45 protein-coding genes and 1 tRNA gene (1 of these 46 running past the window's edge) are annotated in these 57,671 nt (G+C 70.7%); 28 read left to right on the top strand and 18 right to left on the bottom strand.

Annotation, left to right across the window (positions count from 1 at the left end):
• The 3 genes from lon to OEB96_RS17120 all read left to right on the top strand — a co-directional run.
• Positions 1-429, top strand: partial view of an endopeptidase La gene (lon, locus tag OEB96_RS17130; protein ID WP_266217056.1) — the 3' portion only. 2,046 nt of this gene lie to the left of the window's left edge; 429 of the gene's 2,475 nt are visible here — the last part of the coding sequence; the start codon falls outside the window, past its left edge; its stop codon occupies positions 427-429.
• A 310-nt stretch (positions 430-739) separates the two neighbouring features.
• Positions 740-2,668 (top strand): molecular chaperone DnaK, encoded by a 1,929-nt coding sequence (dnaK, locus tag OEB96_RS17125; protein ID WP_266217055.1) that lies wholly within the window; start codon positions 740-742, stop codon positions 2,666-2,668.
• A gap of 141 nt (positions 2,669-2,809) precedes the next feature.
• A complete protein-coding gene (locus OEB96_RS17120) occupies positions 2,810-3,685 on the top strand; it encodes a penicillin-insensitive murein endopeptidase (protein ID WP_266217053.1) in 876 nt (291 codons plus the stop codon).
• Between the two features lie 61 nt (positions 3,686-3,746).
• Here the strand turns inward: OEB96_RS17120 and OEB96_RS17115 are convergent, their stop codons facing one another.
• Entirely contained in the window at positions 3,747-4,376 is a 630-nt protein-coding gene (locus OEB96_RS17115; RefSeq protein ID WP_266217052.1) for an HNH endonuclease family protein, read from the bottom strand.
• Positions 4,377-4,578: 202 nt separating this feature from the next.
• On the opposite strand from OEB96_RS17115, the gene OEB96_RS17110 reads away from it, so the two are divergent.
• From OEB96_RS17110 to OEB96_RS17070, 9 genes are all read left to right on the top strand, one after another.
• Positions 4,579-6,432 (top strand): serine/threonine protein kinase, encoded by a 1,854-nt coding sequence (locus OEB96_RS17110; protein WP_266217050.1) that lies wholly within the window; start codon positions 4,579-4,581, stop codon positions 6,430-6,432.
• Positions 6,433-7,021: 589 nt separating this feature from the next.
• Positions 7,022-7,567, top strand: coding sequence for a MerR family transcriptional regulator (locus OEB96_RS17105; protein WP_266217049.1), 546 nt, complete (start codon positions 7,022-7,024; stop codon positions 7,565-7,567).
• Positions 7,568-7,698: 131 nt separating this feature from the next.
• Positions 7,699-8,196: a sigma factor-like helix-turn-helix DNA-binding protein gene (locus OEB96_RS17100; RefSeq protein WP_266217047.1), complete on the top strand. Its 498-nt coding sequence runs from the start codon at positions 7,699-7,701 to the stop codon at positions 8,194-8,196.
• A 564-nt stretch (positions 8,197-8,760) separates the two neighbouring features.
• Positions 8,761-10,374, top strand: coding sequence for a bifunctional phosphoribosylaminoimidazolecarboxamide formyltransferase/IMP cyclohydrolase (gene purH, locus OEB96_RS17095; protein ID WP_266217045.1), 1,614 nt, complete (start codon positions 8,761-8,763; stop codon positions 10,372-10,374).
• A 14-nt stretch (positions 10,375-10,388) separates the two neighbouring features.
• Positions 10,389-11,663: a phosphoribosylamine--glycine ligase gene (gene purD / locus OEB96_RS17090; RefSeq protein ID WP_266217044.1), complete on the top strand. Its 1,275-nt coding sequence runs from the start codon at positions 10,389-10,391 to the stop codon at positions 11,661-11,663.
• A 74-nt stretch (positions 11,664-11,737) separates the two neighbouring features.
• Positions 11,738-13,054: a DUF1015 domain-containing protein gene (locus OEB96_RS17085; protein ID WP_266217042.1), complete on the top strand. Its 1,317-nt coding sequence runs from the start codon at positions 11,738-11,740 to the stop codon at positions 13,052-13,054.
• A 12-nt stretch (positions 13,055-13,066) separates the two neighbouring features.
• Entirely contained in the window at positions 13,067-14,368 is a 1,302-nt protein-coding gene (locus tag OEB96_RS17080) for an ATP phosphoribosyltransferase regulatory subunit (RefSeq protein ID WP_266217041.1), read from the top strand.
• Entirely contained in the window at positions 14,365-15,669 is a 1,305-nt protein-coding gene (locus tag OEB96_RS17075) for an adenylosuccinate synthase (RefSeq protein ID WP_266217039.1), read from the top strand. Before OEB96_RS17080 ends, OEB96_RS17075 begins: the two co-directional genes overlap by 4 nt.
• A 300-nt stretch (positions 15,670-15,969) precedes the next feature.
• Positions 15,970-17,643, top strand: a complete 1,674-nt coding sequence (locus tag OEB96_RS17070; RefSeq protein ID WP_266217038.1) for a GYF domain-containing protein — start codon at positions 15,970-15,972, stop codon at positions 17,641-17,643.
• A gap of 94 nt (positions 17,644-17,737) precedes the next feature.
• Here the strand turns inward: OEB96_RS17070 and OEB96_RS17065 are convergent, their stop codons facing one another.
• Together OEB96_RS17065 and OEB96_RS17060 are read right to left on the bottom strand one after the other, a co-directional pair.
• Positions 17,738-18,814, bottom strand: coding sequence for a threonine aldolase family protein (locus tag OEB96_RS17065; RefSeq protein WP_266217037.1), 1,077 nt, complete (start codon positions 18,812-18,814; stop codon positions 17,738-17,740).
• Positions 18,815-18,858: 44 nt separating this feature from the next.
• Positions 18,859-19,542, bottom strand: coding sequence for a hypothetical protein (locus OEB96_RS17060; RefSeq protein ID WP_266217036.1), 684 nt, complete (start codon positions 19,540-19,542; stop codon positions 18,859-18,861).
• A 285-nt stretch (positions 19,543-19,827) separates the two neighbouring features.
• Between OEB96_RS17060 and OEB96_RS17055 the strand changes: the two genes are divergently transcribed.
• Both OEB96_RS17055 and OEB96_RS17050 read left to right on the top strand, forming a co-directional pair.
• A complete protein-coding gene (locus OEB96_RS17055) occupies positions 19,828-20,658 on the top strand; it encodes a hypothetical protein (RefSeq protein ID WP_266217034.1) in 831 nt (276 codons plus the stop codon).
• 122 nt (positions 20,659-20,780) lie between these two features.
• Positions 20,781-20,851, top strand: a tRNA-Cys gene (locus OEB96_RS17050).
• Positions 20,852-20,961: 110 nt separating this feature from the next.
• Here OEB96_RS17050 and OEB96_RS17045 read toward each other — a convergent pair.
• Positions 20,962-23,190 (bottom strand): tetratricopeptide repeat protein, encoded by a 2,229-nt coding sequence (locus tag OEB96_RS17045; protein WP_266217032.1) that lies wholly within the window; start codon positions 23,188-23,190, stop codon positions 20,962-20,964.
• Between the two features lie 88 nt (positions 23,191-23,278).
• The gene (locus tag OEB96_RS17040) at positions 23,279-24,832 is read right to left on the bottom strand and encodes a hypothetical protein (protein WP_266217031.1); all 1,554 of its coding nucleotides are present in this window, start codon (positions 24,830-24,832) and stop codon (positions 23,279-23,281) included.
• Positions 24,833-25,521: 689 nt separating this feature from the next.
• On the opposite strand from OEB96_RS17040, the gene OEB96_RS17035 reads away from it, so the two are divergent.
• The 8 genes from OEB96_RS17035 to OEB96_RS17000 all read left to right on the top strand — a co-directional run bounded on the left by OEB96_RS17035 (position 25,522) and on the right by OEB96_RS17000 (position 37,029).
• Entirely contained in the window at positions 25,522-25,830 is a 309-nt protein-coding gene (locus OEB96_RS17035) for an FHA domain-containing protein (RefSeq protein WP_266217029.1), read from the top strand.
• A gap of 163 nt (positions 25,831-25,993) precedes the next feature.
• Complete coding sequence (gene recG, locus OEB96_RS17030; protein WP_266217028.1) at positions 25,994-28,540, top strand: ATP-dependent DNA helicase RecG; 2,547 nt, start codon at positions 25,994-25,996, stop codon at positions 28,538-28,540.
• Positions 28,541-28,610: 70 nt separating this feature from the next.
• Positions 28,611-28,835 carry a hypothetical protein gene (locus OEB96_RS17025; RefSeq protein WP_266217026.1) on the top strand — a complete coding sequence of 75 codons (225 nt, stop codon included), beginning with the start codon at positions 28,611-28,613 and terminating at the stop codon, positions 28,833-28,835.
• 76 nt (positions 28,836-28,911) lie between these two features.
• The gene (locus OEB96_RS17020) at positions 28,912-29,154 is read left to right on the top strand and encodes a (2Fe-2S)-binding protein (RefSeq protein ID WP_266217025.1); all 243 of its coding nucleotides are present in this window, start codon (positions 28,912-28,914) and stop codon (positions 29,152-29,154) included.
• 47 nt (positions 29,155-29,201) lie between these two features.
• Positions 29,202-30,680: an aspartate kinase gene (locus tag OEB96_RS17015; protein WP_266217023.1), complete on the top strand. Its 1,479-nt coding sequence runs from the start codon at positions 29,202-29,204 to the stop codon at positions 30,678-30,680.
• 7 nt (positions 30,681-30,687) lie between these two features.
• The gene (locus tag OEB96_RS17010; RefSeq protein WP_266217022.1) at positions 30,688-31,314 is read left to right on the top strand and encodes a ComEA family DNA-binding protein; all 627 of its coding nucleotides are present in this window, start codon (positions 30,688-30,690) and stop codon (positions 31,312-31,314) included.
• A gap of 177 nt (positions 31,315-31,491) precedes the next feature.
• Positions 31,492-36,231 carry an NAD-glutamate dehydrogenase domain-containing protein gene (locus OEB96_RS17005; RefSeq protein ID WP_266217020.1) on the top strand — a complete coding sequence of 1,580 codons (4,740 nt, stop codon included), beginning with the start codon at positions 31,492-31,494 and terminating at the stop codon, positions 36,229-36,231.
• 312 nt (positions 36,232-36,543) lie between these two features.
• On the top strand, positions 36,544-37,029 hold the full coding sequence (locus tag OEB96_RS17000; RefSeq protein WP_266217019.1) for a hypothetical protein: 486 nt from the start codon (positions 36,544-36,546) through the stop codon (positions 37,027-37,029).
• Between the two features lie 40 nt (positions 37,030-37,069).
• On the opposite strand, the gene purN is transcribed toward OEB96_RS17000, so the two are convergent.
• Together purN and OEB96_RS16990 are read right to left on the bottom strand one after the other, a co-directional pair.
• Positions 37,070-37,702, bottom strand: a complete 633-nt coding sequence (gene purN, locus OEB96_RS16995) for a phosphoribosylglycinamide formyltransferase (protein WP_266217017.1) — start codon at positions 37,700-37,702, stop codon at positions 37,070-37,072.
• Positions 37,703-37,758: 56 nt separating this feature from the next.
• Complete coding sequence (locus OEB96_RS16990) at positions 37,759-38,796, bottom strand: MBL fold metallo-hydrolase (protein WP_266217015.1); 1,038 nt, start codon at positions 38,794-38,796, stop codon at positions 37,759-37,761.
• A gap of 104 nt (positions 38,797-38,900) precedes the next feature.
• Between OEB96_RS16990 and hslV the strand changes: the two genes are divergently transcribed.
• The 4 genes from hslV (at position 38,901) to OEB96_RS16970 (ending at position 43,438) form a co-directional block, all read left to right on the top strand.
• Positions 38,901-39,542, top strand: coding sequence for an ATP-dependent protease subunit HslV (gene hslV / locus OEB96_RS16985; protein ID WP_266217014.1), 642 nt, complete (start codon positions 38,901-38,903; stop codon positions 39,540-39,542).
• The gene (gene hslU, locus OEB96_RS16980) at positions 39,542-40,891 is read left to right on the top strand and encodes an ATP-dependent protease ATPase subunit HslU (RefSeq protein WP_266217012.1); all 1,350 of its coding nucleotides are present in this window, start codon (positions 39,542-39,544) and stop codon (positions 40,889-40,891) included. The genes hslV and hslU overlap by 1 nt, the downstream gene beginning before the upstream one ends.
• A 158-nt stretch (positions 40,892-41,049) precedes the next feature.
• Positions 41,050-42,018: a ribulose phosphate epimerase gene (locus tag OEB96_RS16975; RefSeq protein ID WP_266217011.1), complete on the top strand. Its 969-nt coding sequence runs from the start codon at positions 41,050-41,052 to the stop codon at positions 42,016-42,018.
• Positions 42,019-42,502: 484 nt separating this feature from the next.
• Positions 42,503-43,438 carry a ribulose phosphate epimerase gene (locus tag OEB96_RS16970; protein WP_266217010.1) on the top strand — a complete coding sequence of 312 codons (936 nt, stop codon included), beginning with the start codon at positions 42,503-42,505 and terminating at the stop codon, positions 43,436-43,438.
• A gap of 129 nt (positions 43,439-43,567) precedes the next feature.
• Here OEB96_RS16970 and OEB96_RS16965 read toward each other — a convergent pair whose 3' ends face one another.
• From OEB96_RS16965 to nth, 6 genes are all read right to left on the bottom strand, one after another.
• Positions 43,568-44,212, bottom strand: coding sequence for a hypothetical protein (locus OEB96_RS16965; protein WP_266217009.1), 645 nt, complete (start codon positions 44,210-44,212; stop codon positions 43,568-43,570).
• A 42-nt stretch (positions 44,213-44,254) separates the two neighbouring features.
• Positions 44,255-48,571 (bottom strand): serine/threonine-protein kinase, encoded by a 4,317-nt coding sequence (locus OEB96_RS16960; RefSeq protein WP_266217007.1) that lies wholly within the window; start codon positions 48,569-48,571, stop codon positions 44,255-44,257.
• 84 nt (positions 48,572-48,655) lie between these two features.
• A complete protein-coding gene (locus OEB96_RS16955; RefSeq protein WP_266217005.1) occupies positions 48,656-49,342 on the bottom strand; it encodes a hypothetical protein in 687 nt (228 codons plus the stop codon).
• Positions 49,339-50,742, bottom strand: coding sequence for a serine/threonine-protein kinase (locus OEB96_RS16950; RefSeq protein ID WP_266217003.1), 1,404 nt, complete (start codon positions 50,740-50,742; stop codon positions 49,339-49,341). Before OEB96_RS16950 ends, OEB96_RS16955 begins: the two co-directional genes overlap by 4 nt.
• Complete coding sequence (locus OEB96_RS16945) at positions 50,739-52,076, bottom strand: FHA domain-containing protein (RefSeq protein WP_266217001.1); 1,338 nt, start codon at positions 52,074-52,076, stop codon at positions 50,739-50,741. Before OEB96_RS16945 ends, OEB96_RS16950 begins: the two co-directional genes overlap by 4 nt.
• A 127-nt stretch (positions 52,077-52,203) precedes the next feature.
• Positions 52,204-52,977: an endonuclease III gene (nth, locus tag OEB96_RS16940; protein ID WP_266216999.1), complete on the bottom strand. Its 774-nt coding sequence runs from the start codon at positions 52,975-52,977 to the stop codon at positions 52,204-52,206.
• A 70-nt stretch (positions 52,978-53,047) separates the two neighbouring features.
• Between nth and OEB96_RS16935 the strand changes: the two genes are divergently transcribed.
• Positions 53,048-54,271 (top strand): Zn-dependent hydrolase, encoded by a 1,224-nt coding sequence (locus OEB96_RS16935; RefSeq protein ID WP_266216998.1) that lies wholly within the window; start codon positions 53,048-53,050, stop codon positions 54,269-54,271.
• Positions 54,272-54,324: 53 nt separating this feature from the next.
• Here the strand turns inward: OEB96_RS16935 and OEB96_RS16930 are convergent, their stop codons facing one another.
• Complete coding sequence (locus tag OEB96_RS16930) at positions 54,325-55,110, bottom strand: hypothetical protein (protein WP_266216997.1); 786 nt, start codon at positions 55,108-55,110, stop codon at positions 54,325-54,327.
• A gap of 28 nt (positions 55,111-55,138) precedes the next feature.
• On the opposite strand from OEB96_RS16930, the gene OEB96_RS16925 reads away from it, so the two are divergent.
• On the top strand, positions 55,139-55,294 hold the full coding sequence (locus OEB96_RS16925; protein WP_266216995.1) for a hypothetical protein: 156 nt from the start codon (positions 55,139-55,141) through the stop codon (positions 55,292-55,294).
• Positions 55,295-55,325: 31 nt separating this feature from the next.
• Here the strand turns inward: OEB96_RS16925 and OEB96_RS16920 are convergent, their stop codons facing one another.
• The 4 genes from OEB96_RS16920 to OEB96_RS16905 all read right to left on the bottom strand — a co-directional run bounded on the left by OEB96_RS16920 (position 55,326) and on the right by OEB96_RS16905 (position 57,509).
• A complete protein-coding gene (locus OEB96_RS16920) occupies positions 55,326-56,111 on the bottom strand; it encodes a hypothetical protein (RefSeq protein WP_266216994.1) in 786 nt (261 codons plus the stop codon).
• Positions 56,112-56,578: 467 nt separating this feature from the next.
• Positions 56,579-57,058, bottom strand: a complete 480-nt coding sequence (locus OEB96_RS16915) for a hypothetical protein (RefSeq protein WP_266216992.1) — start codon at positions 57,056-57,058, stop codon at positions 56,579-56,581.
• The gene (locus OEB96_RS16910) at positions 57,058-57,300 is read right to left on the bottom strand and encodes a hypothetical protein (RefSeq protein ID WP_266216991.1); all 243 of its coding nucleotides are present in this window, start codon (positions 57,298-57,300) and stop codon (positions 57,058-57,060) included. Before OEB96_RS16910 ends, OEB96_RS16915 begins: the two co-directional genes overlap by 1 nt.
• A gap of 8 nt (positions 57,301-57,308) precedes the next feature.
• Positions 57,309-57,509: a hypothetical protein gene (locus OEB96_RS16905; RefSeq protein WP_266216989.1), complete on the bottom strand. Its 201-nt coding sequence runs from the start codon at positions 57,507-57,509 to the stop codon at positions 57,309-57,311.
• Positions 57,510-57,671: the final 162 nt, after the last annotated feature.

Below are 57,671 nucleotides of genomic sequence, written 5' to 3'. Positions count from 1 at the left end.
GGGGCGATCCCCAAGGACGGCCCATCGGCGGGCGTGGCCATGATCGCGGCGCTCTCGTCCCTGCTGGCCCAGCGCTGCGTTCGGTCCGACGTGGCCATGACCGGCGAGATCACGCTGCGCGGCCTGGTGCTGCCCGTGGGTGGGATCAAGGAGAAGATGCTGGCTGCGCATCGGGCCGGCATCAAGCGCATCGTGTTGCCCGAGCGCAACGAGAAGGACGTGGTCGACGTGCCGGAGGAGATCCGGCAGGAGATGGACATCGTCTACGTCAAGACCGTCAGCGACGCGCTCGCGGCCGTGCTCGAGGAGGAGACGGCCGCCGAGTCCGCCGACGCCGATCTGGGCTCGAGGGCCGACCCGCCCAAGCCTCAGACCGAACCTCACGCGGGGGGGGTCGAGGCCGAAGCAGGAGCCGCGCCCAGCTCGTAGCGACCACCGCCCCGACACGGGCAGAAGATGGGCGATTGCGGCCCTCTGGACCCGGTTGGGAAGGGTATGGTCGAATCCGCCCCTTCGGGGCCCCGGGCGGGGTTGACTTACCCCCGCCCGGCCTTAGGCTGCGGCCGCCTCGAGCTGCGCGGTCCCTCCTGGACGGGAAGACGCGACGCCTCACGTGACGAGGACACGCGAGGGTTGGCTCCGCGGCGAATGCGACCTTCACCCCGCTCTCTCATCCTCCCGACCACGCCTCCCCGCGCAACGCGTTTTCGTCCGCTAGAAAGGACCCGGAAGACCACCCATGGGCAAGATCATCGGCATCGACCTCGGCACCACCAACTCGGTGGTGGCGGTGATGGAAGGCAACGACCCCAAGGTCATCACCAACGAAGAGGGCGGTCGCACCACCCCCTCCGTGGTTGCGTTCGAGCAGAACGGCAACGTGCTGGTGGGCCAGCAGGCTCGGCGTCAGGCCATCACCAACCCCGAGAACACCATCTTCTCGGCCAAGCGCTTCATCGGCCGCAAGTACGACGAGGTCGATCGCGAGCGCAAGCGCGTGCCGTTCAAGGTGGTGCGGGCGTCCAACGGCGACGTCCACATCGAGGCGCGCGGCAAGGTCTACCCGCCGCCCGAGATCAGCTCGCGCGTGCTGATGAAGCTCAAGAAGGCGGCCGAGGACTACCTCGGCGAGCCCGTCGACGCGGCCGTCATCACCGTCCCGGCCTACTTCAACGACTCGCAGCGCCAGGCCACCAAGGACGCGGGCCGCATCGCGGGCCTCGACGTCAAGCGCATCGTCAACGAGCCCACCGCGGCCGCGCTGGCCTACGGCCTCAACAAGGGGGGCTCCGACGAGCACACGGTCGCGGTCTACGACCTCGGCGGCGGTACCTTCGACATCTCGATCCTCGAGGTGGCCGAGAACGTGGTCGAGGTGATCTCGACCAACGGCGACACCCAGCTCGGCGGTGACGACTTCGACGACCGGATCATCCACTGGCTGCTCGAGGAGTTCAAGAAGGACACCGGCATCGACGTCGGCAACGACAAGCTGGTGATGCAGCGGCTCAAGGATGCGGCCGAGAAGGCCAAGATCGAGCTGTCGCAGGCGCCCGAGACCGAGATCAACCTGCCGTTCCTGACCGCCGATGCGTCGGGACCCAAGCACATGCAGGTCAAGCTCTCGCGCGCCAAGTTCGAGAGCATGGTCTCCGACCTGGTCGAGCGCAGCATCGAGCCGTGCCGCAAGGCGCTGGCCGACGCCAAGAAGAAGATCGAGGACATCCACGAGGTGCTGTTGGTGGGCGGCTCGACGCGCATGCCGATGGTGCAGCAGAAGGTCCGCGAGTTCTTCAAGAAGGAGCCGGGCAAGGGGGTCAACCCCGACGAGGTGGTGGGCCTCGGTGCCGCGGTCCAGGCCGGCGTGCTGTCGGGCGAGGTCCAGGACATCGTGCTGGTCGACGTGACCCCGCTGTCGCTGGGCATCGAGACGCTCGGCGGCGTGATGACCACCCTCATCCCGCGCAACACCACCATCCCGACCCGCAAGTCCGAGACCTTCACCACCGCGGCCGACAACCAGAGCTCGGTCGAGGTGCACGTGTGCCAGGGCGAGCGGGCGATGGCCGGCGACAACCGCACGCTGGGCAAGTTCAGCCTGGTGGGGATCCCACCGGCGCCGCGCGGCGTGCCTCAGATCGAGGTCACCTTCGACATCGACGCCAACGGCATCGTCAACGTCTCTGCCAAGGACAAGGCCACCGGCAAGGAGCAGAAGATCACCATCACTGCGAGCTCGGGTCTGTCGGAGAACGAGATCAACAAGATGATGGACGACGCCAAGGCTCACGAGGCCGACGACAAGAAGCGTCGCGAGAAGGTCGAGAATCGCAACTCGCTCGAGGCCATGGTGCTGCAGACCGAGAAGCTGCTCTCCGAGTCGGGCGACAAGATTCCGGCCGAGCCCAAGGCCGCGGTCGAGGACGCGATGAAGGAGGCCAAGGCCGCGATCGAGTCCGACGACGCCGACCGGATCCTGGCCGCCAAGGAGGCCATGACCAAGGCCAGCCACGCGATGGCGCAGGCCATGTACGGCGCAGGCCAGCAGGCGCCCACCGAGGAGCCCAGCGCGGGCGCAGCGAGCGGTGGCCCCGAGGCGGGCGGCCCGAGCCCGTCGACCGACGACGGCGGCGAGGTGATCGACGCCGAGTTCGAAGAGAAGAACTAGGCTTTTGGGCCTCTCGGAGCCCCGTTGCTGTCGCGCTCGAGGGCGTCCCGGGGGTCCGGGGCGCCCTTCTTCGTTGGTTGGGGCGGGGGCGCGCGCCCTCGGTTTGGGCTGGGGAGCCGGTGGCGGTATGCTGGGCGCACGATGGCGCGTGCCCGCGCGAGCCTGCGGATGGTGCTCGGAGGCCTGCTCGGGCTGGCTTCGGTGTCGTGTGCCGGGCCGAATCTGTGGACCGATCTGACCTCGGTGTCGACCGGCGAGACCGGCCGTGGGCGGGTGCGGCTGCCGGCGCGCATGCGCCTGCGCGGCGTCGGCTACAAGGTGCCCGAGAAGTGGCGCAAGCGCGGGTTCAACTATGGCACCGACGAGCTGGTGACCGCACTCCAGCATGCGGCGGCGCGGGTTCGAGCCCGCTACTGGCAGTCCACGGCGGGCTTTGCCGACCTCTCGCCTCCCGAGGGTGGTCCCTCCAAGTGGCACAAGAGCCATCAGTCGGGCCGCGACGTCGACGTGCTGTTCTACACCAAGCTCACCGACGGGACCTCGCTGCCGCCGCCCGAGGAGGACATGATCGTCTTCAGCAACGAGGGCAAGCCGATCCTTCCGGCCGAGTACGGCAGCTACGCCGACCCCAACTGGGCGGAGCGGCGCTTCGATGCACGCAAGAACTGGCTGTTCATCGAGACGCTGCTGCGCGACCCCACCATCCGCATCCAGTGGATCTTCATCTCGCGCCCGCTGCAAGCGCTGCTCATCGCCGAGGCGCGCAAGCGAGGCCGCCCCGAGTGGATCATCGCCTATGCCGAGACGGTCATGCAGCAGCCGGGCGACTCACTGCCGCACGACGATCACATGCACATTCGCCTGTACTGCTCGCGGGCCGACAGGTTCCACGGCTGCGTGGATCGAGGCCCCGTGTGGCACCACGAGAAGAAGACCCACAAGTACCACGGGCCCGAGCGCTACGACCCGGTGCTGTGGCGGCAGCTCGCGGCGATGACCGAGGCGCTGGGAGGATAGCCCGCCCGACCCTCGGCACGCTCGTCGCGGCGACGCGCGCCGCCGACACGAGCGTGGCCGACTACGAGTGCGGCAGGGCAGGGACCTGGCCCCGAGCGCAGGTCGCTTGCGCCTGCTCGAGATAGGCCTGCTCGGGCGGGCTCGTCTGCAGCCCCCAGCGCGACTTGACGTCGATCCACTCGCGCACGTACTCGCAGCGGTACTCGGGCGCCTGCGGCATCCACTGGTGGGGAGCCTTGTCTCCCTTGGCCCGGTTGGCGCCGCGCTCCACCGCGACCAGGTGCACGGGATCGGACAGCTCGTTGGCATAGCGCTCTCGGCGAGCTCGATCCCACGCACTCCCGCCGGAGCGATGTGCCTCGTGCAAGGGGACGAGGTGGTCGACGTCGAGCTGGTGCGGATCGGTGATCACCTGGCCCGTGTAGGGGCAGCGCCAGCGTCCCGATGCCACCGCGCAGCGACGCTCGTCACGGAAGCGGACGGGGACCTCCGACTCGGCGATCAGCACCTCTTGCCGCGTATCCTGGCAGTCTGCGTCGGCATCGCTCCAGTGCGGCCAGTCCTTGCGATCGTAGGGCTTGCCGACCTCGTGAGGGGTCTGGGCTCCGCTGCGCCCGACCTCGAGGTGCTCGAGCACGCCTCGCTCTTCGAGCCACCACGCCAGGGCGACGATCGCCGCCAGGAGCAGCATGCCGCGGATGCGGTCGCGTGCCCGGCGTGAGCGTCGTCTTCGTCGGCCCATGGCCCAGTCTGCCGCCCAAGCGGTGGCCGACGCAAATGCGCGACCTCGATCCACGAGGACGGTGCGTCCCGCAAATGGCGCACCGGATCGACGCGGCCGCTGTCGTGGCGGCTTGACACCCCTGATGGCTGGCCGCCACGCTCCCTTGGGCGTGACGCAGGCCGTGGGGCAGTACGAGCTGATCCGTCGGATCGGCAGCGGAGGCATGGCCGAGGTCTGGATGGGTCGTCGGGCCAGCGTCGGCGGAGCGACCAAGTCGGTGGCCATCAAGCTCATGGCCCCCCGGGTGGCGCAGGACGAGCGGCACCGCCGCATGTTCCTGGCCGAGGCCCGCCTGTCGATGTTGATGACCCACTCCAACGTGGTGCAGGTGTTCGATGCCGGTGAGGACGACGGGCGGCTCTACCTGGTGATGGAGTGGATCGATGGCCTCAACCTCGCGCAGCTGTGCGAGCTGCGGCGTCGCGAGGGGCAGCCGTGGCCGCCCGCTCAGGTCGGCTACGTGATCGGGGAGGTGCTGCGCGGCCTGGCCTATGCCCATCACTTGACCCACGAGGGACGCACCGAGTGCGTGGTGCACCGCGACGTGTCACCGCACAACGTGCTGGTGAGCACGTCGGGCGAGGTGAAGATCGCCGACTTCGGGGTTGCCCGGCTCTCGAGCGAGGAGACCTCGGGCCTGCACATCAAGGGCAAGCTGCGCTACATGGCGCCCGAGCAGCTCGCCGGGCGCAGCAAGGAGCCCTCGGTCGACCTCTACGGGGTGGGGGCCATGCTGCACGAGCTGCTCACGGGGGCTCGCTTTCGCGACCAGGCCGACGAGGTCGAGCTCTACGGCCAGATCCTCGGTGGGCACATCCCGCCGCTGCAGGTGCCGGACGTTCCCCCCGAGCTCGTGTCGCTGCGGGAGGGCTTGCTGCAGGCCGAGGTACGGCAACGGATCCCCAGCGCCACCCGAGCGCTCGAGTACCTGGCGGCATGGGCGGGCTATCGCAACATGGCCGTCGAGCTCGGGTCGCTGTGCCGCACCGCCATGGGGGTGGTGGCGCCGCGATCGGGGATCGAGCCCACCGATCGTTCCCTGGGCCCCCTGGGCCAGGCAGGCGGCCGGTCGGTCGGGTCGTCGGGCCCCGTGATCGCAGGCACCGAGACCGAGGCCGCGACCGGGGCCGCGCGGACGTCGGGGGCTGCACCGGCGGCCATGCCCACGCGGACGTCGGGCGCCATGCCGCAGGCGGCGACGCCAACCCGCACGTCGGGAGCGGTGCAGGCCGCCGCGCCGACGCGTACGTCGGGAGCGGTGCACGCCGCCATGCCCATCCCGGCGTCGGAGGCGATGGCGGTGGCAGCGACGCGGACGTCGGTGGTGACCCATCGACCCGGCCCACGTCCGCAAGGGCGTCGCGGCCTGCTCGCCGCGAGCGCCATCCTGGGGCTCGGCTTCTTGGCCGGGGGAATCGGCGTGGCCGTCATGGTGCGTGGCCGGGAGGGTGACGAGCGCGAGCCGAGCGAAGGCGGCGGCGCGATCGAGCCGCCGCCCACCGAGGATCCGAGCGTGGTGGCGCAGGCCGACGCCAAGGCCGACGAACGCATGCACGATCCGATCGCCGACGATTCATCCGCGGGGCAGGGGACCACCGCGATCACCACCGGCGTGGCGACGGACGAGTCGACGGCCCTCGGCACGACGGGGACGAGCCCCTCGCTCGAGGACGACGGCAGCAGCGGCGAAGCGGCCGCGCCCGCCTCCGCGACGCGTCGCGCGCCCAAGTCGGCGAAGGTCAAGTTCGGGCTGCGTAGCCCGGTGCGGTTCGCCTACGTTCGCATCGGTCGCAAGGAATTCTCCGTGGATCCGGTGGCCGAGCGCACGCTGCCGGCCGGCCGCACCTCGATCTGGTGGCGCTCCTCCGCCGATGGCCCGTGGGTCGACGGAGGTACCTTCACCTTCGAGGCGGGACGCCGCTACCAGGTGCGTCTGACCAAGTCCGGCCCGGTGGTCGAGTAGCGCGGATCGAGTCGTTTCGCGTCTCGCGAAAGGCCCTTCGCAGGGGCTCGTCCTGGCCATCGTCGCCGGCGTGCGCTGGGGTGGTCTCGCGGTGCGTCCCATCGTGACAGCCGGCCGGAGTGATGGCTGCTGGCATGTTCAGGTGGGTGGGGTGGCGACATGACGTGAATCGCCGTCGTGCGTGTGTTCGCGGCCGCGAAACGACCAATGGCGTCGATCCGGATCCCACCCCCGATCAGCACCTACTGAACGCATTCGCAATATCCATGTATCGAATTATTTTGAGAAGTGATTAGAAAGTGCTTCCTAAAGATCCACTGAGTGGAATACAGTCGCGATGCGCCGTCGAGACGGATACATCGACACGAATCCATGGGGAAGGGGGTCCTGGTGGCCGGGGCCCTTCACCCCCCTCACCGGTGAGCCCCGCCGGTCGTCGGTCCCGTCACTCCCACCTCGGCGCTGAGTTCTCGGCGAACCACCCGCCATCCGGCGAAGCCGACCCGGCCACGTCTTCCTCGCTCCCTCTCCCTCCCCACGCGTCCCCGCGGCGCGTTCCTCCTCCTCTCGCTCCCCCCCCACCACCGCGATGCAGGTCGCGCTCACCGAAGCTCAGATCCGTGAGATCGAGCAGGCCAGCCCTCACGGGTTGACCTCGCAAGAGCTGGTCGCTGCGTTCTCGGACCGCGCGATCAAGTTCAGCGAGGCCACGCTGCGCAAGTACGTGCAGCTGGGTCTGGTGCCGCGCTCGCGTCGGGTGGGTCGCAAGGGCAAGCACCTCGGCTCCCGCGGGGTCTACCCGACTCGAGCCCTCCGCCGCATCAACACCATCAAGAAGCTGATGGCGGAGCGCTACACGATCGAGGAGATCCAGGCCCGCTTCCTCACCTTCAAGGACAACATCGAGACCCTCGACGAGGCGCTGTCGGAGCTGACCCGCCTGTTCGAGGATCGCATCGGCGAGCAACCACCCTCGCCGCATCGCGACCGTCTCGGCCGCGAGCTCGAGGCGATCAAGAAGACCGCCGACGAGCTGCTGAGCAGCGTGCACCGGCTGGAGAAGCTCATCATCTCCGCCGGGGAACAGGCCCGACCCCGCGGCGGCGGGGCGGCCAGCGCCACCGAGCTGCTGTGACTTCCCCGGGTCGCTCGCGGATTCCCACCGCGACCGACCCTCCCTCGCCACCTAGCCACTTCGCTTCCCGTTCGCGTCTCGCTCACCACCACCACTCACGACCACGACCGCTCATCCGCGCCAGGGACCCCATGTTCAAGTACGACCACGACACCATCGCCGAGCCCACCACCCCCGACGAGGAGCCCGCGCTGCTCCCCGATCCCAAGCCGATCGTCCGCCGCCACCGGGCCAAGACGATCGCGATGAAGCGCCTGACCAAGGAGGAACTCCGCATCGGCGCGCTGCTGTACCCCGAGCGCAGCTACTGGCGCCCCAAGTCGCGAGGCGAGTGCGCCAACGTGGCCCGGCCCTGTCCCTACGTCAGCTGCAAGTATCACCTCTACATCGACGTCAACCCGGCCACCGGGAGCATCAAGGTGAACTTCCCCGAGCGCGAGGTCTGGGAGCTCGAGCACAGCTGTGCGCTCGACGTGGCCCAGCAGGGAGGCATCACCCTCGAGGAGGTGGGCGAGATCCTGAACCTCACTCGCGAGCGCATCCGCCAGGTCGAGGTGCGTGGCTTGATGAAGCTGCGCGAGGCCGGTGGCGAGGAGCTGCTCACCTACCTCGCGCGGCAAGAGTCGTAGTCGGGTGGCCAGTCGCCAGTGCCGTGCCCGTGGGCACGGCCTTGCGGCGCGGCAGCGCTCTCGCTCGTTGGCGGGAGGCTCCCGGGCCGCAGCGCCGAGCCCGAAACGACGGCACCCACGAGACGGCCAAGCCGGCCGTCTCGCCCGACGCTCGACCGTGATCGCAGCCCTCATCACCTCGACGAGTTGCCGACTCATCCTTCGAGGCAGGCACGACCTGCCGACCGGCCGTGGTGTCATCCGAGACGCCGCGTCCGGGTCTGCCCCGTCCCTGCTGCTTGGCTTGCTCTTCCCCTGATTCGATGCGAGTACGCCTCCGCCTGGTGCGGGGGCGTACTCGTAGAACGAAGGCTCGCGCATGGTGTGCGGAATTAACGCCCCGCTGACGCCCAATTGACACGTGGTGACATCACGCTGGGATCTCGCCTCCTTCATCGCTCGTGCGGGTTCTCCCTCGTGGCGCCGATGACGACGATGAGGTCGCGGTGCGGTCGCCCGGACGTGTGTCGCCGGGTTCATGCTTTCCACCTTGACCCTCGGCGAGGGCCACGGTAGGCGGCGGCCGTGACCACGCCCATCCCCATCCGTCGCGCCCTGGTCTCCGTCAGCGACAAGTCCCACCTGGATCGACTCGCACGGATGTTGGTCGAGCATCGGATCGAGGTGCTCTCGACCGGCGGCACCTACCGTGCGCTGTCGGAGCTCGGGGTGTCGGTGCGCAAGGTCAGCGAGTACACCGGCGCGCCCGAGATCCTCGACGGTCGGGTCAAGACCCTGCACCCGCGGATCCACGGCGGGATCCTGGCCGCCCCCACCCCCGAGCACGACGCCGAGCGCGAGCGCCACGACATCCCGGCCATCGACCTGGTGGTGGTCAACCTCTATCCGTTCCGCGAGGTGATTCGGGAGCCCGGCTGCGACCTGCCGCGCGCGGTGGAGAACATCGACATCGGGGGCCCCACCATGGTGCGGGCGGCGGCCAAGAATGCCGCGCGCGTGACCGTGGTCGTCGATCCGGCCGACTACGAGGGGGTGGCTGCGGCGCTCCGCCAGCACGCGGGCACGGTCCCGCTGCCCCTGCGGCGCACGCTGGCTCGCAAGGCGTTTGCCCACACTGCGGCCTACGACGCCGCGATCGCAGCGCATTTGGCCCAACACGAGGCCCAACACGAGGCCCCGCACGAGGCCAGCGCAGAGCGCGAGGACGATGCTGCGCCGGTGTTCTTCGTGGGAGGCGAGCGACAGGGCGTGCTGCGCTACGGCGAGAACCCGCACCAGGCGGCGGGACTCTATGCGGTGGCGGGCGAGGCCCACGAGGCCTCGGGCCTGCCGCAGGCCCGCGTGCTGCAGGGCAAGGCGCTCAGCTACAACAACCTGCTCGATGCCGATGCGGCGCTGGCCCTGATTCGCGACCTGGAGCCCCTGGGGACCGCGGCGGCGGTGCTCAAGCACGCGTCGCCGTGCGGGGCGGCGGTGGGGCAGCCGGGCCAGGGGCTATGCGACGTGTTCGTGCGCGCGCGGGAGGCCGATGCCGAGAGCGCGTTCGGGGGGATCGTGGCGCTGTCCCACGAGGTCGATGCGGACACCGCACGGCGGCTGTGCGAGACCTTCCTCGAGGTGGTCGTGGCCCCGGGCTACTCCACGTCGGCGCGGGAGATCCTGGCCGCCAAGAAGAACCTGCGGCTGCTCGAGCTGCCCGACATGTTCGCCGAGGGGCCGCCACCATGGCGCGTGCGCTCGGTGGCGGGGGGCCTGCTGGTCCAGCGCGAGGACGTGATCCGGGTGGGGGCGGCCAAGGCTCGCGTGGCCACCCGTCGGGCGCCGACCAGGACCGAGCTCGCCGACCTCGAGGTCGCGTGGCGGGTGGCCAAGCACGTGCGCTCCAATGCGATCGTGATCGCCAAGGATGGAGTCACGCTGGGGATCGGCGGCGGGCAGACCTCGCGGGTGGAGGCTTCGCGCCAGGCGAGCCGCCACGCGGGTGAAGCGGCGGCCGGAGCCGTGCTGGCCTCGGACGGCTTCTTTCCGTTCCGCGATGGCGTCGATGCGGCCGCGGCGGTCGGGGTGACGGCGGTGATCCAGCCCGGGGGCTCGATGCGCGATCGAGAGGTGGTCGATGCGGCCGACGAGCACGGCCTGGCCATGCTGCTGGCGGGGGAGCGTCACTTTCGGCACTGAGGCAGGAGCGGAGCATGAGCACGGCGCGGATCTTGGTGGTGGGCAACGGCGGTCGCGAGCACGCGCTGGCGTGGCGGCTGACGCACGAGGGACACGAGGTGCTCGCGGCCCCCGGGCGCGACGGCTACGGCGATGATGCGCGCTGCGTGCCCGTGCACGCCGGGGACTCGGATGCCGCGGCCGCGCTGGTCCGGCGCGCGCGCGACGAGGGGGTGGATCTGGTGGTCGTGGGCCCCGAGCAGCCGCTGTGCGACGGGCTGGCCGATCGGCTTCGCGATGCCGGCCTGCCCACGGTGGGTCCGGGCGCGGCGGCAGCAGAGCTCGAGGGCAGCAAGGCCGCGGCCAAGCGCTTCATGGCCATGCACGGGATCCCCACCGCCCGCCACGAGACGGTCACCACCCTCGACGAGGGCCTGCGTGCGCTCGAACGCTTCGAGGCCGCGCCGGTGGTCAAGGCCGATGGCCTGGCCGCGGGCAAGGGAGTGACGGTCGCCAGCACGCACGACGAGGCTCGCGCCGCGCTCGTGCAGTGTCTCGAGGGAGGGGCCTTTGGCGCGGCGGGACGCACGGTGGTGCTCGAGGAGCGCCTGCGCGGTCAAGAGGTCAGCCTGTTCGTGCTGACCGACGGGACGGGAGCGGCCACGTTCTTGCCCGCGCAGGATCACAAGCGGCTCGGCGAAGGCGACACCGGGCCCAACACGGGCGGGATGGGGGCGTACGCGCCCGCGCCGATCTACGACGCGGCGGTGGCCGAGCGCGTGCGCACGAGGATCGTGGGTCCCACGCTGGCGGGCCTGCGCGCCGAGGGGCGCCCGTTTCGGGGCGTGCTGTTCGTGGGCTTGATGATCGACGACGCCGGCGAGCCGTGGGTGATCGAGTACAACTGTCGCTTCGGCGATCCCGAGGTGCAGCCGCTGCTGTTCGGACTGTCGGTGCCGCTCCTGCCCCGTCTGGCGGATGCGGCCCACGGCATGCTGCGCGACGAGGCGCTGCCGGGCGATCCGGCGGCCACCGTGGTGCTCGCCGCGGCGGGCTATCCGGGCGAGGTGCGGACCGGCGATCGCATCGAGGGGCTGTCGGCGCTCGAAGGCGACCCCGACGTCAAGGTGTTCCACGCGGGCACGCGGCGCGAGGGCGACGGCTGGGCCACCGCCGGGGGGCGGGTGCTGGGCGTGTGTGCGCGAGGCACCACGCTGGGCGAGGCCCTCGATCGTGCGCACGCGGCTGCCGGCCGCGTGCGCTTCGATGGCCGCCAGCTTCGCCGTGACATCGGGGCTCGAGCCCGCTGAAGCGCACACCGCCGCCGCCGCAGCCCCTGGCCGGGCCGTGTTAGCCCCCGGCCGGGCCGTGTTATAGGTCCGCCATGGCCGAGATCCGACCCTTCGGGGGCTTGCGCTACGACCTTGCCAGGGCGGGTGATGCCGCGTCGCTCATGGCTCCGCCGTATGACGTGATCGACGACGAGGGACGAGCCGAGCTGGCCGCCCGCTCGCCGCACAACGCGATCCACTTCGTCCTTCCCGAGGGGGAGGGCGACGCCAAGTACCCGGCCGGCGCGGCCCGCTTTCGCGAGCAGGTGGCGTCGGCGATGGTCCGCGACCAAGCGCCCGGGATCTACCTCTATCACCAGCGCTTCTCGGTCGAGGGCCAGACCTACGTGCGCAAGGGTCTCATCTGCCTCATCGAGCTGACCCGCTTCGGCCAGGGTCCCGTGCTGGCCCACGAGCGCACCCTGGCCGGGCCCAAGGCCGATCGCTTGAACCTCATGCGCGCCTGCCAGGCTCACCTCGAGCTGGTGTTCGGAATGTTCTCCGACCCGGACCGTGCCTGGGAGGGCATGGTCGATCCGCACCGGGGGCAGCCGGTGCTGCACGCGTCGTTCGACGAGGTGGAGCACACGCTGTGGCGCGTGCACGACCCCTCGGCGCTCGCGGCCCTGCAGGACCACCTGCGCCCGCGCAGCATCTACATCGCCGACGGCCATCACCGCTACGAGACGATGTGCGCGTTCCGTGACGAGCTGCGAGCCGCGGGCAATCCCAACGCCGACTTCGGGATGATCTACCTCAGCAACCTCGATGATCCAGGCCTGGTGGTGCTGCCGACGCACCGTCTGGTGCACGGCCTTCCCGCGGTCGATCTCGACGGCGTGCTGCGGGCGTCGGCCCGCTGGTTCTCGCATCGCGAGGTTGCGCTGCCGGGGGACGCCGGCGCGCTGCGGCAGGCCCTGGCGACCGACGGGCCCGCGACCTTCGGGCTGACCCAGCCGCGCTCCGGCTCGGGGTCGGGCACGCTGCACGTGCTGCGGCTGCGCGACGACTTCGACCCGATCGGCGCGGGCCTGTCCGAGCTGCCGCCGGCGCTGCAGCGGCTCGACGTGGCGCTGCTGCACGAGCTGGTGCTCGAGCGGGCCCTGGGGATCACCAAGGCGGCGCAGGAGGCCAAGACCAACCTCTACTACTACAAGTCCACCACGCGGACGCTCGAGGTCGCGGCGGGCCGCGGGGCGACCGCGGCGGAGCAGGGGGTGCAGCTGCTGTGCCTGATGAATGCGCCCCCCGTGTCGGACGTGCGAGCGGTCTGCGACAGCGGCCACGTGATGCCGCAAAAGAGCACCTTCTTCCATCCGAAGATCCCCAACGGCCTGGTCTTCCACGATCTTCGGCCGCTGCCGCGATAGCGAGGCTTCGCGATGAGCGACTCGACCGCTGGCGCCATCGGGGGCGCGCCGATCTGCGCCCTGCCGCGAGGCGCTCGGGATCTGCTGCCGGCGGCGTGCCGTCGGCGGCGGGCGATCACCCACACGCTCCTGTCCACGTTCGAGGCCTGGGGCTACGAGCCGGTCGCGACGCCGGCCATCGAGTACTACGAGGTGCTGTCGCGCGGCCTGTCGGAGGCCGATCGTCGCGGCTGCGTGCGCTTCATCGCCGCGGGCAGCGGTGACCTGGTCTCGCTGCGCGCGGACGTCACCCCGCAGATCGCCCGCATGCTGGCCCAGCGCTGGGGCGGCGAGCTGCCCGACGACGTGGTGCATCGCTTCAGCTACGCGGCCGAGGTGCTGCGCCAGCCCACCAGCGCACGCGAGCAGACCGAGGTCCATCAGGTCGGCATCGAGCTGATCGGCGACGCCGATCCGGCCGCCGACGCCGAGCTGGTGGCGCTGGCTCGTGCGGCGCTGCGCTCGGTGGGGCTGGTCGACTTTCGCCTGGACCTGGCGCACACCCGGGTGGCGCGGGGGCTGCTCGATGCGCTCGAGCTGCCGGCCGGCGTGGCCGAGCTCGCCCACGCGCACCTGGCCCGCAAGGATCGTGATGGCCTGGCCCGGGTGCTGCAATCCCACGAGCACCCCGAGGCGCTGCGGCGGGCCGCGGTGGCGCTGTGCGATCTGTTCGGCGAGCCCGCGCGGGTGCTGGCGCGAGCCGAGGTGGCGCTGCGCGACGCAGGGGTCGACGACGCACTGGCCGGGCTGTCGGCCACGATCGATCACCTGCGACGGATGGACGCCGACGTGCTGTCGCACGTGACGGTGGATCTCGGTGAGGCCCGCGGCTTCGACTACTACTCGGGGATCCGCGTGCGTGGCTGGGCCCGGGGCGTGCATCACCCGCTGGTTCGCGGGGGCCGCTACGACGGGCTCCCGCGCCGCTACGGGGTGCCGCGCCCCGCCACGGGGCTGGCCATCGATCTCGACGCGGTCGAGGCGGGGCTCGCCGCGCAGGGCGACGAGGTCCCCGGAGCGGAGCCCGGGCCTGCGCACCTGGTGGTGGTGGTGCCGGCGGACGACGCCTCGGCGCGCGCCCAGGCGCACGCCGAGGCTGCGCGGGCGCGTGCGTCGGGGCGTCGAGCGTGGGTCCAGCCTGGGCTCTCGCTGCCGCGAGCCCAGGCGCTGGCCGAGGCATCGGGGGCGGATCGCCTCACGATCGTGAACGAGCGAGGCGCGACTCGGTGGTCTCGCGAGCCCCACTCGTGGGTCCTGGTGGAGGAGACGACATGAGCGCGTTGGTGGTGGTGGGCGCCCAGTGGGGCGACGAGGGCAAGGGCAAGGTGGTCGACGTGCTCGCCGAGCAGGCGCACGTGGTGGCTCGCTTTGCTGGAGGCAACAACGCCGGGCACACGCTGGTGGTCGACGGTCAGCAGATCATCACGCACCTGGTGCCGTCGGGATGTCGCTATCCCGGCACGCGCTGCGTGCTCGGAGCCGGCATGGTGATCGACCCCGACGTGTTCCGCAAAGAGATCGAGCAGCTGCGCGCGCGGAACCTGCTGCAGGCCGACGAGCTGCGGGTCTCGCTCGATGCCCACGTGATCTTCCCGTTCCATCGACTCGTCGACGGGCTGCGCGAGGACTCGGCCGGCGACGCCCGCAAGATCGGCACCACGCGTCGTGGCGTGGGCCCGGCCTACGAGGCCAAGGCGGCGCGGCGCGGGGTACGGGTTCGCGACCTGCTGCGCGAGTCCGATCTGCGCGAGCGCCTGCTCAAGAACAAGGCGACCCTCGACCCCGAGCTGCATCGCCTCGGCGCGCCCGAGTCGGCCCTCGACGTGGAGGCGCTGGTCGAGCTGGGCCTTGGTTGGGGGCAGCTGCTGCGGCCCATGGTCTGCGACGCCGGGGCGCTGTGCCACGACGCGATTCGCTCGGGACAGCGCGTGCTCTTCGAGGGGGCTCAGGGGGCGCTGCTCGACCTGGACCACGGGACCTATCCCTACGTGACCTCCTCCAACTCGATCGCGGGTGGGGTGTGCACCGGGATTGGGATCGGTCCGACCCTCATCGATCGCGTATGGGGGATCACCAAGGCGTACACCACCCGCGTGGGCGGCGGTCCGTTCCCCACGCGGCTCCTGGGCGAGCAAGGCACACGCCTACGCGAGGCCGGCGCCGAGTATGGCGCCACGACCGGACGGCCGCGCGATTGCGGGTGGCTCGACTTGCCCGCGCTGCGCTACGCCGCGCGGCTCTCGGGCATGGATGGTCTTTGCGTCACCAAGCTCGACGTGCTGGCGCTGCTCCCCAAGGTCGAGATCTGCGAGTCCTACGAGGACGATCTCGACCCGGGCCGCGACGGGTTCGAGCACGTGGTTCCTCGGTTGCGGACCCTGAACGGGTGGGGGGATCCCTCGCTCGCCGCCCAATTGTCGGCCCCGGGCCTGCGCGCAGCCGAGCGTCGAGAGGACCTCCCCGGGCCCGTGCGGGCCTATCTCGACCTCATCGAGGAACATACCGAGGTCCCGGTCGTGCTCGTCTCCGTGGGCCCGGATCGTGCGCAGACCCTGCGGTTCGCCGACGCGTTCTAACGTCGGTTCGGGAAGCCACGCGCGGGAGGGAGCCCTCGGGTTGCCAACCAGCCCACCTGCGGCCTAGGATCGCCGCGTGATCGTGGGGACCCTGGTCCTCGCGCATGGGTCGTGTCGGCCTCGTGTCGGCGTACTTTGGTCCGATGTGGCCGTCATTCGACCCCCGGGCGCAGTTGTGCCCCGTCCAACGCTTCCCCTATACTGGCAACCGCCTCGGCTGGCTGGCACTCCAAGTCCAAGCACTCCCCACGCTCGAGCACCCAAGGCCACGCCCAACCGAGCCCCCCGGGACGCACGCGAATGAAGATCGAATGCGACAAGTGTAGTGCGAAGTACTCGATCGCGGATGAGAAGGTTCGCGGGAAGACCTTCAAGATTCGCTGCAAGAAGTGCAGCAACGTGATCATCGTCCGCGACAAGGGGATGACCGCCGACGCAGGTGCAGGCGCGGCCGCGGCGGAGCAAGCCGCCCCCGGCTGGCACCTCGCCATCAACGGCGAGACGGTCGGGCCCATGGCCGAGGACGAGGTCCGTCAGCGCTATGCGGCGGGCGAGATCGACAAGGACACCGCGGTCTGGCAGGAGGGCTTCGACGACTGGCTGCCCCTGGGCGACGTCGATGCGTTCAGCGATCTGCCCGAGCGCAACGACGATCCGTTTGCCGCCAGCGCCAACCAAGACGACTACGCAGCGGGCGGGGCTCGAGCGGGTGGGGTGGCTGCGGCCGCGGCCGTGGCCGCCACCGGCACCGACGGTCCTTCCGAGCAGCCTCAGTCCCCGCGGGTCTCCAAGCTCACTGGTCAGCGCAACGAGAACTCCGTGCTGTTCTCGCTCGACAGCCTGCAGGCCATGGCCACCGCGAGCGCAGCCTCGCCATCGCCGGCCGTGTCCGCTCCGGCGGCACGCGCTTCGTCCAACCCCTCCAAGGGGCTGGCCACGTCGGCGCCCACGTCCGAGGGATCGGGCCTCATCGACATTCGCTCGCTGGGTTCGATGGTGGGTAGTGGGCCGTCCATGGCCGCCAGCGCGGCGCCTCAGGCCGCGGCCGACGATGCCGCGCTGCCGAGCTTTGGTGGCGGCGGCTTCGGTGGTCTGGCGGCGACTCCACTGGTCGCTCCGACCACGCCCGACTCGTCCACGCCGGCTCCGCCGGCGGTGGTGGTGCAGCCGCGCTCCAACGCGCCGCTCTACATCATGATGGTCCTGCTCATCGCTGCGGTCGGTGGCCTCGGTTGGTACATCGCCAACCAAAAGCCGCCCGAGACCAAGACGATCGTCCAAGAGGTCCCCGTGGTCGCGCCCAACGTCAAGGACGACGATGACAAGGACAAGGACAAGGACAAGGACGACGAGGACAAGGACAAGAAGGACGACAAGGCCGGCGAAGGCGAGTCCGAGGGCGGCAGCGGAGGCGAGTCCGAGGGCGAGGAGGTCGACGACGGCAAGGGCGGCAAGGTCCGCAAGAGCGGCGGCTCGCGCAAGTCCGGCTCGTCGGGTGGCACCGCAAGCAGCGGCAGCGCCGGTAGCAGCACGGCGGGTGGTTCCGGTGGCACCAAGACCGACACCAAGAAGGACGAGGATTCCTCGCCTTCGGTCGAGTGCATCCTCGATCCCAGCAAGTGCGGCAAGAGCACCAAGAAGTCGAGCGGTGGGAGCTCGGGCGGTGGGAGCTCGGGTGGCTCGAGCAACCCCAGCGCGCCCGAGAAGCTGTCGCCGACCGATCTCAAGGCGGGTCTGGCATCGGTCAAGGCCGAAGCCAAGTCCTGCGGGGCCAAGAACGGCGCCAAGGCGGGCGAGAAGGTCCAGGTGAAGCTCTCGCTGTCCGGTTCCACGGGCACGGTCTCCAAGGCCACTCCGCTTGCGCCTCACGCCGGTACGTCGCTCGGCAACTGCGTGGCGGCGGCGGCCAAGAAGGCCAAGTTCAAGGAATTCAAGAACGCCACGATGGGCTTCCAGTACTCCTTCACGATGTAGGAGCACCAAGGCCCTTCGACCGGCGAGCCCCGGGCACCCACCGAGAGGTCCAGGTCCCCGGGGCTCGGTGCATTCGAAGCCGCTCTCACGCCTCTCACGACGACGGACGAAGCTCGGAGACCACGCGCCGGATGATCGTCACGATGGCGTCGAGGTCGGCGTCGTCGATGCCCAGGTGCAGGGCAAAGCGAACCTCTCGGTAGGTGTTGGGGTGGCACAGTACGCCGGCCGCTCGCAGCGGAGCGCACAGTTGCTCGGCGTGATCCCAAGGCGCGCGCACGGGGGCGACGATCAGGTTGGTGGAGGGCTCGGGCACCTCCCAGTCCGGCAGCGGTCGGATCGCGTCGGCCAGTCGACGGGCGCGTGCGTGGTCCTCGGCCAGGCGCTCGACGTGGTGCCGGAGCGCGAACAGGCCGGCCGCGGCCACGATCCCCGACTGGCGAAAGCCACCGCCCAACGCGTGCTTGTGAAGTCGCGCCTCGGCCACGAACGCTTCGTCGCCACACAGCACCGAGCCCACCGGAGCGCCCAGGCCCTTGGACAGCGAGACCGACACCGAGTCGGCGCATGCAGCAAGCTCGGCCAGCGGCGTTCCCGTGGCGACGTGGGCGTTCCACAGCCGCGCGCCATCGAGGTGGGTGGCTCGGCCGTGCGCGCGTGCCCACGTTCCCACCTCGAGCAGGCCGCGACCCCCCGCGCTCGGATCGCGCAGCGGCCAGGGCATGCCGCCGGCGTCGCCCAGCGTGTCCTCCAGCCACACCAGGCGCACGGGAGGCCAGCCGCAGCTCTCTTCGTGGCACAGCGCCGCCAGCTCGTCGACGCCGTAGCCGCGGCGATCCCCGATCGGCATGATCTGTGCGCCGCTGATGGCCGCGGCCGAGGCGTTCTCATGGATCCGCACGTGGGCGCCGGGATGCGCTGCGATGGCATCGCCCGCTCGACACCGCACGCGGACCGCGATCTGGTTGGACATGGTGCCCGACGGGAGGAACACCGCCGCCGGCTTGCCCAGGCGCTCGGCCACCGCGGCTTCGAGCGCGCGCACGGAGGGGTCGTCACCGTAGCAGTCGTCACCCACCTCGGCCGCGGCCATCACCGCGCGCATGTCGGCGGTGGGGCGAGTGACGGTGTCGCTGCGAAGGTCGAACGGAGCCGGCATCGCGCCGGTCATGCCATGAAGCTCGATGGACCGCCAAGGACCAGTCCGCCACCGACCTATGCGCCGCCGGGCGGCTCGGGCGCCCACGGGCCGTCGTCGGGGGGTGGGGTGGGCGTCGGCGTGGGCGCCCGGGGGCCGTCGGTCGGCGGCTTGGGGGAGGGGGGAGGCGCGGGCTGTCCACGCTCGGCCTTGAGCTTGGCGGCCAAGCCCTCGGCGATGGCATGGGGCAAGTACTCGGGACCGGCGTCCGTGCCGACGAGCAGCTTGACCGCGGCGCGCCCCGAGGGATCGACGGTCGCGATCATCTCCATGCTGCCGCGACCCCTGGGACCGTCGGGCTCGCGACCGAGGAGGAACTCGAACAGGATGAAGCCGGCGTCCTGGTCGCGGTCGACGACGGTGAAGCCGCGATCGACACGTAGATAGCGGACCGCGGCCGGCCACACCTGCTCGCTCGGGTAGGGGAGCACGCGGGTGTGCTCGAGCCTCGTCGACATCGCGCGCTGCCCCGAGCGCCCCGAGCCTGCACGCGAGGGCTCGGTCTCCTCGCCGTCCATCAGAGTAGGAGATGTAGGAGGCCGCGGAGAGGCGAGGGCGCCCGTGGCCATCATCACCATGGCTCCCCCGGCCAGCGCTGCGAGCCGCCGCCGCCCCAGCATCGCCTCGAAACCGCCCAACCGCCCGTGCTCGGCCGTCGAAGCGCCCGTGCTGGCGTCGGCGTCGGCGTCGGTCTTCGTCACCGGAATGAAACGTTCACGGGAGCGCAGAGCGATCGGCATGCCGCCGAGGCTACGGCGGGCTGGTCAACGGCGGAAAAATTGGGCAAATTCGAGGAAGCGTGGCGCTCGCTCGCAGGCGCAGCGACGAGTGCTCACCATCGTGGCGGTCTCCTGGGATCGCCCACGAGCCAAGCGATGATCATGAATGAGGATCGCAAGGGTGCGACGGGGTAGCGAGGGGATCGGACGGGAACGAAAGTCACCCTCGCGCGTGCAAGCGTAGATGACGAGGAGGGAAGCAGAGGCATGAACAATTCCGAGAACTCCGCCTTGATGGCGCTTTCCGAGCTCAAGAACCTCGAGGCCGACCGAGTGCGGCAAGAGGAAGAAGCTCGGCTCGCGGCCGAGGCCGCCGAGCGACACGCTCGCGAAGAAGCCGAACGGGTCGCCCGTGAGGCAGCCGAGCGCAGGGCCGCCGAGGAGGCCGCCCGGCTCGAGGCCGAGCGGGTCGCTCGCGAGGCCCAAGATCGCGAGGAACGACTGCGGATCCAGGAGGCCGAGGCCCGGGCCCGCGCCGAGCAGGAGGCGCGCCTCAAGGAGGAGCAGATGCGCCTCGATGCGCAGATCAAGCTCTCCGAGGAGAAGGCCAAGCCCAAGTGGCCGCTCGTGGTCGTACCGATCCTCGTGTTGGGTCTGGGGGTCGCTGGCTTCTTCTGGTGGCAGAGCGTCAAGCAGGCCGAGGTCGAGAAGGCCCAGGCCGACGAGATCGCTCGCAAGCAGGCCGAGGCCCTCGAGGCCGTCACCGCCCAGCTGAACAACCTCGCGGCCGAGCAGGAGCGCATGTCCAACGAGCGCTCTCAGCTCGAGAAGGATCTCGAGGCCGCCAAGGGCGACGAGAACAAGCAAAAGGAGCTCGAGGCCAAGCTCAAGGCGCTCGACGAGAAGATGGCGGCCAACGAGGCGGAGCAGGAAGCCGCTTCGGCCACCTCTGGGGTCAAGCGCAAGGGCTCCTCGGGCAAGCGCAAGTCGTCGTCTTCGGGGGGCGGCGATGGTGGGGCCAGCGATCCGCCCAAGTCCTCCGGACGCAAGAACAAGCTCGGCCTCGGGTCGGGCGACGACCCGCTGGGCGGGATCTGATCCGCGGGGCGGTCCCACGGGACACCCCAGCGACGGGCTGCATCGGACTCCGGTGCGGCCCGTCGGTCGTTCAGGCGGCATCTTGCTCGGGCTGCTGGCTCGTGGTAGGAAGCCCGCCCCACGGCGCGGTCGCCAAGTGGTAAGGCAGAGCTCTGCAAAAGCTCCACCGCCGGTTCGATTCCGGCCCGCGCCTCCCGTATAGCCCCCAACGAAGAAGCCCGAGCCTTGGTCGCTCGGGCTTCTTCGTTGGGGGCCAATCGGCTCGGCGCGCGCCAGTCCCCGGCTCTGGTCCGGGGTGCCGCCTCAGCGGGCGTGTCCCGAGGCGTGTCGGGCCACGCCACCGGCCATCGGTGCACGCGCCCGCGTGGGCAGGTCGTCCCACTCGAGGTAGGCCTGCGCCATGTCGTATTCGAAGAAGCCCATCAGCTCCGACGCGACGACCTGCCGGAGCAGCTTGCGACCCGCCGCGGGATCGCCCGAGCGCCAGCGCCGTAGTCCCTCGTAGAAGAACGCCTCGGCGCGCTCACCCTCGTCGCTGGCTCCGTCGAGCAGCTGGTCGTAGCTCAGCTCGCCGCGCGCATGCTGGGCCAGCTTGCGGCCCCAGCCATCGCTCTGCCCGCGCCTGCCGTCGCGTGACGAATAGTCGCGCATGAACTCCACCGCGTCGCGGTCGGCCGGCAGCCCCTGGCGCAGGGCCAGCTCGTTGACCCACAGGCTGAAGTAGAGCTTGAGGCTGTCGGCCACGTCGGGCTCGCCGAGCGCTCGCAGGTAGACCGAGCGTGCTTCCTGATAGTAGCCGTAGGACACCAGCTGCAGCATCGGCTCGGCGTAGGCATTGGCGTGATACGGGGCGAGGTCGGCCGCGAGCTCGAAGTCGTCGACGGCCAGGCTCACCTCACCCAGGAAGAACAGCAGCCGCCCGCGATCGAGGTAGCGATCGCTCTGATCGATCATCTCCATGGCGGGGCGGTTGAGCAGCTCGTTGGTCTTGCGCAGCGCCGCGCGCAGGTGCTCGGTCGCGGTGGTGGCGTCGCCGCGGCGCAGGGCGATCTCACCGAGCTGTCCTCGTGACCGCGCCTCCCAGCGGAGCTTGTCGTCGGGCTCGCCCACGGGCAGGCGCACGAGGTCCTCGTAGTAGCCCTGGGCCGTCCCCAGCTCGGCGCGCTTGATCGCGATCGTCCCCAGCAGGTCGAGCACGTGCGGCTGCGCCTCGATGGCCAGGCTCTTGCCGAGCAGGTCCTTGGCCTCGTCGACCAGGCCGTTGCGGTAGAGCCCCTGGGCCACCGCGAAGTAGGCCTCGGGCATGGCCGGGCGGATCGGCCGATCGCGCCAGAGCTTGGTCGCACGGCGATGGAAGACCTCGACCTCCTCGAGACGAGCGAGCGCTGCCTTGGGATCACGATGGGCCAGCGCGCGGAGCTGCTCGTGGTCGAGCGCGGCGAGCTGCTCCCACGCCTCGTACACGTCGTCCTGCAGCTCGATGCTCTGACGAAGATGGTGGATGGCCGCGGTCTGCAGACCCTCGCGCTGCATGACCTCGGCGCGCATCAGGTGGACGTAGGGATCCTCGGGAAAGCGCTCGAGGGCGCGGTGGCTGAGGTTGTCGATGATCCCCCACGACTGGCTCACGAACGGCAGGCTGGGATCGGCGTCCTCCTCGGGGACGAACTGCTGGGCCAGCGACAAGAGCGGCCGGGCGCTGCGCTTGCTCTCGAACGCCTCCTCGAGCAACGACTTCAGCTTGGCGGTCGAGGCCTCGTCGCCGACGCGACCCATCGCCGCGATCGCGCCCTCGGGATCGTCGGCGCGCAAGTAGAGGCGCATCAGCAGGTAGCCGGTGATCTCCACGCGCCGCTGCGAGGTCTGCCCCAGGCCCAGGCCTCGCGCGTGAGCGGCTCTGGCCGCCTCGTAGCGGGCGACGTAGAGGTCGGCGAGGCGCTCGACCACGAACGGGGTGGGGAACACGGCGGCGATGGCCTCGAGCGAGCGCTCGAGATCCTCGTGGGCCAGCAGTGGCTCGGTGGCGAAGGGGCCGTTGTCGACCAGCCAGCGCTCGAGGGCCTGCCACTGGTCGACGGCGTGGGTGCGCGGGGCGTCGCTGCCAAAGCGCTGCTCCACCGCGAGCGCGAGCAGCGAGGGTTGCTCGTCGCCGGTTCGCCCGGTGTGGGCATAGAGCTGGCGGGCCACCTCGGCCAGACCCGGCGCCGCCTCGGCCGTGCGCAGATCGGCGGCGGCGTAGAGCGAGAGGGTGTAGCGCAGGGCGGCCTCGGCCTCACCATGCTTGCCCTTGGCCAGCGCACCCTCGATGTACCCGACGAGGAAGTCGCGCAGCGCCGCGAGGTACTCGGCCCGCTCGGGGCGATCGCGGGGCAAGAGCACGTAGCGGTTGAACGCGGCCTCGAGCTCGTCGAGGTTGCGCACGCGAGGGGGCGGGACCGGGGCTTCCACCGTAGACCCGGCCCGCCGGTGGGCACAGCCGAGGGCGGGCAGGCACAGGGTCGCGGCGAGGAGCAGCGCGGGGCTCGTGCGCATCGCCTCAGTGTACCAACCAAGCTCGTCCGGACCAGCCGCCGGGCTCGGACCCGGCCCGTGGACCTGCGCATGGACCCATGGGCGCGCGTCAGTCCAGGACCTCTCGTTCGCCCCACATCACCGCGAGCGACACGGTGTGGAGCATGCCGAAGTAGCGCCCGGCGTTGCTCGGACGCCCCCGGCCATCGAGCACCCCGGCGGCGCCGGGGGCGTTGATGTCGCCGCTGCCATTGACGAACGCGGTGGCGTCCGCCGGGGAGAACAGGGCGTCGTCGGGCCCCACGGTTCGCGGCAGCAGCATGTCGAAGCCGTAGCCGGGCACCAGCACGAGATCGACCTTGGGGATCCGCACGCGGGCTCCCAGGCTGGTGCCGATCCGCCAGCCTTCGTCGTCGGCGGCCGTGGTGGCGCCGCGACGCACGGCGGGGGAGGCCAGGTGGGCCGCAGCCAGCACGAAGAGGTTGGTCTGCACGCGATAGCGCGCGAACGCATCGAAGCCGTAGAGATCCGCCTTGCCGCGAAAGCGCGAGAGCTCGGGCAGGGTGGCGCTGCCGCGGTCGAGGCCGATGAGGCGCAGCGTCTGGCTGCCGCCGGTCGGACATCGCGTGGCCCGCAGGCCACCGGGGCACAGGTCCATCCAGTAGAGGTCGAGATCGAGGCGCCAGGTTCGAGAGCGCCCCAGCAGGAACGAGCCGCCCAATGCGACCTGCTGAGGCAGCCGCTGGCGAAGGGTGGCTCCCACGGGATCGGCGACCTCGCACGGAGGAACCTGGTCGCCGAGGTCGCCCTCGGGGCCGACCTCGGCCTCGGGCCGGCACACCACGCCGACCCCACCCAGCAGCACCTCGCCGCCGCGGCGCAGCGGCGGGCTGCGGTAGCGGGCACCCAGGGTGATCGTGTCGTTGTTCAGTCCGATGGCGGCGCCCACGGTCAGCGCAAAGTCGAAGCCCGACGGGGCTCCGTCGCGAGGGATCCACTGCGTCCACCCCTTGAAGCCCACGCGCTCGGTGCAGGCGGGGTCTTCCTTGTCGGTGCACCCGGCGGTGCTCGCATCGGGGTCCAGCGAGGCGAGCGCGGTGTCGTCGTCGAAGGCAAAGCGCTCGCGCACCAGCGGCAGGTGCAGGGCTGCGCCGAGCTTGACGCGCCCGCCGTTCCACGCAAGCGCGGTGGTGATGTCGTGACGGCTCTCCACCGATCCTCCATTGGGAGGGCAACGCGACAGGCCCGGCCCGACGCAGCCGGGATCGGGGTCGGGGGCCAGGTGGTAGCGCAGCGGTTCGGCCGAGGTCAGCCGGTAGCGGCTGCCGAGGTCGTAGACGCCCACGCCCACCGCGATGGGTTCGAAGTAGAGGCTCGCGCCCACGAAGTAGCCCAGGCCCAGGTGGGCGAGCGAGGTCGGCGTGCGCAGCTCGGACAGCGGCTCGCCCGTGGCCGGGTCGATCGCGCTGCGTCGGATCCGTTGCTGCTCGATCCCGGTGCTGAACGAGGCGTGCACCGCCGTGCCGGGGATTGCGGCCAGCATCGCCGGATTGTGGTGGATGGCCGTGACCGCGCGACTTGCGGGCCCCTGAGGCTCGATCCCGCCCAGGCGCAGCCCCTGGCCGGGGGCTGCGGATGCGCTGCCGGGGATCGCCCAAGCCAAGGCCCCGCCCAGCGCCCACCCCAGTGCGAGCGACCGCGGCGCGAGCCGGACGACGCGGAGCGGAAATCGGCGCGAGCCAGGGCGCAGGGGGGGCATCGGGAGGGACGGACCGTCGTGCGGTCGGCCGAGGATATCGCGGTCCAGCGCCGGCGTGGCGCCTACGACGGGGCCGGCGACGAGGGGCGGACCCCTGGCCAAACGGGCAGGCACTGCGATTGCGGTGCGTTCTCCCCCTGCGAGGATATTGACCGGCCTCACGCTTTGCTTCTAGGATGCGGACCGGCCGCACTTTTGCGGTTCCCATCCTCTTTCCGAGAGGGGGGCTTCGCGGCGGTTCTCGTCCCCACCGAGCGCATATGGGCAGGACACTTCGACAGTTCACGTGCAGAGACGACCTGTGGGCCAGGGTCGAGGCGCTTGCTCAGCGGCGCGAGATCAGCACCGACGATGTCGTGCAGGCGGCGCTCGTCCAGCTCTTCACCAAGAAGAAGCCCACGACCCCCAATGGCGAGGTCAAGCGAGCGGCTCCGCCCTCGCCGGGCGTGGCGCCGGCACCTGCACCGCGTCCGGCTCCGCCTGGACCAGGGCCGGCTCCTCGTCCCGCACCCGCACCCATGGGCGCTCGTCCGAGCCCGTTGCCGCGGCCACCTGGAGCCGGGGGCGGGCTTCCCCGTCCTGGCCCGGCTCCGATGCCAGAGGCCAAGAAGGCCCGTCCGCTGTACCTGTATTTCGAAGGGCAGTGCTACGCGATCGATCAGGAGCAATTCGTGATCGGACGCGGCTCGAAGTACTCCGACCTTCCGATCAAGGACGCCAACATCTCGCGCCGACACTGCGCCATCGTGCGACGAGACGGGGGCTACTACATCAAGGATCTCGGCAGCACCAACGGCGTCGAGTTCAACGGTGAGCGGGTCGACAACCACCGGATCGAAGAGGGCACGCTCTACCGGCTGTGTGACCACGAGCTGCGGTTCTCGTTCATCCCGCCGGCCTGAGAGCAGGCTCGTCCCGCGCGCCGGTCGAGATCGCCGGCCGGACACGAGAGCAGGAAGGCCCAAGAGGGCCCGTGGTGACGGAGAGGCCGGCGAAAACGGCCTGCTTCCTTGCTAGCCTCGCCGCGTCGTGGGTAGCCCTTCGTCACGCGATCCTTCGGCTTCGGTGCAGCGCGCCTTCGCGGCGCTGCACGAGCTCGTGCGCGAGGCGGGGGCGGATCGCTTTGCGCGGATCGAAGCGCCGGAGCTGGGCGAGCGCCTGCGGCTGGCGTGGGCTCGCTTCATGGAGGCGGGCGGGACCCTTGGTACGCATCCGGGCGAGCAGCAGACGTTCGGCGAGGGGCTCACGCGCTTCGACTCGATGGGACGACACGATCGCACGCGGGTCATCGCGCACGGGCTTCGCCTCTGCATGGGGGCGCAGGCACGCCAGGAGCCGAGCCGGGCTCGAAGCATCAAGCCGCCGCCGCGCCACCGGGCCGCCTCCACCGCGGCGGCCGCTCGCGGGGCATCGCCCGCCGTTCATGCCGCGACACCGGTCGCGCCCGCCCGCTCGCTGGCCACGACCACGACCATGCCCGCCCGGGCCGAGCCCGGACCCGCGCCCTCGGTCGAGCCGCCGCTGGCCCACGCGCCGGTGACCGTGCTGCCTCGCGTGGGCCCGTCCACCGCGGCCAAGCTCGAGGCGCGTGGTCTGGTCACCCTGGAGGATCTGGTGTTCTTCCTTCCCGCGGGCTACCGCGACCATCGCGAGCGCAAGTCGGCGTCGGAGGTCGGCGAGGGACAGGTGCTGTCGGCCGAGGTCACGGTCGAGCGCTTCCGCCAGGGCTTCGCCCGCGGGCGCTTCTTCGCCAGCGCCGAGGTGGTGGCCGACGACGGCACCCCGATCTCGCTGCGCTGGTTCCATCGCGTGGGAGGGCTGGGGCAGCGCCTCGGTCTGGGCGCGCGCGTGTTCGTGGTGGGCCCGGTCCGGGAGTTTCGCGGGCGACCGAGCATCGCGCATCCGGACGTGTATCCCCTCGACGATCCTCCACCACCGATCGCGGTGCGCTATCCGGTGGTCGAAGGGGTGGGGGCCCGCACCGTGTCCTCGTTGTGCCGCGCGGCGCTCGAGCGCTTGTTGGAGATCGACGCGATCGAGGATCTCCTGCCTCCCGCGCTGGCGCGAGCGCAGCGGCTGCCACCGCTGCCGCAGGCGCTGCGGCTGCTCCACGATCCGCCGAGCTCGCTGACGCCGCAAGAGGTGCAGGAGCTCGATCGCGGTCGCTCGGCGGCGCACCGACGTCTGGCCTTCGGCGAGCTTCTGCTGCTGCAGCTGCTGCTGCTGCGACGCCGCGCGGCCTGGTGCGGCGATCGAGCCGCGTTCGTCACCCCGCAGGGCGCGTTCGGTCGCGAGCAGCTACGGGCGTGTCTGCCGTTCGAGCCCACCGCGGCACAGTGGCGGGTGATCGACGAGGTCGAGCAGGACATGCACGGCGGCCGCCCGATGCTGCGCTTGCTTCAAGGGGACGTGGGCTCGGGCAAGACCGCGGTCGCGTTCGCGGCGATCCAGGCGGTGGTGGCCGCGGGGGCCCAGGCCGCGCTGATGGCTCCCACCGAGCTGCTGGCCGAGCAGCACCTGCGCACGCTCGAGCCCTGGTGTCGGGCGGCGGGCGTGAAGGTGGCGCTGCTCACCGGATCCATGCCGCGCGCGCAGCGGAGCAGCCTGCTGGCGCTGCTGGGCGCGGGCACGATCGATCTGCTGGTGGGGACCCACGCGCTCCTGGTGGGCGACGTGACCTTCGCCGGGCTGGGGCTGGTGGTGGTGGACGAGCAGCACCGCTTCGGGGTGGAGCAGCGGGCGCTCCTGCGGGCCAAGGGCGAGCGGCCTCACCTGCTGGTGATGACGGCGACGCCGATTCCTCGCACCCTGGCGCTGACCGCCTACGGCGAGCTGGAGGTCTCGCTCATCGACGAGATGCCGCCGGGGCGGCAGCCCCCGGTCACGCGGCTGCTGGCCGGGCGTCCTGCGCTGCAGCGAGCCCGGGCCACGGTGGCCAAGGCGGTACGGCGGGGAGCTCAGGCGTTCGTGGTGTGCCCGCTGGTTGAGGCCAGCGAGGCGCTCGACGTCAGCCACGTGGAGGCCTCGGCGCAGGCCCTGCGGGCGCTGCTGCCCGAGTCGCAGATCGGCGTGGTGCACGGTCGCATGGCCCCCGAGGACAAGGACGCGGTGATGACCGCCTTTCGCGAGGGGAGCCTGCACGTGCTGGTGGCCACCACGGTCATCGAGGTCGGCGTCGACGTGCCGGGGGCCCGCACGATCCTCGTCGAGCACGCCGAGCGCTTCGGGTTGGCCCAGCTGCACCAGCTGCGCGGGCGGATCGGGCGTGGGGGTGGAGCTTCGCTGTGTCTCATCCACACCGCCCATGGACCGTCATCCGAGAGCGCCCAGCGGCTGGCCGTGCTCACGGAGACCGCGGACGGCTTTGCGGTGGCCGAGCACGATCTGGCCATGCGTGGGCCGGGGGAGATCTTCGGCACGCGACAAGCGGGGGTGCCTCGGCTGCGCTTCCTGGGGTTCGGCGGGGACGGCACGCGCATGCTCGTGCACGCGAGGCAGGCGGCGGCGGCGTTGCTGGACGAGGATCCCGAGCTGCGCCAGCACCCGCAGCTGCGGGCCGCGATCGAGCAGCGGGAGCGGGATGCGCCGGTGTACTCGGCGGAGGCGGGGTAGACCCCCCGACACGGGTGGACCGAATTGGCGCTCGACGACGCGAGTCGGGTGCAGTAGGATGCCTACCTACATGGAGAAGACCTCGTCAGGCGAGCTGCGGCGGTTCGATTCCGTGGCGGAGCTCATTGCGCTGTGCCGCACCCGATTCCCCGGGGCCGAGATCCACACGGCCAACGAGGATGGCGACTTCGTCCTTCGCATGCGCATGGGCTCCTGGCACTTCGAGAGCCTCATCGTGCACTTCGAGGGGGAGGGCTGCTACGCGGTGATGCTGCCCACGGCCGAGGCCGCGTAGTCCCCGTCGCTTCGGCGGATCTCGAGGGCGCCGTGGGCTTGCCGAGGGGCCTGCGCTGCCCTATCTCACACGCACGGTGTCGCGGACCCTGTGCCAGTGCATGCTCGTGTCCGAGCGCGACGTGTTGGCGACCATCCGCGCGGGCGCGCGCACGGTCGACGAGGTCGGCGAGCGCTGCGATGCGGGGACCGGCTGCGGGAGCTGCCGGGGTGGAATCGAGCTGCTGATCCAGCAAGAGGTTCGCCGCCGCGCCCGCGCGCCCGTGCCCGAGGCGCTGCTGGCCCAACTGGGCCTGTTCGGGCCGTCCGGCGACGATTGACCGATTGCGTGCAACGACCGGGGGTCGGTGGCCGACAAGAGGAAGGCATGACCGCCCCCGCTTTACACCCCGGCGGGGGCGCCCGTACAAACGGCGCCCCCGTGCTCGTGCTCCAGAAATACGGCGGCTCCTCGGTCGCCGATCTCGACCGGATTCGGGCCTGCGCCCGCCGCTGCCTCGGCGTGGCCGAGCAAGGCCACCAGCTGGTGGTGATCGTGTCGGCCATGGCCGGCGAGACCAACCGCCTCATCGCCCTGGCCAACGCTCTGGTCGAGCCTGCGCCCGCAGCCGAATCTGGGCTCGAGTCCGGCCCGCCGGCCACGGCCCACAAGGGTCCCTATGTGGCGTCGGTGCGCCGCAGCGAGGCCCACGACCGCGAGCTCGACCAGCTCGTGGCCACCGGCGAGAAGGTCAGCGCCGCCCTGCTCGCCATAGCCATCAATGACCTTGCCCCCCGCGAACGATTCGAGGAGAGCGATCACCGAGCCTGCCCCCCAGAGGGGGGCGAGCTTGCCCCCCGCGAACGACTCGACGAGAGCGATCACCAGACCAAGGCGGTCTCGCTGGTCGGGCACCAGCTGGGCATGCGGACCGATCGCAACTATACCCGCGCTCGCATCACCCACATCGATCACGACCGGATCCGCCGCGAGCTGACGAAAGGGCACATCGTGGTCTGTGCGGGCTTCCAGGGCATCGACGAGGTCGGTGACATCACCACCCTGGGACGCGGTGGCTCCGATACCTCGGCGGTGGCATTCGCCGCGGCGATGCAGGCCGACGTCTGTGAGATCCTCACCGACGTCGACGGGGTCTACACCACCGACCCGCGGCTCTGCGGCAACGCCCGCAAGATCGATCGGATCAGCTACGAGGAGATGCTCGAGCTGGCGGCGCTGGGCGCCAAGGTGCTCCAGAGTCGCAGCGTCGAGCTGGCCATGAAGCACCGGGTCCCGGTCCACGTGCGCAGCAGCCTGCACGAGGGCCCGGGCACCTTCATCGTCCCGGAGGAACCAGGCATGGAAGACGTCGTGGTGTCTGCGGTCGCGCTCGACCGCAACGAGGCCAAGATCACCCTCACCCGGGTGCCCGACGTTCCCGGCACCGTGGCCGCGCTGTTCGAGCGGCTCGGATCCGCCGGCATCGTGGTCGACATGATCATCCAAAATGCCGCGCACGACGGGTTCACCGACGTCACGTTCACCGTGCCCGAGGGCGAGCTGTCGCGCGCACGCGCGCTGCTGCAAGGGCTCGAGCTGCCCGCGGGGGTCCGCCCTGCGGCCATCCTCGCGGATCCGGGAATCTGCAAGGTCTCGGTGGTGGGGGTGGGCATGCGCAGCCACGCCGGGGTCGCGGCCAAGACGTTTGGCTTGCTCGCGGCCGAGGGGATCAACGTCCAGATGGTCTCCACCTCGGAGATCAAGATCTCCGTGGTGGTCGACGAGCGCTACGGCGAGCTGGCCTTGCGGTGCCTCCACGATGGCTTCGGCCTCGGAGGGACGGAGCCGCCGGGCTCGCCCCCATAGGCCTTCCGTGGATCGGTGCACGCGCCCCTTCGCTGGCCGTGTCGCCGCGCGCCTTCGCACCCACGGGCCCACGGTGGGAGCGTCGGTGGTGGTGATCGTGGTCGCGTTCGTGCTCGGTGCCGCGGCGCTGGGCGAGCGCCGATCCGTCCCCATCGTGCGCCCGTGCACCCGCGCGATCATGGTCGACAGCCGGTTGTGGTGCGACGAGGAGGTCCCCGCCGAGGTCGCGGCGCTGTGCCCGGCGCCTGGACCGGAAGCGCACGAGCCGATCGCGGCCGGCGACGCCTTCGATACGAGCCGCCTGTGTGCACGCTCGTTCGCATCACCCGACGCGCCGGGCCGTGGCCAGAGCGATGGCCAGAGCGATGGCCAGAGCCATGGCCAGAGCCATGGCTGGTCTCGCATGAGCCCCGACGACCTCGCTGCGCTGCAACAACCCGTGGATCTCAACCGGGCCTCGATCGCGGAGCTGACCAGCTTGCCTCGCATCGGACCCGCGCTCGCCCGTCGCATCGTGCAAGGGCGTCCCTACGACGACGTAGAATCGCTCGTGCGCGTGCGCGGCATCGGGCCGGCAACGGTGGCGCGGCTGCGTGGCCGAGCCTTCGTGCGGCCGAGCGTCGCGGTCCCCTGATTCGCACCCCGGGCGCGCAGCAAGGAGCGCAACCGTGATCGCGACCCGTGATCGCGGGCGAAGTCGTCCCGTCGGATGAGGCGCTCCGTCGTGAGCCAGGACTCATCAGCGGAGTGTGCGCTTTGCGGGCTGGCACATTGCATGTGCTCGCGGGCTGCGGGATGTTCCGGCTCGCATATGGTTCGCCAGCTCACGAGTCGGCTCATCACCGAGGTCCAGCACCAGCTCCAGGAATTCACGCCCATGCGGTCGGAGACCGACCGAGAGCAGCTCTCGGCCCTGGCCAAGGCGATCATGAGTTCGGTCGACGTTCGCGACCTTCGCGGGGTGCCCGTGGGGCGGCTGCTGGCCCAATTCGAAGAGCAGCTCGAGCTCATCGAGATGCGCAAGCGGGGCGAGATCAAGGTGGCCCTGAGCTATCAGGACGACACCGACACCCTCGTGGTGCAGAGCCTGGTGGAAGACCAGCCGTTCCTCGTCTCCACCATGCGAGCGGCGCTCGCGGCCGAGCACTACGAGATTCGCCGTCAGGTCAACGCCATCGTTCGGGTGCGTCGCGACCCCAGCGGCAAGCTCATCGGCATCGGGACCGGGCAGGCCGAGTCGATCATGCGCATCGAGGTCGCCCCCTCGGGCAGCAGCGGTGGTCGCGACGGCGGGGGCATCCCCTCGGGCCTGCGCGAGCGGATCTCCGATCGCTTTGCGCTGGCCCAGGCCCTGGTCCGCGACTTCGATGCGATGTCGCGTGCGATCGAGGCCGTCGCCGACGACTACTTCGCCGCCGCCAGCGATCTGCACGGCGAGCTGGCGACCACCGCCCGCGAGTCCGAGGCGCTGCTGCGCTGGCTCTGCGACGAGAACTTCGTGCTGTTCGCGGTGGAGCGCTACGGCGACGATGGCCAGCTGCTCGAGGCGCTCGGCACCAGCACCATCCGCAAGGCCGAACGCGACGCCTCGCTGCGCACGCCCAGCACCAGCGCCAGCACCGAGGGCCGCTGGGTTCGCTACGAGCGCAGCGCCGAGGAGTCGCCGGTGCACCGCGCGGGCAAGCCCGGCTACTTCGTGGCCTCCTCGTTCGGGGCCGACGGCAAGCCCAGCGGCGTGGTGCTGGTGGAGGGGCTGTTCACCTACAAGGCGCTGCACACCCCGCCCGAGCAGATCCCGGTGATCCATACCGTGCTCCACGCGATGCTCGAGGACCGGCGCGTGGCCGCGGCCTCCGAGCGCGGCAAGAACATCACCAACGCCTTCAACTCGCTGCCGCTCGAGTACCTCCTGTCCGAGGACCGCGAGAGCATCTGGGAGCTGACCGACCGCATCCTGCGAGCCGAGGCCGAGGGCGGCAGCGACGTGCACATCCGCATCGGCGAGGGCGGCCGCTTCGCGTTCGCGTTCGTGGCGCTGCCGCGCTGGCAGTTCAGCGAGGAGCTGCGCCAGCTGGTGCAGGACCTCCTGCTCGCCGATCTCGGGGGCACCTACGCCGACTACGGGGTCTACATCGATCGCTACGACAACGCGGTCATCCACTTCTACGTGACCGGGGTGGGCCCGCTGCAGCAGGCCGACACCGAGGTCCTGCGCGAGAAGGTGCTGGCCCACGCCCGCTCGTGGTCCGACCGCCTGCGCGAGGCGGTGGAGTCCGTCGCCACCGACTCCCGCGCCGAGGAGCTCATCGAGGTCTACGAGGACGCGTTCAACGAGGAGCACAAGCGCCGCTGCAGCGTGGAGCGGATCAAGGGCGACGTGCTGTGCCTCGAGAGCCTGCGCGCCGGGGCCCAGGTGGCGTGCGATCTCTACGTCAGCGAGTTCGGCGATCACCCCGGCTCGCTCAACCTGCGCGTGTTCTCGCGCGACCCGCTGAACCTCAGCCGCGAGCTGCCCGTGCTCACCAGCTTCGGCTTCGAGGTGATCGACGAGTACAGCCGCGACATCCACGTGCCGCACCTGCCGGTGATCGACATGGACAACTTCCGCTTCGAGCTGCGCGCGGGGCGGATCGGGCAGATCATGGCGCGCCGGGGCAACATCACCCACGCGATCCAGGAGGTGTTCGAGGGGCGCGTCGGCTTCGACGATCTAAGCCGGCTGATCGTGGTCTCCGATCTCACCTCGCGCGACGTGGACGTGCTGCGGGCCTACGTGGCGCACCTGCACCAGCTGCGCCTGCCGTTCGACTCGGCCGTGGTGCGCAGCGCCCTGGTCGACAACCCGCTGGTGGCCACCGCGCTCATGGCCTGGCTGGCGGCGCGCTTCGATCCCAAGGTGGCGACCCCCGAGCTGGCCGAGAAGACCGAGGCCACGCTGGCCAAGGAGCTGCGGGAGATCACCGACTACACCGCCGATCGCGTGCTGCAGGCGGTGGCCGAGCTGCTGCGGGCCACTCGCCGCACCAACTGCTACGTGGCCGATCGCGACGCCGGCGAGGCGCTTGCGTTCAAGATCGCCGCGCGCCGGCTCTCGTACGGCCCCGAGCCCAAGCCCTACCGGGAGATCTGGGTCTACCACCCCGACTTCGAGGGCGTGCACCTTCGCGGCGGCCGGGTGGCGCGCGGTGGGTTGCGGTTCTCCGATCGGCCCGATGACTTCCGCACCGAGATCCACGGGCTGATGGCCACGCAGATGGTCAAGAACGTGCTCATCGTGCCCATGGGCGCCAAGGGCGGGTTCGTGCTGCGCCATCCGCCCGCCGAGCGCGATGCCCTGAGGGCGGCGGGCGACCACTACTACGGCAAGTTCATCCGGGCGCTGCTGTCGGTCACCGACAACGTGATCGACGGCCAGCCGCGCACGCCCGCGGGGATCCTCGTGCACCGCGAGGAGACCGATCCCTACCTCGTGGTCGCGGCCGACAAGGGCACCGCCCACCTCTCCGACACGGCCAACGCCATCAGCGCCGAGCACGGGTTCTGGCTCGACGACGCGTTCGCCTCGGGCGGCTCCAACGGCTACGACCACAAGAAGACCGGCATCACCGCCCGCGGGGCCTGGGAGGTGACGCGTCGCGGCTTCAACGAGCTGGGCATCGACCCCGAGACCGACGTGATCACGGCGGTGGGGGTGGGGGACATGAGCGGCGACGTGTTCGGCAACGGCCTGCTGCGCAGCCGCACCATGAAGCTGGTCGCCGCGTTCAATCACATCCACATCTTCGTCGATCCCGATCCCGACCCCGCCGCGAGCTTCGACGAGCGCCAGCGCCTGTTCGACCTGCCGCGCTCCACCTGGGAGGACTACTCGCCCAACGTGCTCTCGGAGGGCGGCGGGGTGTACCCGCGCAAGAGCAAGGAAGTGCCGCTGTCGGCCCGGGCCCGCGAGCTGCTCGGGATCGGGCCCGACCAGGTCGTGGGCGGCGACGACGTGATCCGGGCGATCCTCAAGCTGCAGGTCGATCTCCTGTGGATGGGCGGCATCGGCACGTACATCAAGGCCAAGGAGGAGAGCAACTCCGAGGTCGGCGACAAGGCCAACGACAGCGTGCGCGTGGATGCCTGCGACCTGCGCTGTCGCGTGCTGGCCGAGGGCGCCAACCTGGCCATCACCGATCGCGGCCGGGTCGAGTACGCCAAGGGCGGAGGCCAGAACTACAACGCGTTCCTCGACAACTCGGGCGGCGTGGACACCTCGGACCACGAGGTCAACATCAAGATCCTGTTCGCACCGCTGCTGGCCAACGGCACCACCACCCGCGACGCTCGCAACGCCCTGCTGGTGGACTGCGAAGAAGAGGTCGTGCAGATGGTGCTGGCCAACAACCGCTCCCAGAGCCGCATGGTCTCGTTCGACGTGGAGCTGTCGCGCAAGGACGTGTTCCGCTACGCACGGGCGCTGCGCTACCTCGCCGACCACGTGCCGTTCTCCCCCGAGGCGTTCTCGCTGCCCGGCGACGACGAGCTCCACAACCGCACGCGCAAGGGCCAGGGCATGCACAAGTGCGAGGCGGCGGTGCTGTGCTCGCACGCCAAGATGCTCGCCTACCGCGAGCTGCTGGAGGGGCCGCCGCTGCCGGCCGACATCGTCGATCGCTTCGTCACCGCCTACTTCCCGCAGCGGGTCGCAGCGCTGGCGGGACGCGCGGCGGTGGCCGGGCACCTGCTCGGGCGCGAGATCGCCACCACCATGATCGTCAACCACATCGTCGACAACATGGGGGGCACGTTCTTCACCGAGGTGGAGGTCGGGACGCTGATGTCGCCGGTGGACATCACGGTGGCCTACCTGCGGGCGGCGGCGGCGGCCGATCTCGACTCGATCCAGGCCCAGCTCCATGCGCTGGAGGACAAGCGCACCACCCGGGCCGTGTACGAGGCCATGGCGTTCGTGCAGCACTCGCTCGAGGACGCCACCTTCTACCTGCTCGACCAGATGGACCTGCCGACGATCGACGACTCCAGCATCGCGCAGGCCCAGACCTTGCTCGCCAACGTCGACGAGGCGCTCCCGCCCGGCTCGCGCGGACGTACCGCCAGGCGCCTGGCTCGCCTCGAAGAGCTGGGGCTGCCGCAGGATCTGGCCGCGCGGATCGTCAAGCTGCGCTACCTGACCCCGGTGCTCGATGCGGTTCGGCTCGCGCCCATGCTGGGCCGCAACCCCAAGGACACGCTGTTCTTGCGGCTGTCGGTGACCGACGCCATCAACTTCAACCTCCTGAACCAGGCCATCGATCGGCTTCCGCTCGACTCGCCGTGGGATGGTCCTTCGGTGTCGGCGATGCGCCGTCAGCTCAACTTCCACGTGCACAAGCTGGTGCGCATGGTCGAGGGGGACGACGTTCAGGGCATGGTCGACAAGTACAAGCTGCGGGAGTTCTCGGCGCAGGTCCGCGAGCAGGCGGAGACCAACCCCACGATCTCGGGGCTGGTGATGCTCGACGACTGGCTGCGGCGGCTGTTGCCTCCGCTGGCCAGCTTTGCCCGATAGCAGCGCGGCGCGCGTCGTCATCGTGCGGTCGGGTGGCGACCGCACGGCGTGCCACGCGGTGTGGTCGTTCGGCGCACGCCGTTTTGCGGCGAGGCGCTCGGGAACTCGAGACATGGGCCGCGCAAGGGGTGGCGAAGGGATCGCCAGTGGCTAGTCCGTGATCCGGTGAATCCTCGGTCACACGTCCATCGGTGGTGCTTCCTCTCGCTGGCGCCATTGGCGATCGCCATGGGTTGCGCCGACATCCATCACCCCACGACGACGTCGAGCGGTGAGGACGACGCGGCGACGTCCTTGGCGGACGAGGCCGGCGTGAACGAGGGAGAGGAGGAGGAGCCGCTGCCGTGGGCCCAGACGGCGCTCGGCCCGTACTACCTCGATCTCGGGTTTCCGCTGCCGCCCGCGCGCTACATCGGGGATCTGGTCAACATCGAGCTGCGGTCCGACACGCTGCTGGTCACGCACCTGCAGTGCACGGGGGAGGAGCACACCGAGCGCTTCGTGCTCAATTTCGAGGGCGACGAGGCCTTCGTCCGGCCCAAGGACGGCGAGACGTGGCTGATGTGGAAGGGGGAGCCGGTCGCCAAGGGGCTGGTGATCCGACCCGGCCTCACCTGCGCCAAGCTCGTGTCGGAGTTCATCGATCCCGTCAGTCCTCGCGGATCCTTCGCCAAGATCTGGTCGTGGCGGCGCGGCGCGGTGGTGGTGACCGACATGTGCATCGACGGCTTCGAGTGGGCCGCCGACGTCTCGCCGCAGGTGTCCACCGCGTGCCCCGACGGCGCGGCCGACGACTGAGTCGACCCCGAACGACCCCGAACGACCCCCGAACGACCGGCTACGTGGCAGGGCAGAACCGGTTGCGAATCACCCGCCACAAGAGGTCGTGCTCGGCCTTCAGCACGCGGGCCGCGAGCGTGTGCGGGTCGTCGCCCGGGAGCACGGGAACCGGCTGGTGCGCCAGGATCTCGCCCTCGTCGTACTCGTTGCTCACGCGGTGCACGGTGGGCCCCGAGAGCGGGACGCCGGCCTGCAGCACCGCCCGGTGCACGTGCTCGCCGTACATGCCCTTGCCGCCGAAGCGGGGCAGGGGAGCCGGATGGATGTTGATGGCGCGATCGGTGTAGGCCAGCACCACCCGTGGATCGAGCTTGGCGAGGTAGCCCGCGAGCACGACCACGTCGACCTCGTGCTCGTAGAGGCACGCGAGCAGGGCCGCGCCGGGATCCTCGTGGGTCTTGCGAGAGACGACGGCGGTGGGGATGCCCTTGTCGCGGGCGTACTCGAGCGCCCCCGCGTCGGCCCGGTTGGAGACGACCACGGCCACCGGCGCCGGGAGGACGCCCCGCGAGTACGCGTCGACGAGCGCTCGCAGGTTCGAGCCACGTCCCGACACCAACACCCCCAGGCGAGGAGGAGCGGAGACGGGCTGGTAGCCCACGAGGGTGTTGACGGATTGCGGGCCGGTCATGCGACGGTGCGGGGAATCTAGCAGGATTCGGCGCCCGGCCGGGTCCTCGGGCGCCGTCAGCCCGCGTGCTCGCGGGCATGCGCGGCCATCAGCGCGAACAGCTCGACCACCTCGTCGCCGGCGGGCCCGCCTCCGGACAGCTCGCGGTAGATCGAGCGCACGTTGACCACCACGCGCTCGGCCTCTCGCCAGTCGCGGAAGTCCTGCAAGGAGATGTCTCGCGCCGCCTCGGTGGCGCTCATGCCCGCGGCGTGGCGGGCCTTGGCCTCGTCGTAGAGGTAGCGCAGGTAGGTCTGGGTGCGCCGAACGTCGCTCGCCTCGGCCAGCGGTCCGTGCCCCGGCACGATCACCGTGGCGTTCGCCTCGAGGATCCGATCACACGCCGCGATCCAGTTCGACACCGGTCCTTCCCACACGATGGGATGTGCGTCGACGAACAGGATGTCGCCGGTGAACACCACGCCGCGGCTGTCCACGTGCACGATCACGTCGCTGGTGGTGTGGGCGGGCCCGACCTCGTGGAGATCGACCGCGGTGTCGCCCACCCTCAGCTGAAGGTGCTCGTCGAAGGTCTCGGTGGGGGGCGTGAGCCGAACGCTGCCGAAGTCGAAGCGGCCGAACGCGCGCGCGAGCAGATCGCTGCCCTCGAGCACCGCGCCGAGCTTGCGGACCCCCACCCGTGACAGCAGCGCGCCCAGTCGCCGTCCGAGCGCGCCGGTCCGCACGCCGAGCTGGCTGACCTTGGCGAGCTTGGCCACCAGCTTGGGGTCCAGCCGCAGCATCTCCTGCGCCGCGCGTCGCGAGGCCACGATCCGCGAGCCCTCGCACAGCTGATTGCCCCAGCAGTGATCGCCGTTGGCGTGGGTGTTGACCACCACGTCGAGCGCGTCCGCGGCCCTGGTGGCCCGCCGCATGGCATCGAGCATGGCCTGGGTCAGCGGCACGTCGAAGAGCGTGTCGACGAGCATCGAGGCCTCGCCGTCGACCACGAGGCCGGCGTTGGACAGGCCCCACGAGCCGTCGGGCTGCAGCCAGGCCCACACGCCGTCGGCGATCTCGTGCAGGCCCCGGGAGTAGCGCTCGCGTAGCGGCATCGACGGGCAAGGGTACCGGACGGCGCCCGTCCTCGTGGCAGGGTCCTTGCGCCGTATCCGCCGGCCTGTCGGAAGGTCCCCAAACCCGGCCTATACTCCCGGCGATGTCCGACGACGCAACACAAGGCCCCTCGGACGCCGCAGGCGTCCACGCTGGCACGGATCACCCGAACTGGCCCCGCATCCGCTCCACCACCGTGGTGTGCGTGCGCCGGGGGACGAAGGTGGCTCTGGGGGCCGACGGCCAGGTCTCGATGGGCAACACCATCATGAAGGCCAGCGCCCACAAGGTTCGCACCATCGCGGGGGGGACCGTGCTGGGGGGCTTTGCCGGCTCGGCCGCCGATGGCTTGACCCTGTTCGAGCTGCTCGAGGCCAAGCTCGAGGCGGTGGGGGGCAACTTCACTCGCGCCTGCGTGGAGCTGGCCAAGGACTGGCGGATGGACCGCCGCTATCGTCGGCTCGAGGCCCTGATGATCGTCGCCAACGCCGAGCGCTCGCTGTTGCTGTCGGGCACCGGCGACGTGATCGAGGCCGACGACGGGGTGCTGGCGATCGGCTCGGGGGGCAACTTTGCGCTGGCGGCCGCCCGGTCGTTGTTGCGCCACACCGAGCTCGACGCGCGCACGGTGGCCGCGGAGAGCCTGCGGATCGCGGGCGAGATCTGCGTGTTCACCAACCTGCACCACACCATCGTGGAATTGCCCGCCGCGCCGTCGGACGCCACGGCCAAGGGAGGCTCGTGATGGCCGGCGTCGAGATCCGCAACCTCACCCCTCGCATGGTGGTCGACGAGCTCGACCGCTACGTGATCGGCCAGAACAAGGCCAAGCGCGCGGTGGCGATCGCCATGCGCAATCGCTGGCGGCGACAGATGGTCGAGGAGCACATGCGCGAGGAAATCTCGCCCAAGAACATCATCATGGTGGGTCCCACCGGGGTGGGGAAGACCGAGATCGCTCGGCGGCTGGCCAAGCTCTCGGGCGCGCCGTTCGTGAAGGTCGAGGTCAGCAAGTTCACCGAGGTGGGCTACGTGGGTCGCGACGTCGACTCGGTGGTGCGCGACCTTGTGGAGCAGGGGGTGAGCCTGGTGCGGTCCGAGATGGAGAAGGACGTGCGCCCGCAGGCCCGCACCCAGGCCGAGGAGCGCCTGCTCGATCTGCTGCTGCCCGGGGGCGAGCGCAGCTACACCGACCGGGCCGGCGAGCCCTCGCGTACGGCCTCGGCCACCCGCGAGAAGCTGCGCGAGCTGCTGCGCGGGGGCAAGCTCGACGAGCGCGAGGTCGAGGTGGAGGTCGAGGAGTCGAGCGGTCTGCAGCTGGTGCCCGGCCTGCCCATGGGCGAGACGATGGGCCAGCAGCTCCAGGATCTCCTGGGCAAGCTCGGCCGCCGCAAGCACAAGCGCAAGCTGCCGGTCTCGGAGGCCATGCGGGTGCTGGTGGACCAAGAGGCCGAGAAGCTGGTCGATCGCGAGGCGATGACGCGCGAGGCGGTGCGCCGCACCGAGCAGCTCGGGGTCGTGTTCCTCGACGAGATCGACAAGATCTGCAGCCGCGAGAACGTGCGGGGCGGTGACGTGTCGCGCGAAGGGGTGCAGCGCGACCTGCTGCCGCTGGTCGAGGGGACGACCGTGGCCACCAAGTACGGGCCCGTCAAGACCGACCACGTGCTGTTCATCGCGGCGGGCGCGTTCCACCTGGCCAAGGTCAGCGACCTCATCCCCGAGCTGCAGGGGCGCTTCCCGATCCGGGTGGAGCTCGAGTCGCTCGATGCCAAGGACTTCGTTCGCATCCTGCGAGAGCCCGACAACTCGCTGCTCAAGCAGTACGCGGCGCTGCTCCACACCGAGGGCGTGGCGCTCGAATTCGACGAGGCGGCGATCGATGCCCTGGCCGACGCAGCCTGGCGCGCCAATGCATCGCTCGAGAACATCGGGGCCCGAAGGCTGCACACGGTGATGGAGCGGGTGCTCGAGGAGCTGTCGTTCGAGGCCAGCGAGCTGGGAACCCGCGAGATCCGCATCACCGCCGCCTACGTGCACGAGCGCGTGGACTCGCTCCTCCAGGACCAGGATCTGTCGCGGCACATCCTGTAGCGCCGATCCAGCCGTCAACTCCTGGCGTTGACCACAAGCTTCGCATAGCTCGGAAAGCTCTTGCTTTCACAGGAGCTTTGGCAGATTCTTCGAGGGAACGATTCTTCTGCCATGCGGAGCGCCCTGGCGTCTCCCGTGCCGACCCGAGGAGCGAACCGATGAAGACGATGACGATGACCTGGCGTGCCCTGCTGGGCACGAGCCTGTGGCTGGCCGCGTGCGGGACTCCCGACAACGATCAGATGACGTCCACCTCGTCGCCGAACACGACCAACGACGACGCCGACACGGGCGGCACCAGCATGGTGACGATGACGTCGGGGATCACCATCGACCCGACCAACGCCATGACCAGCGAGGGCTCGGGCATGATGGAGGGCAGCACCGGCGCCGACGGTGAGTCGGGCGTCGTCTTCCTCGTGGAGCCCGACGGCGGCGGGATCAGCTTCGAGTGCGACATCTTTGCGCAGGACTGCCCACCCGGGGAGAAGTGCATGCCGTGGAGCAACGATGGTGGCACCTGGAACGCCACCCGGTGCTCACCGGTCGCCATGAACCCGGGACAGCCGGGCGACGACTGCGCGGTGGAGGGCTCGGCCGTGTCCGGGATCGACGATTGCGATCTCGGGGCGCAGTGCTGGGACGTGGACCCCGAGACCAACATGGGGACCTGCGTGGCCATGTGTACCGGTGACGAGGCCAACCCGATCTGCGAGGACCCGGACACCACGTGCTCGATCGCCAACGATGGCGCGATCGTGCTGTGCCTCCCCGTGTGCGATCCCCTGCTTCAGGATTGCCCGATGGGCAACGCCTGCTACCCGGTGGCCGAAGACTGGGTCTGCGGTCCCGATGCCTCGGGCGAGATGGGGGCCTACGGCGATCCGTGCGAGTTCATCAACGTGTGCGATCCCGGGCTCGTGTGCCTCGGCGCGGCGGCGGTGCCTCCGGGCGAGGCCTGCGAGGGAGCCGCCGGATGCTGCACCGAGGTCTGCGACGTGACCGATCCAACCGGCGATGCGCAGTGCTCGGGTCAGGCGGGCGGCCAGACCTGCCAGGCGTGGTACGACCCCATGTCGGTGCCGCCCGGCTACGAGGACGTGGGCGTCTGCGCCCTGCCGGCCTGACGCGGATCGAAGGTCATGGGCGAGGGGAGCCATCTTCGGGTGGCTCCCCTCTTCATTCGCGGCCCGCGGGCTGCGCGACCCCGATGACCGTCATGGAGTGTCAGTCAAGATCGCCTCGGCGTGGACCGAACTGTGAGTTTGCACAAGAATGGTTCGTGAGTTGGAGCAAGTCGAACCCCCGGTCGACGTGAAACCGCGCAGATGCTCAAAATTGCTTGGATTTCTGGCATAGACCACCAGCATGTGAAGCCCCACGTAGCTGGATGGCAGAAATTCGACCGATAGGATCCTCTTGCAGCCCCGTAGGTTTTGGGAGATTCTCCTCGAGACCACATGACAAGTCGCGTTGGGGATGCGCGACAAGCTGACAAAACTTCCGACTCGGCGCCCTCCGCGGGATGAGCGGGGCCAAGGCGTTTGGGCGAGTCGACCGACCCAAGGGACGAAAAAGAGCATGAACAAGAAAATCGTATGGTCCATGTTGGTGTCTGCGGGACTCGCGCTTTCCGCGTGCGGAACCCCGGATGGTGACGAAGGCACGAACACGTCATCGCCGAACACCACGAATCAGAACGACTCGGGGGAGACCGGCAACCTGACGATGACCTCGGGGATCACCGTCGACCCGACCAATCCCATGACCAGCGATGGCTCGGGCATGATGGACGGGAGCTCCGGCGAGCCCGCGACCTCGGGTGTGATCTTCCTGGTCGAGCCCGATGGCGGTGGCGTCAGCTTCGAGTGCGACATCTTTGCGCAGGACTGCCCGCCCGGCGAGAAGTGCATGCCGTGGGCGAACGACGGCGGCAGCGCGTGGAATGCCACCCGGTGCTCGCCGATCGCCATGAACCCGGGTCAGCCCGGCGACGAGTGTACGGTCGAGGGCTCGGGCACCTCGGGCATCGACGACTGCGATCTGGGCTCGATGTGCTGGGACGTGGACCCCGAGACCAACGTGGGTACCTGCGTCGCGATGTGCACTGGCGACGAGTCCAACCCGATCTGCGAGGACCCGGACACCAGCTGTGCCATCGCCAACGACGGTGCGATCGTGCTGTGTCTGCCCAACTGCGATCCCATCCTGCAGGACTGTGCCGAGGGCCAGGCTTGCTACCCGATCCAGGACGCGTGGAGCTGCGCGCCCGATGCCTCGGGCGAGAGCGGCGTCTACGGTGACCCGTGCGAGTTCATCAACGTGTGCGACCCCGGCCTCATCTGCCTGGGCGCCGGGGCGGTGCCTCCGGGCGAGGCCTGCGAGGGTGCGGCCGGTTGCTGCACCGAGGTCTGCGACCTCACCGATCCGACCGGCGATGCGCAGTGCTCGGGCCAGGCGGGCGGTCAGACCTGCCAGCCGTGGTACGAGGAGGGCTCGGCTCCTCCCGGATACGAGGACGTCGGCGCCTGCGCGCTGCCGGCCTGATGCGGGCTCACGCATGACGGCGAGGGGGGCTGCCCAAGGGGGCGGCCCCCTTCTTCGTTTGGTTTGCGATGCCCGAGCCCGATTGGTTTGCGATGCCCGAGCCCGATCATCGGGCGCGGTGCAGAGGACTCAGCCGTCTCGTGAGACCCACAGCGGGAACTGCAGGTCGACCACGGCGGAGTGATCGGGGCGAGTCACGTGCCAGGTGAGCGTGGCTCGGTTGGCGGTGGATTCCACGGGCTCGAAGTAGAGGAACCCCCGCATCTGGGTGCCCGGCTCGAGCACGCCCCAGGGCAGCGCCCGTGCACCGACCTCACCCGGGGCGATGATGGGCTCGAACTCCACCGGGCCTCCGGGGTCGTAGTTGCGAAGCCCTTCCTCGGGATGGATGCGGCCATAGGCCTCGATCGACGCCTGCGGATCGGCCAGCACGAACGCGGCCCCCACGTCGAACAGCTCGTAGGAGAAGCCTCGGTCGTCCTCGAGCTCGAGGTCGCCGGGCGCGAGCAGGATCGGGTCCTTGCCGAGGTTGGCGACGAGCACGTGGAGCACCGTCCACTCCTGGGGCAGCGAGGCAGGGCGACCCTCCCATACGCCGCTGGTGAGGACCACGGTGACGCCACCGTCGGGATCGCGCGCGGTCAGGCGGTGGTCGCCATCCTCGGCGACCAACGTGCCCGCGCCCGCACAGCCAGACACGAGGCCGCAGCACGAGGCGAGCGCGAGCCCGAGCAACGCGCGGCAGGACGGAAGGCGGTGGAGGCGTGGGGGCACGACGATCGTACGAGCCGTAGCATAGCCCAAGCGGCGCGGCGCTCACGGCGTCCCGGGCCGAGGGAGTTCGGAGCGCGGGGGATCGGCCTCTCCGCCTGCGCCGTCGACCAGGATCCGGCGTGCATCGGGCTGGTCCAGGTAGCCGCGGCGAAGCTCCTCGTCGCGTAGATCGTCGAGGCGGGCGCGCAGCATCGTGGCCGCTTCGCGCAGCAGGGGCACGCCCTCGTCCGGCTTGCCGGCGGCGGCCAGCAGGCGCCCCAGGTGGTGGATCGAGCGCACTCCGTCGATGGGATCGGCCCCCGCCCGGACCAGCATCACCGCCTCGCGCTCGTGCTCGATGGCGGTGTCGAGCTCGCCCGATTCCTCGGCGAGCCGGGCCAGCACGGCCAGGGCCCGGCGTCGGGCGGTCCGAAGGCCCCGGCTGCGGGCGGACTCGAGCACCTGCTCGGCCATCGTGCGCGCGGTGGGACGGTCGGACTCGCGGCCCTGCTCGAGCAGCACGGCGGCGAGCCGGCCACGGGCCCGCAGCTCGGTCCGCACGTCCTCGCGACGATGCGCCATCTCGGCCGCATCCTCGAGCAGGGAACGGGCCGCGTCGAGATCACCCAGCGATGCCACCACCTCGCCCAGCGCCACCACCACGTCGCCCCACTCACCGGGGTGGCCGACCGCCTCGTGCAACTCGAGCGCCTTGCGAAGGTAGCGCTCGGCCCGACGGTGGAGTCCGATGGCCCCGTAGGCCATGCCGAGGTTGGCCAGCTTGCGACCGGTGGTGAAGCGATCGCCGAGCTCGCGATCGATCTGCAGCGATGCCTTGAAGTAGTCGAGGGCCTCCTGGTAGTGCGTGCTGCGTCCGGCGACCTCGCCGAGGGCGTTCAGCAGGTTGGCCTCGAGCCTCGGGTTGTCGATCCGCCGGGCGAGGGCCAGGGCGTCCTCGTAGGCGCGGCGGGCCGCGTCGAAGCAGCCCGTGCTGGCCTTGACCTGGCCCAGGCGGAGCATGAGGCGGGCTCGCTGACGCAGGCCGCGGACGTCCTCGCCGCAGTGGGACAGGCCGTCGAGCGCATGCTGCTCGGCGTGGTCGAAGCGCCCTTGCGCAAAGGCCAGCTCGCTGCGGAGCTCGGCGGTCACGGCGAGGAACGGGGCGGGATCGGGGACGGCGGCCACGGCCCCCTCCACGCGCGGCAGCAGGCGCTCGGCGGCATGCGGGCGCCCGACCTCGAGGTAGAAGCGCAGCAGCCTCATGGAGGCGATCGCCAGCGGGACCGGCTCGCCGCGCTGCTCGGCGCAGCGCAGCAGATCGCGGATGTCGGCGACCTGGGCCCTGCGGCGACCCCAGGCGCGGAGGATCCGCTCGCGGCGAAGCAGGGCCTCGAAGCGGCGAGGATCGTCCTCGGACAGCGCGCGCAGGGCCAGCGAGTAGTAGTAGTGGGCCTCGACGTTGCCATCGACCTCGTAGGCGTCCTCGGCCGCGCGCAGGGCCGGCTCGACCGCCTCGGCGACGCGGCCCGCGGCCATCAGGTGCTCGGCGATCGGGCCGGCGTCGCGCTCGGGGGCGTAGTCGGCGCGCGCGCGACGTAGCTCGGCGGCTCGACCGTGGAGGCGCTCGGCCTGACCGAGCGAGAGCGAGGCCTTGCAGACCTCGTGAAGGCTCACGGTGGTGAAGCGGTGGTCCTCCGAGCCCGCGCGTGCGCCCTCGATGCGCTCGAGCAGTCCCTTGCGCAGCAGCAGCGGCAGCGCATCGTCGACGGGGCGCCCGAGCAGCGACGGCAGCTCGATGCCGCGAAAGTGTCGCCCCAGCACCGCGGCGCCCTGGAGCACCTCGCGATCGCGCGGCGGCAGCTCCTCGAGACGCTCCCCGAGCGCGGCCTCGATCGAGCGGGGCAGCTCCACCGTGGCGCCCGGCTGGCGCACCAGCAAGTGGCGCCCCTGGGCATTCCACGCGACCACGCCGCGCTCGATGAGCGAGGCGAGGGTCTGCTCGATGAACAGCGGGTTGCCTCCGGTGCGAGCGAGGATCGACTCCACCAGGGGCTGCGCGGCGGCGGGATCCTCGAAGCGTCGCATCAGCAGGTCGCGGCGGGCCTGGGCATCGAGCTCGCGCAGCCGGATCTCGGTGATGGCGGGCTCGCGACGCACCTGCTCGACGCGGCGGTTGCCCGGTCGCCCGGTGGCCACGCCCAGCACCGGCCATGGCTGGCGGGCCTGGATCCACTCGCGCAGCAGCCCCAGGCTCTGCTCGTCGTGGAACTGCAGGTTCTCGATGATCACGAGCACTGGCCGCATCTGTGCCAGGCCGATGATCAAGCGTCGGACCAGTCGCCAGAGTCGGTCGCGCCGGGTGCGAGGGGAGATCCCGGGAGGCTCGGCGTCGTGGAGACCCAGAGAGGTGGCGAGGGTGCGTCCCAGCACGTCGGCCTCGCGCACGCCGAGCCGGTGGAGGCGCTCCACGATGACGGTGGTGGGGGTGTGGTGCTCGATCTCGAGGAACCGGGCCAAGAGGTCGAGGAACACCCCCATGGGCGCGTTGCGGCGCGACCAGCTCCCGGTGGCACGCAGCACCCAGCACGCGGTGCGAGGCAGCGAGGCCACGAAGCGCTCCACCAGCGCGCGCTTGCCCAGACCGGGCTCGCCGACCACCAAGATGGCCCCGGAGCGCCGTGAGCGGATCGCCTCGGAGAATGCATCGCGAAGGGTCTTGAGCGGCAGCTCGCGGCCCACCAGCATCGCGCGGACGCCCGGAGGACCCAGCGGATGCTGCGGCGGCTGGGTGGCGGGGCCGAGCAGCGGAGCCACGTGGGCCAGCTCGTGGTCCGCCAGGCGTGCGCTGCCGGTGCCGTCCTCGGGCGGCTCGATGAACGAGGAGTCGCCAAAGCGCCAGGTCTCGCACAGCAAGTCGACCAGGTTGCCCGAGACCATGATCGGGCCGTCGAGGTGCCGCCGGGCGATGGCGCCGAGCTGGCGGGACACGCCGCGGCGTAGCTCGACCCGCACCGAGCCTCGATCGTCGCGCTGCACCACGGTGGGGGCGTTGGCGACGAGGAACGAGAGTCGCAGCCCGGGGGCGGCCTCGCTGGCGTCGTCGCGCAGGGCCAGGGCCGCTCGCAGGGCCCGCTCGGCGTCGCCTCCGGTGCGCAGCAGGGCCCCGAAGGCCAGCACCACCGCGTCCGGGTCGGCGCGCAGCACCAGGGCCTCGCGCTTGAACGCCACGTCGCGGGCCAGGCTCAGGAACGCCTCGGCGTCGTGCCGAGGGCGGCCCGTGCCGTCGGCCGGGGGGACCTCGAGGGCGACCCACACCACGACCACGCGCTGCGATTCCCGGCTGGCGCGCACGGGATACTCGGTGTGCTGGGCATCGACGAGGCTGCCCGCGTCGAGCGGTGCGTGGGTGATGGCGGCGGCCGTGGGCGGATCGGGCCGGAAGTGACGCATCACGAAGCTGCTGAGCACGTCGTCGTCGACCACGGGATCGGAGCGATGGAGGAACTCCGCCAGGTCGCTCTGGAGGGCACGGGCGCTCTGGTAGCGGTCGTTGGGGTCGCGGGCCAGCGCACGCTCGACGATGGCGACCAGGGCCTGCGGCACATCGGGAGCCACCTCTCGTAGATCGGGCACGGGGTTGCTGCGCACCAGGTGCAGGGCCTTGAGGCGATCCTGGTGCCGGAACAGCAGCTGTCCGGTGAGCAGCTCGTGCAGGCACACCCCCAGCGAGTACACGTCGGAGCGCTGATCGAGGGGCCGCCCGCGGGCTTGCTCGGGCGACATGTACGCGATCTTGCCCTTGATCGTTTCCTCCATGGAGCGGGCCGCGGCCTCGAGCTGCTCGAGCGTGCGTGCCTTGGTGCGGGCGATCCCGAAGTCGAGGATCTTGACCTGACCCTCGAAGCTCACCATCACGTTGTGAGGGCTGACGTCGCGGTGGACGATGCCCAGGGCGCGGCCGTAGTCGTCGGTCTTGCGGTGGGCGTAGGCGAGGCCCGCCGCGATCTGATGGCCGACGTAGGCCGTGATCACGGGGGGCACGGTGCGCTCGGCGGCCCGCACCGCGTGCAGCAGGCGCATCAGATCCACGCCCTCGACCATCTCCATGGCCAGGTAGAAGTCGCCGCGCTCCTGGCCGAAGTCGAAGACCTGCACGATGTTGGCGTGATTGAGCGACAGGGCGATCTTCGCCTCCTCGACGAACATCCGGGTGAACTCGTGCTGATCGACCAGCTCCTTGCGGATCTTCTTGACGACCACCTTCTTCTCGAGACCCTCGGCGACGCGCACGGACGCCTGATAGATCTCGGCCATGCCGCCCTCACCGATGAGGCGGGTCAGGCGATAGCGCCCGAAGCTATGGGGAAGGGGCAGCGACACTACGGATCCTGGCTAGGACGGGGCCAAGCCCCCCTGGGGGGCGGCTGGATGTCGGCTCGCTGGGAGCGGGGGCGGAGGGCATGGCTAGAGCGCTTCGATGACGAGGTTGTCGAAGTGGGTCTGAGCCTCCCACCCGCTGAAGGCGAAGTGATCGTGGCCAGGCCCGCGAAGGGGTGCGTCGTCCTCGTAGGACAGCACCTCGCGGCCATCGATCTCCCAGCGCAGCTCGTTGCCGCTGCGCGTGATCGAGAAGTGGTAGCGCTGGCCGGGCTCGACCTTGGGCTCGCTGCTCGTCTCGCGCTGGCGCCCGTGTTCGTTGTTGCGGACGATGGCGTTGAGGGTGTTGTTCCAGCCCCCGAAGATCACCACGTAGCCCGTGGCGACGTAGTTCATCGACGTGGCCCGGCTCTTGCCGTCGCCGCACAGCTCGACCTTGATGTCGCCCTCCTCGGTGGTGGCCCTGGCATCGAATTCCACCCGAACGTCGTCGGGCAAGGGGTGCGTCAGCCACAGGGGATGGTTGTGGAGGTCCTCGATCACGAGCACGCCTCGCTCGAGGCTGGCGCCGGGACCGGTGACGTGCCAGTCGGGGCCGAGCTCGTCGCGCTCGAAGTCGTCGCGAAACAGCACCACGCCGTCCTCGGCTCGGGTGCTGTACGTGCGGGGGACCTCCTCGCAGCCCGAGGCCGCGAGCACGGCCCAAAGCGCGAGCGGCCGAGTCGGCAACGCGAGCGGCTGGGTCAGCAACGCGAGTCGGGGACGAGGGTTCACCACTGACGCTCCTCCGGATGGGGGGATAGCAGCGCTCGCAGGGTCGTTGGCCAGGGAGCGGGCAAGGTGTCGGGCACCAGCGCACGAGCGTCGAGGTCGGCGTCGATGCGATCGAGCGCATCGGGCAAGGGCATCGGGCTCTGAGCCAGCTCGAGCAGCACCACGCCGGCGCTGAAGCGATCGGACGCAGGAGTCGCTCGCGCGCTGCGGGGGGCGCCGGGTCCCGCGAGGGTCGCGGTGCCGCGCAGCTCGGGGGCGAGGTAGCGCAGGGTGCCTGCGTTGGTGGCCGCACGGTTCGGGTCGTGGCCCACGGCCAGCCCGAAGTCGGCGAGCGCCACCGGGGAGCCACGGCGGCGCTCTCGCACGAGGATGTTGGCCGGCTTGATGTCGCGATGCACCGCACCGGCCGCGTGCACGGCGGCCAGCGCGGCGCGAAGCTGCTCGGCGATGCGCGGCAGATCGTCGGCGGTGCACAGGCCGCGACGCAGGGCCAGCCGCAGGTTGCCGCCCCGGCACAGCTCGAGCGCAATGAAGCGGTGCCGCGGCTGCACATCGTAGAGCGCGACCACGTGGGGGCTGCGCACGCGGGCCAGGGTGCGGGCCTCGGCAAAGAACCGGGCCTCGAGCACGCGCTCGGGGACCTCGCTGCGGCGGGCATCGGGCTGCAGCAGGCGCTTGATGGCGACGTCGCGGCCCACGTGGCGGTCGTAGGCCTCGTAGACCACGGCGTGGCGGCCTCGGCCCAGCGGGCGCCCGAGATCGTAGCGCTCGGCGCCGAACGCATGGCGCAGCTCGAGCTCGTCGAGCCCGTCCAGAAGAGCCAGGCCGCGGCTGCGGTGCTCGGCGGTCAGGCCCTTGGCCTCGAGCGCGCGCACCGAGCTCCCCCAGCCCCGCAGCGCCCGCGGATGGTCCACGTCGACCGAGAGCACGGCTTCGAAGTGGCGCAGCGCAGCCCCGGGGTCGCCGCCCTCGAGCAAGGCGTCGCCCAGCAGCAGGTTGGCGGCCACGAACGCGCCGTCGAGGCGCCGATCGCTGGCCTGGACCTCGGGTCGGGCGAGCACGGCCCGACAAAGGCGCACGCCGAGCGAGGGATCGAGCGCGTCGAGCAGCTCGCGGGCGAGCACCAGGGCCAGCTCGGGCGTGGGATCGCTGCGCAGTGCCCCCGCGATCACCGTAAGCGAGCCGCGCAGGTAGCCGGCATGGCTGAGCGTGCGCAGCTGGGCCTCGAGCGCGGGCAGCGGAGCGCGGGCGCGCAGGTCATCGGCGAAGCGTGCGAGCGCGGGCAGCTCGTCGGGCCGGGCCGCACCGTCGGAGAAGCGGGCCACGACCTCGTCGAGCACCCCATGCAGCGGGGCGTCGTCGACGTCGCCGGCCAGCGCCAGCGCCCACTGGGCGGTCATGACAGCACCTCGAGCGCGAGGGGGACGCCCACCAGCGACAGTCGATCGCCCACGAGCAGCTCGACCACCGCGCCCGCGGGGAGGCGATGGCGGTGGAGGTCGGCGAGCACGCCGCTGCGGAGGTCGAGCACCACCCAGCCGCGGTCGAACAGCACCCGGGCGGGGACCCGAACCTCGGGGGCGAGCACGAGCGGCCCGCCCTGGGGCAGGAACAGGTGCCAGGCCGGGCGTTGGCCCGAACGAAGCAACGCCCCGCAGGGCTCGCCCTCGTGGCCCCGCAGCGGCACCACGTCCACGGTGGCGCTCGCGCCCAGGCCCAGCTCGCCCGCGGTCTGCAGCGGCACGGGCTCGCCCGGCTCGAGCGGCTCGCCATCCCAGAAGGTGCCCACCTTGCTGCCGAGGTCGACGGCCATCAGGCGGGGCCCGTCGGGATCGGTGGCGTCGACCGACAGCTCGACGTGGTGGCGCGAGAGCCGGGCGCCGGGCACGGTCAGGTGGGCATCGGGCGCGCGTCCGATCAAGAAGCGAGGGTGGCCGCTGATGGTGGTCACTCGCCCGTTCCATTGCAGCTCGATCCGGGACGGTCGAGGGCGCGCGGCCTCGAGGGCGGCGAGGCGGCGCGCGAGGCCGGGGCGGCTGCTGGTACCGAGCCGCTCGCGGGTGGCCGCGTGCTCGAGCAGCAGCACGTGGGCCTGCCGGCGGCGACCGTCCTCCAGCGCGCGGTCGACCTCGGCCTCGATCCGCACGACCTCGGCCTCGGCCTGCTCGTGGCGCTCGAGCACCTCGAGCACCAGCTCGAGCTTGACGATCTCGCCGGCGCGCTCGTAGGCCCGCGCCGCCCGGTCGAGCAGGCCCAGGCGCTCGTAGAGCTCGCCGGCCTGGCCGCCTTCGTCGGCCTCTTCGAAGCCCCGGGCCGCCTCGAGCTCGAGGGCGCGGCGACGGGACGGGTCGGGCTCCTCGATCGCCCGGTCGAGCAGGGCCCGACCGAGCTCCAGGTGAAGGGCGCGGCCCTCCTCCGTGTCGCCCGGGTTGCGGGCACAGCCCTCGCGGAGCACGTCGATGCGCTCGCCCACGTCGGGAACGGTGCGCGCATGCTCCATGCGCAGCAGGGCGGCCTGGGCGTGCTCACCGGTGTGCTCCAGCACCCGGGCGGCCTCCTGCAGCTCGCCGGCCTCCTCCAGGGCCAGGGCAGCCCGTAGCTCGGGGCGGCGCAGGCTCGCGCGACGCGGCAGCGACCGGGGGCTCTGCGAGGCCAGGACCAGCTCGGAGGGCCCGTCTTCGCCCGAATCGGAGCCCGAGCCCGACCCGGAGCCGGCTGGGGGGAGGCTCGCCACGGCGGGGCATGCTAGCAGGCTGCTCGCAGGCGTGCCCGGAGCGGGTGCGGGACCACGGGAGGTTCGGAGATCGGTCGATCTGACCTTCCTCACCTCGTCGATGCCCATGGGCCCCGCCCGTGGTGGATCAGCGCTCGGTCGGGTCGATCTGGCCGCGCGACTCGGTGAGCACGCGCTCCCAGTCGGCGCGCTCGGTCCACCTCCCGGCGGGTTCCTCGGAGGCGCTGGGGCACAGCTCGGCCAGGGGGCAGCGCGCGCACCGAGGCTTGCGGGCGGTGCACACGTGCCGGCCGTGCAGCACCAGTCGATGCCCCACGTCGACCCACGATGCGCGGGGAAACAGCGCGCACAGGAGCGCCTCGATGCGCACCGGGTCCTCGTCGGACGTGATCCCCAGGCGCTTGCACAGCCGGATCACGTGCAGGTCCACGATGATCCCCTGGCCGACGCGGAACACCGACGCGAGCACCACGTTGGCGGTCTTGCGCGCCACTCCGGGCAGCGAGCACAGCGCCTCCATGGTCGCGGGGACCTCGCCACCGAACCGCTCCTCCACCGCCTGGGCGGTCTGGCGGATCATCTTGGCCTTGACCCGAAAGAAGCCCGAGCGCTGCACCACCTTCTCGACCGCGGCCTGGGGCGCGCGGGCCAGCGCGGCGGGCGTGGGCCAGCGGGCGAACAGCTCGGGGGTGATGCGATTGATCAGTCGATCGTTGGATCGGGCCGCCAGGATCGTGGCGACCAGCAGCTGCCACGCGTCCTCGTGGTCGAGCTCGACCTTGGGGCTGGGCTGCGCCCGCCGCAGGCGCCGGTGGATCTCCCGCACGCGGGTGGACAGCTCGGCGGGAACGATGGAGCCGCGGTGCACGGGGACGTCGGACGCAGGCTTGTTGCGGGCCATGGGAGGGCAGTGACGAGGGACTGTAGCGCAGCCGTGGCCCGGGGTATCGTGCTCGCCCGCCGCCGACCCCATGTCCGCCGACCTTCGCATCGACCCGTCGCGCCTGCTCGACCGCATTCGCTCGCTGGGGCAGGTGGGGGCCCTGCCAGGGGGCGGCGTCTGTCGCCTCGCGCTCACCGAGGAGGATCGTCGCGGCCGCGATCGCGTGCGAGGATGGATGGAGGAGCTCGGCCTGGAGGTCGGCGTCGATCCCCTCGGCAACGTGGTGGGCGTGTGGCCGGGAACCGAGCCGGGGCCGCCCGTGATGACCGGGTCGCACATCGACACGGTGCGCACCGGAGGACTCTACGACGGCAACCTCGGGGTGCTCGCGGGGCTCGAGGTGATCGAGACCCTGCAGCGGGCGGGCGTTCGCCCCCGCCGCTCGCTGGCCGTCGGCTTCTTCACCAACGAGGAGGGCGCTCGCTTCGCCCCGGACATGATGGGCAGCCTCTACTTCGTGGGGGCGCTGCCGCTGCGGCAGGCGCGGGCGGTGGTGGGCATCGACGGCAAGTCGGTCGGCGAGGCGCTCGATGCGATCGGCTACGCCGGCGCGTCCCCGCCGATGGCCGTGCACGCCTTCGTCGAGCTGCACGTCGAGCAGGGCCCCGTGCTCGAGGAAGAAGGGGTCACCATCGGGGTGGTCGAGGGCGTGCAGGGGATCTCGTGGACGGAATTCACGGTCACCGGCATCAGCAACCACGCGGGCACCACGCCGCTGCGCCTGCGCCATGACGCGGGGTGGGTGGCCGGCTCGTTGATCCAGTACGTGCGGACCATGGCGCTCGAGCTCGGCGGCGATCAGATCGCCACCGTGGGCTCGCTGCGGCTGCATCCCGATCTCGTCAACGTGATCCCCAACCGGGCGGTCTTCACCGTCGATCTGCGCAACACCGACGAGGCCGTGCTGCAGCAGGCCGAGGCCCGGCTGCACGCCCACGTGCGTGCCCTCGCCGAGCAAGAAGGAGTCACGGTGGCCCACCGCTCGCTGGCTCGCTTCGAGCCCGTGAGCTTCGAACCCGAGCTGGTCGACCGGATCGAGGCCACGGCCTTGCGCCTGGGACACACCACCCGCCGCATGCCCAGCGGGGCCGGTCACGACGCCCAGATGCTCGCGCGGATCTGTCCGGCGGCGATGATCTTCGTGCCCAGCGTGCGTGGCATCAGCCACAACGTGGCCGAGCACACCGACCCGGCCGACCTCGAGGCCGGCGCCAATGTGCTCTTGCAGGTCATGTGCGAGCTGGCCACCTGAGCGAGCAGCGGCAGCGGCTCGGCCGCGCGCGACGGCTCCGGCAGCGCCCCGCGCTACTCGTAGTCGTAGATCGTCTGCAGCTCGGGAGGGAACTCCGCGTCCACCACCTCGCCGAAGGCGAAGAGCGCGTCGAGCCGGGCGCAGCGCTCGGGCTCGGCCGCGGGATCGCAGGCCTCGTACTCGGCCCGCAGGTCCGGCAGCGACACCCGCTCGACGTCCTCGCGAAAGCGCAGGGCGTCGGAGACGAAGGCCATCGCGTAGGCGTCCGAGGGGGTCTCCGAGCCGTGGCACAGCCGGCACTTGGTGCCCGTGGCGTCGAGGACCCGCTCCATGGCGTCGACGGTGGCCAGCGGCCCCTCGATCGGGAACTCCAGCTCCCCCTTGATCGACTGGGTCTGCGAGACCAGCTCGCCGAACTCGAGCAGCTGACGCCCGTCACCGGCCACCGCGACCGAGAGGATGAGGTCGTCGATGAAGAGGAACACCCGCGGGCTGGCGGAGCCCACCGCCGGCTGCAGGCTCACCGTGCTGAACGTGGCGTTGATGGCCAGCGGCCGCTCGAGGCGCTCGAGGAAGCAGTCGAGGGTCAAGGGCCGCGGCAGCTGCTCGATGAAGGCCACCGCCTCGCCGATCGTCCGGGGCGCGCCGACCACGTCGGTGGGCTCCGAGCACGCGGTGGGCGGTGGCTCGGCCGCCGTGCCGTCGGCTCCGTCGCTCGACGAGGCCTCGGTGGTGCTCCCGGTGGACGAGGGATCGGTCCCCGCCGGTGGCTCGGCACAGCCGACGACGGCCACCATCACCCACGGTCCAAGGCTCCGTCCCCCCGCGATGCGCATCACGGGGCGATCATATCGATCGCACGCCCGCTTGCCAGTCGCGGGGGTCGGTGGAATCAAGGGGCCTGGCGAAGTACGTCTGCGTCGAATTGGCTGCGCCTACGACGTGGCCGAGCACACCGACCCGGCCGACCTCGAGGCTGGCGCCAATGTGCTCTTGCAGGTCATGTGCGAGCTGGCCATCTGATCCGAGCGAGCGGGAACGGCTCGGCAGAGAGCTACTCCGGCAGCGCGGGCATCGGTGCGTCGGGGGCAGGCGCGCCCTCGGGTAGGGTGGAGTCGTCCGTGCTGCCCGCGGCATTGCGCCGGCTCGCGGCGGCGCGGAACTGGTCGATTGGAAGCAGCGCCCGCTTGGCCGGCGCGAGGTTGTCGGGCGAGAGCGCCGCGAAGGCGATGATCTGGAGCGAGTAGGTCACGATGGCTTCGCCGAGCTCGCGCAGGGGCTCGACGAGCAACTCCTTGGCCTCTGGCGCCTCGGCGGGCTTGGTGATGCCGAGCGCCTCGCCATAGGCAGCATGGGCCTCGAGCAGCTCGTCGATGAACGACTCGCCCACGAGGTGATCGAGATCGTCGCGCAGGCCCTCGGCCTCGATGATCTGCAGGCGACGCTCGCTCTGTGCGTGCTCGGCCGGATACGACAGCGTGAGGAAGTCGAGCCCCGTCGGGAACAGGCGCTCGGTCAGTGCGGCGGAGGTCTGGCGATCGGGATCGTCGTCGGGGAAGATGCCCCACGCCGTGAGGCGGGCATGCACCGCGCCCCAGGCTCGATCGACGCGCCAGTCGGCCGGCCGCACATCACGAGATGCCTTGGGCTTGCCTTGACCGTTCCAGACGGTCTCGAGCGTGGTCACCGACTCGGTGAGCAGCTTGGCGGCCATCAGCACACCCGGCCCCGGCTTGTTGGGGATCATCATCAGGAGCATCTTGGCGAGGCTCAGCCCGGAGTCGGCGGCGATGCGAGGAGGACGAACGTAGGGGGTGGGGTCGATGCGGTTGACGAGCACGAACGGGTGAGTGGGATCGGGCGGTCGATCGATCGCGAAAAACGTGCCGGCGAGGGAAATGAGTCGGAGGACGGGGGGAGGGGAAGGGGGTAGTGCGAGGTGACGGTGCGGGTGGGACGGTGATGGGCGATGGGCGAGGCGCGGGAGCGAGGGTTCGAGATGTCCCAAGGCATCTCGAACCGCTGCGGCGCAGGGCTTGGAGATACCCCGGGGCATCTCGAGAGCCTGTGGCATGGGGTTTGGAGATAGCCCGGGGTATCTTGAGAGCTTGTGGCGTTGGGCTCTGGATGTCCTGGGGTATCTCCAAGCCCTGCGCCGCAGCGGTTCGAGATGCTCCGAGGGTCGTTTCGGCGGTCCGCCGCTCGGAGGGAAGGGGACTGTGGGTCCGTTTTGGGACATCGAGATCCGCTTCCGCGGTTCCTGCTGATTGCTTGGCCTCCTGCAGGTGCGGACGGCGCGGGATCCGGTCAGAGCGGCGGATCCCACTCGTCGATCTCGAGTTCCAGCGAGGTGGTGGTGACGATCTCGCCGAGGATCCGGCGCAGCGGGCCTTGCCCGGTGCCACCGAGGCGAAAGAAATGACGCTTGGGCTCGTTGTCGACCGATGCCGAGGTGATCATGGCTGCATCGGCGCGAAGATAGATGGCACAGCGAGGACCCGTCGCCACTGGCATCTCGAATCCTAGACTCTCCATCACGGGGTCGAGGTGCGAGCACACATTGCCGCCCGTGTCCTTGAACATGCCGACGCAACGCTGGGGGTGCGCCTTGACACCCCACGCGTTGGTCTTGCCCCAGGCTATCATCTCTCGAAACGTGTCGAACTGCCCATAGGCTGCTCCACCCAGCGGATGACGCTTGATCACCCGAGCGTCGTCCCGGGCCGGGTACTCGAAATCGTAGAGCACGTGCAGCGGCATGCCCTCGTCGGACTCGTGTCCAATCATCAAGAACCGAGGATTCGGGCTAAACAATCCCCTGCATAGCACGACAGCACCTTCGGCGCCGAGAAGTCGAGGCGAGGATACGCGATCGAGCCCATGCTGTGCCCCATGCGTATGAGGAACCAGCAGTAGAACGGCGGCAGGGGACGGCCAGCGATCGCCTCGATCCGGTCGATCTCGTCCTGGGTTGCGCCTTCCCACTGACGCTCGAGATCGGGCACGAGGCGCAACAACAGCGCCTCCATCTCGGGCTCTAGGTCTTGTGCTCGCATGCGTCCTTGCCTCCATTACAGACGGGCAGCGGTACGATGAGCTCGCACGCCCTGCACGGCGGCACCGTCTGCCCCGGTTTGAACTTCTCCACCTTGACCTCGCGAGTACCCGAGCGGGCGTCGACGAATTGGATGGCTGCTTGAGTCTTGCTGCCGCCGCTGCTGAACCATTGCTCGGTCATGGCAGAGGGAATGGCGCCATCGTCCATGAGCAGCAAGAGTGCTCCTTGAGCCGCGCATGTTCCGGGCGGATAGGCGGCTGTCGTTGTTCGCGACCATGGCCCAGGCATGTTCACCATCATGGCCCAGGGACCCCGAGACACCTGGATCATGTAGCACGCTCT

The sequence above is a fragment of the Paraliomyxa miuraensis genome (assembly GCF_026337845.1).
GTDB classification, from domain to species: Bacteria; Myxococcota_A; Polyangia; order Nannocystales; family Nannocystaceae; genus Paraliomyxa; species Paraliomyxa miuraensis.
Note: the sequence above shows the minus strand (reverse complement) of the source record. Positions and strands in the feature narration are given on the sequence as shown.

What these genes read in the sequence shown, in the direction of transcription:
- dnaK (WP_266217055.1), top strand. Translation starts at nt 740, where the DNA reads ATGGGCAAGATCATCGGCATCGACCTCGGCACCACCAACTCGGTGGTG.
- OEB96_RS17120 (WP_266217053.1), top strand. Translation starts at nt 2,810, where the DNA reads ATGGCGCGTGCCCGCGCGAGCCTGCGGATGGTGCTCGGAGGCCTGCTC.
- OEB96_RS17115 (WP_266217052.1), bottom strand. Translation starts at nt 4,376, where the DNA reads ATGCTGCTCCTGGCGGCGATCGTCGCCCTGGCGTGGTGGCTCGAAGAG.
- OEB96_RS17105 (WP_266217049.1), top strand. Translation starts at nt 7,022, where the DNA reads ATGCAGGTCGCGCTCACCGAAGCTCAGATCCGTGAGATCGAGCAGGCC.
- OEB96_RS17100 (WP_266217047.1), top strand. Translation starts at nt 7,699, where the DNA reads ATGTTCAAGTACGACCACGACACCATCGCCGAGCCCACCACCCCCGAC.
- purD (WP_266217044.1), top strand. Translation starts at nt 10,389, where the DNA reads ATGAGCACGGCGCGGATCTTGGTGGTGGGCAACGGCGGTCGCGAGCAC.
- OEB96_RS17085 (WP_266217042.1), top strand. Translation starts at nt 11,738, where the DNA reads ATGGCCGAGATCCGACCCTTCGGGGGCTTGCGCTACGACCTTGCCAGG.
- OEB96_RS17080 (WP_266217041.1), top strand. Translation starts at nt 13,067, where the DNA reads ATGAGCGACTCGACCGCTGGCGCCATCGGGGGCGCGCCGATCTGCGCC.
- OEB96_RS17075 (WP_266217039.1), top strand. Translation starts at nt 14,365, where the DNA reads ATGAGCGCGTTGGTGGTGGTGGGCGCCCAGTGGGGCGACGAGGGCAAG.
- OEB96_RS17070 (WP_266217038.1), top strand. Translation starts at nt 15,970, where the DNA reads ATGAAGATCGAATGCGACAAGTGTAGTGCGAAGTACTCGATCGCGGAT.
- OEB96_RS17065 (WP_266217037.1), bottom strand. Translation starts at nt 18,814, where the DNA reads ATGACCGGCGCGATGCCGGCTCCGTTCGACCTTCGCAGCGACACCGTC.
- OEB96_RS17055 (WP_266217034.1), top strand. Translation starts at nt 19,828, where the DNA reads ATGAACAATTCCGAGAACTCCGCCTTGATGGCGCTTTCCGAGCTCAAG.
- OEB96_RS17045 (WP_266217032.1), bottom strand. Translation starts at nt 23,190, where the DNA reads ATGCGCACGAGCCCCGCGCTGCTCCTCGCCGCGACCCTGTGCCTGCCC.
- OEB96_RS17035 (WP_266217029.1), top strand. Translation starts at nt 25,522, where the DNA reads ATGCCAGAGGCCAAGAAGGCCCGTCCGCTGTACCTGTATTTCGAAGGG.
- OEB96_RS17025 (WP_266217026.1), top strand. Translation starts at nt 28,611, where the DNA reads ATGGAGAAGACCTCGTCAGGCGAGCTGCGGCGGTTCGATTCCGTGGCG.
- OEB96_RS17015 (WP_266217023.1), top strand. Translation starts at nt 29,202, where the DNA reads ATGACCGCCCCCGCTTTACACCCCGGCGGGGGCGCCCGTACAAACGGC.
- OEB96_RS17005 (WP_266217020.1), top strand. Translation starts at nt 31,492, where the DNA reads ATGGTTCGCCAGCTCACGAGTCGGCTCATCACCGAGGTCCAGCACCAG.
- purN (WP_266217017.1), bottom strand. Translation starts at nt 37,702, where the DNA reads ATGACCGGCCCGCAATCCGTCAACACCCTCGTGGGCTACCAGCCCGTC.
- OEB96_RS16990 (WP_266217015.1), bottom strand. Translation starts at nt 38,796, where the DNA reads ATGCCGCTACGCGAGCGCTACTCCCGGGGCCTGCACGAGATCGCCGAC.
- hslV (WP_266217014.1), top strand. Translation starts at nt 38,901, where the DNA reads ATGTCCGACGACGCAACACAAGGCCCCTCGGACGCCGCAGGCGTCCAC.
- hslU (WP_266217012.1), top strand. Translation starts at nt 39,542, where the DNA reads ATGGCCGGCGTCGAGATCCGCAACCTCACCCCTCGCATGGTGGTCGAC.
- OEB96_RS16975 (WP_266217011.1), top strand. Translation starts at nt 41,050, where the DNA reads ATGAAGACGATGACGATGACCTGGCGTGCCCTGCTGGGCACGAGCCTG.
- OEB96_RS16950 (WP_266217003.1), bottom strand. Translation starts at nt 50,742, where the DNA reads ATGACCGCCCAGTGGGCGCTGGCGCTGGCCGGCGACGTCGACGACGCC.
- nth (WP_266216999.1), bottom strand. Translation starts at nt 52,977, where the DNA reads ATGGCCCGCAACAAGCCTGCGTCCGACGTCCCCGTGCACCGCGGCTCC.
- OEB96_RS16935 (WP_266216998.1), top strand. Translation starts at nt 53,048, where the DNA reads ATGTCCGCCGACCTTCGCATCGACCCGTCGCGCCTGCTCGACCGCATT.
- OEB96_RS16915 (WP_266216992.1), bottom strand. Translation starts at nt 57,058, where the DNA reads ATGATTGGACACGAGTCCGACGAGGGCATGCCGCTGCACGTGCTCTAC.
- OEB96_RS16910 (WP_266216991.1), bottom strand. Translation starts at nt 57,300, where the DNA reads ATGGAGGCGCTGTTGTTGCGCCTCGTGCCCGATCTCGAGCGTCAGTGG.
- OEB96_RS16905 (WP_266216989.1), bottom strand. Translation starts at nt 57,509, where the DNA reads ATGACCGAGCAATGGTTCAGCAGCGGCGGCAGCAAGACTCAAGCAGCC.